At 38.5% G+C, this 57,671-nt stretch carries 50 protein-coding genes and 1 pseudogene (2 of these 51 cut by a window edge); 26 read left to right on the top strand and 25 right to left on the bottom strand.

The window, feature by feature from the left end; genetic code table 11:
- On the top strand, window positions 1–1,368 hold the 3' portion of the coding sequence (locus L1267_RS03725) for a prolyl oligopeptidase family serine peptidase (RefSeq protein WP_235382143.1). Its footprint begins 1,125 nt before the window's first position; only the last 1,368 of its 2,493 coding nucleotides appear in the window; the start codon falls outside the window, past its left edge; it ends in the stop codon at window positions 1,366–1,368.
- Between the two features lie 72 nt (window positions 1,369–1,440).
- On the opposite strand, the gene L1267_RS03720 is transcribed toward L1267_RS03725, so the two are convergent.
- Together L1267_RS03720 and rrtA are read right to left on the bottom strand one after the other, a co-directional pair.
- Window positions 1,441–2,034 (bottom strand): hypothetical protein, encoded by a 594-nt coding sequence (locus L1267_RS03720; protein ID WP_235382142.1) that lies wholly within the window; start codon window positions 2,032–2,034, stop codon window positions 1,441–1,443.
- A gap of 47 nt (window positions 2,035–2,081) precedes the next feature.
- Window positions 2,082–2,666, bottom strand: coding sequence for a rhombosortase (rrtA, locus tag L1267_RS03715; protein WP_235382141.1), 585 nt, complete (start codon window positions 2,664–2,666; stop codon window positions 2,082–2,084).
- Window positions 2,667–2,752: 86 nt separating this feature from the next.
- Here rrtA and ggt point away from each other — a divergent pair, with 86 nt between their 5' ends.
- From ggt to L1267_RS03700, 3 genes are all read left to right on the top strand, one after another.
- Window positions 2,753–4,510 (top strand): gamma-glutamyltransferase, encoded by a 1,758-nt coding sequence (gene ggt, locus L1267_RS03710; protein WP_235382140.1) that lies wholly within the window; start codon window positions 2,753–2,755, stop codon window positions 4,508–4,510.
- Window positions 4,511–4,684: 174 nt separating this feature from the next.
- Complete coding sequence (locus L1267_RS03705) at window positions 4,685–6,379, top strand: NAD-dependent malic enzyme (protein ID WP_235382184.1); 1,695 nt, start codon at window positions 4,685–4,687, stop codon at window positions 6,377–6,379.
- A 136-nt stretch (window positions 6,380–6,515) separates the two neighbouring features.
- On the top strand, window positions 6,516–7,232 hold the full coding sequence (locus L1267_RS03700) for an SIMPL domain-containing protein (RefSeq protein ID WP_235382139.1): 717 nt from the start codon (window positions 6,516–6,518) through the stop codon (window positions 7,230–7,232).
- On the opposite strand, the gene L1267_RS03695 is transcribed toward L1267_RS03700, so the two are convergent.
- Window positions 7,229–8,554, bottom strand: coding sequence for a DUF2254 domain-containing protein (locus L1267_RS03695; protein ID WP_235382138.1), 1,326 nt, complete (start codon window positions 8,552–8,554; stop codon window positions 7,229–7,231). The genes L1267_RS03700 and L1267_RS03695 overlap by 4 nt on opposite strands.
- A 120-nt stretch (window positions 8,555–8,674) precedes the next feature.
- Between L1267_RS03695 and L1267_RS03690 the strand changes: the two genes are divergently transcribed.
- From L1267_RS03690 to L1267_RS03670, 5 genes are all read left to right on the top strand, one after another.
- Entirely contained in the window at window positions 8,675–9,049 is a 375-nt protein-coding gene (locus tag L1267_RS03690; RefSeq protein WP_135924515.1) for an MAPEG family protein, read from the top strand.
- Between the two features lies 1 nt (window position 9,050).
- Complete coding sequence (locus L1267_RS03685) at window positions 9,051–9,956, top strand: substrate-binding periplasmic protein (RefSeq protein WP_135924518.1); 906 nt, start codon at window positions 9,051–9,053, stop codon at window positions 9,954–9,956.
- Complete coding sequence (locus L1267_RS03680; protein WP_235382137.1) at window positions 9,953–10,591, top strand: sulfotransferase; 639 nt, start codon at window positions 9,953–9,955, stop codon at window positions 10,589–10,591. Before L1267_RS03685 ends, L1267_RS03680 begins: the two co-directional genes overlap by 4 nt.
- Before the next feature lie 49 nt (window positions 10,592–10,640).
- Entirely contained in the window at window positions 10,641–11,213 is a 573-nt protein-coding gene (locus tag L1267_RS03675) for a tRNA-(ms[2]io[6]A)-hydroxylase (RefSeq protein WP_135924522.1), read from the top strand.
- A gap of 171 nt (window positions 11,214–11,384) precedes the next feature.
- A complete protein-coding gene (locus tag L1267_RS03670; RefSeq protein ID WP_135924525.1) occupies window positions 11,385–11,756 on the top strand; it encodes a hypothetical protein in 372 nt (123 codons plus the stop codon).
- Here L1267_RS03670 and L1267_RS03665 read toward each other — a convergent pair.
- Window positions 11,748–12,464, bottom strand: a complete 717-nt coding sequence (locus tag L1267_RS03665; protein ID WP_168246732.1) for a metallophosphoesterase — start codon at window positions 12,462–12,464, stop codon at window positions 11,748–11,750. The genes L1267_RS03670 and L1267_RS03665 overlap by 9 nt on opposite strands.
- 285 nt (window positions 12,465–12,749) lie before the next feature.
- Here L1267_RS03665 and L1267_RS03660 point away from each other — a divergent pair, with 285 nt between their 5' ends.
- The 3 genes from L1267_RS03660 to L1267_RS03650 all read left to right on the top strand — a co-directional run bounded on the left by L1267_RS03660 (window position 12,750) and on the right by L1267_RS03650 (window position 14,784).
- Entirely contained in the window at window positions 12,750–13,463 is a 714-nt protein-coding gene (locus L1267_RS03660; protein ID WP_235382136.1) for an ATP-binding cassette domain-containing protein, read from the top strand.
- A 132-nt stretch (window positions 13,464–13,595) separates the two neighbouring features.
- Entirely contained in the window at window positions 13,596–14,321 is a 726-nt protein-coding gene (locus tag L1267_RS03655; RefSeq protein WP_235382135.1) for an ATP-binding cassette domain-containing protein, read from the top strand.
- Window positions 14,322–14,529: 208 nt separating this feature from the next.
- Window positions 14,530–14,784 (top strand): hypothetical protein, encoded by a 255-nt coding sequence (locus L1267_RS03650; protein ID WP_235382134.1) that lies wholly within the window; start codon window positions 14,530–14,532, stop codon window positions 14,782–14,784.
- Window positions 14,785–15,591: 807 nt separating this feature from the next.
- Here the strand turns inward: L1267_RS03650 and L1267_RS03645 are convergent.
- The 4 genes from L1267_RS03645 to L1267_RS03630 all read right to left on the bottom strand — a co-directional run bounded on the left by L1267_RS03645 (window position 15,592) and on the right by L1267_RS03630 (window position 18,644).
- Entirely contained in the window at window positions 15,592–15,897 is a 306-nt protein-coding gene (locus L1267_RS03645; RefSeq protein WP_235382133.1) for a hypothetical protein, read from the bottom strand.
- The gene (locus L1267_RS03640; protein WP_235382132.1) at window positions 15,816–17,963 is read right to left on the bottom strand and encodes a TOTE conflict system archaeo-eukaryotic primase domain-containing protein; all 2,148 of its coding nucleotides are present in this window, start codon (window positions 17,961–17,963) and stop codon (window positions 15,816–15,818) included. Before L1267_RS03640 ends, L1267_RS03645 begins: the two co-directional genes overlap by 82 nt.
- A gap of 73 nt (window positions 17,964–18,036) precedes the next feature.
- Complete coding sequence (locus L1267_RS03635) at window positions 18,037–18,390, bottom strand: type II toxin-antitoxin system PemK/MazF family toxin (RefSeq protein WP_235382131.1); 354 nt, start codon at window positions 18,388–18,390, stop codon at window positions 18,037–18,039.
- The gene (locus L1267_RS03630) at window positions 18,390–18,644 is read right to left on the bottom strand and encodes an AbrB/MazE/SpoVT family DNA-binding domain-containing protein (RefSeq protein WP_175078322.1); all 255 of its coding nucleotides are present in this window, start codon (window positions 18,642–18,644) and stop codon (window positions 18,390–18,392) included. The genes L1267_RS03635 and L1267_RS03630 overlap by 1 nt, the downstream gene beginning before the upstream one ends.
- Before the next feature lie 317 nt (window positions 18,645–18,961).
- On the opposite strand from L1267_RS03630, the gene L1267_RS03625 reads away from it, so the two are divergent.
- The 10 genes and pseudogenes from L1267_RS03625 (at window position 18,962) to L1267_RS03575 (ending at window position 33,583) form a co-directional block, all read left to right on the top strand.
- Window positions 18,962–21,691, top strand: coding sequence for a DEAD/DEAH box helicase family protein (locus L1267_RS03625; protein WP_235382130.1), 2,730 nt, complete (start codon window positions 18,962–18,964; stop codon window positions 21,689–21,691).
- Window positions 21,692–21,786: 95 nt separating this feature from the next.
- Window positions 21,787–22,797, top strand: coding sequence for a hypothetical protein (locus L1267_RS03620; protein ID WP_235382129.1), 1,011 nt, complete (start codon window positions 21,787–21,789; stop codon window positions 22,795–22,797).
- 12 nt (window positions 22,798–22,809) lie between these two features.
- Window positions 22,810–24,342 carry a phospholipase D-like domain-containing protein gene (locus L1267_RS03615; RefSeq protein ID WP_235382128.1) on the top strand — a complete coding sequence of 511 codons (1,533 nt, stop codon included), beginning with the start codon at window positions 22,810–22,812 and terminating at the stop codon, window positions 24,340–24,342.
- 8 nt (window positions 24,343–24,350) lie between these two features.
- Window positions 24,351–25,793 carry a sigma-54-dependent transcriptional regulator gene (locus L1267_RS03610; RefSeq protein ID WP_235382183.1) on the top strand — a complete coding sequence of 481 codons (1,443 nt, stop codon included), beginning with the start codon at window positions 24,351–24,353 and terminating at the stop codon, window positions 25,791–25,793.
- A gap of 422 nt (window positions 25,794–26,215) precedes the next feature.
- Window positions 26,216–27,531: pseudogene (locus tag L1267_RS23730) on the top strand (DUF3644 domain-containing protein).
- Between the two features lie 519 nt (window positions 27,532–28,050).
- A complete protein-coding gene (locus L1267_RS03595; protein ID WP_135924536.1) occupies window positions 28,051–28,446 on the top strand; it encodes a response regulator in 396 nt (131 codons plus the stop codon).
- A gap of 7 nt (window positions 28,447–28,453) precedes the next feature.
- Entirely contained in the window at window positions 28,454–29,347 is an 894-nt protein-coding gene (locus L1267_RS03590; protein ID WP_235382125.1) for an AAA family ATPase, read from the top strand.
- Between the two features lie 137 nt (window positions 29,348–29,484).
- Window positions 29,485–30,312, top strand: a complete 828-nt coding sequence (locus L1267_RS03585; RefSeq protein WP_235382124.1) for a DUF58 domain-containing protein — start codon at window positions 29,485–29,487, stop codon at window positions 30,310–30,312.
- 2 nt (window positions 30,313–30,314) lie between these two features.
- Window positions 30,315–32,252, top strand: a complete 1,938-nt coding sequence (locus L1267_RS03580; protein WP_235382123.1) for a transglutaminase family protein — start codon at window positions 30,315–30,317, stop codon at window positions 32,250–32,252.
- Between the two features lie 8 nt (window positions 32,253–32,260).
- Complete coding sequence (locus L1267_RS03575; RefSeq protein ID WP_235382122.1) at window positions 32,261–33,583, top strand: Na+/H+ antiporter family protein; 1,323 nt, start codon at window positions 32,261–32,263, stop codon at window positions 33,581–33,583.
- Window positions 33,584–33,602: 19 nt separating this feature from the next.
- Here the strand turns inward: L1267_RS03575 and L1267_RS03570 are convergent, their stop codons facing one another.
- Window positions 33,603–35,576 (bottom strand): response regulator, encoded by a 1,974-nt coding sequence (locus tag L1267_RS03570; protein WP_235382121.1) that lies wholly within the window; start codon window positions 35,574–35,576, stop codon window positions 33,603–33,605.
- A 169-nt stretch (window positions 35,577–35,745) separates the two neighbouring features.
- Here L1267_RS03570 and L1267_RS03565 point away from each other — a divergent pair, with 169 nt between their 5' ends.
- Window positions 35,746–36,657, top strand: coding sequence for a gluconeogenesis factor YvcK family protein (locus L1267_RS03565; RefSeq protein ID WP_235382120.1), 912 nt, complete (start codon window positions 35,746–35,748; stop codon window positions 36,655–36,657).
- Here L1267_RS03565 and L1267_RS03560 read toward each other — a convergent pair.
- Window positions 36,622–36,954, bottom strand: coding sequence for an Hpt domain-containing protein (locus L1267_RS03560; RefSeq protein WP_199526498.1), 333 nt, complete (start codon window positions 36,952–36,954; stop codon window positions 36,622–36,624). The genes L1267_RS03565 and L1267_RS03560 overlap by 36 nt on opposite strands.
- A gap of 20 nt (window positions 36,955–36,974) precedes the next feature.
- Between L1267_RS03560 and L1267_RS03555 the strand changes: the two genes are divergently transcribed.
- Window positions 36,975–38,009: a glycosyltransferase family 4 protein gene (locus L1267_RS03555; RefSeq protein ID WP_235382119.1), complete on the top strand. Its 1,035-nt coding sequence runs from the start codon at window positions 36,975–36,977 to the stop codon at window positions 38,007–38,009.
- On the opposite strand, the gene L1267_RS03550 is transcribed toward L1267_RS03555, so the two are convergent.
- The 14 genes from L1267_RS03550 to L1267_RS03485 form a co-directional block, all read right to left on the bottom strand.
- The gene (locus tag L1267_RS03550; protein WP_235382118.1) at window positions 37,978–39,426 is read right to left on the bottom strand and encodes a sigma-54-dependent transcriptional regulator; all 1,449 of its coding nucleotides are present in this window, start codon (window positions 39,424–39,426) and stop codon (window positions 37,978–37,980) included. The genes L1267_RS03555 and L1267_RS03550 overlap by 32 nt on opposite strands.
- A 103-nt stretch (window positions 39,427–39,529) precedes the next feature.
- Entirely contained in the window at window positions 39,530–40,987 is a 1,458-nt protein-coding gene (locus tag L1267_RS03545) for a SpoIIE family protein phosphatase (RefSeq protein ID WP_199526496.1), read from the bottom strand.
- An 8-nt stretch (window positions 40,988–40,995) separates the two neighbouring features.
- Window positions 40,996–41,694 (bottom strand): AAA family ATPase, encoded by a 699-nt coding sequence (locus L1267_RS03540; protein ID WP_138557535.1) that lies wholly within the window; start codon window positions 41,692–41,694, stop codon window positions 40,996–40,998.
- Entirely contained in the window at window positions 41,691–43,760 is a 2,070-nt protein-coding gene (locus L1267_RS03535; RefSeq protein WP_235382117.1) for an SLBB domain-containing protein, read from the bottom strand. The genes L1267_RS03540 and L1267_RS03535 overlap by 4 nt, the downstream gene beginning before the upstream one ends.
- A 4-nt stretch (window positions 43,761–43,764) precedes the next feature.
- On the bottom strand, window positions 43,765–44,619 hold the full coding sequence (locus tag L1267_RS03530) for an OmpA family protein (RefSeq protein WP_235382116.1): 855 nt from the start codon (window positions 44,617–44,619) through the stop codon (window positions 43,765–43,767).
- Window positions 44,620–44,627: 8 nt separating this feature from the next.
- A complete protein-coding gene (locus L1267_RS03525; protein ID WP_135924568.1) occupies window positions 44,628–44,948 on the bottom strand; it encodes an STAS domain-containing protein in 321 nt (106 codons plus the stop codon).
- A gap of 159 nt (window positions 44,949–45,107) precedes the next feature.
- Window positions 45,108–46,919, bottom strand: coding sequence for a sugar transferase (locus L1267_RS03520; RefSeq protein WP_235382115.1), 1,812 nt, complete (start codon window positions 46,917–46,919; stop codon window positions 45,108–45,110).
- Window positions 46,920–46,928: 9 nt separating this feature from the next.
- Window positions 46,929–48,008: a glycosyltransferase gene (locus tag L1267_RS03515; RefSeq protein ID WP_199526492.1), complete on the bottom strand. Its 1,080-nt coding sequence runs from the start codon at window positions 48,006–48,008 to the stop codon at window positions 46,929–46,931.
- The gene (locus L1267_RS03510; protein ID WP_199526491.1) at window positions 48,005–49,480 is read right to left on the bottom strand and encodes a GumC family protein; all 1,476 of its coding nucleotides are present in this window, start codon (window positions 49,478–49,480) and stop codon (window positions 48,005–48,007) included. The genes L1267_RS03515 and L1267_RS03510 overlap by 4 nt, the downstream gene beginning before the upstream one ends.
- A 171-nt stretch (window positions 49,481–49,651) precedes the next feature.
- A complete protein-coding gene (locus tag L1267_RS03505; protein ID WP_235382114.1) occupies window positions 49,652–50,809 on the bottom strand; it encodes a glycosyltransferase in 1,158 nt (385 codons plus the stop codon).
- Window positions 50,806–51,516, bottom strand: a complete 711-nt coding sequence (locus tag L1267_RS03500) for an acyltransferase (protein WP_235382113.1) — start codon at window positions 51,514–51,516, stop codon at window positions 50,806–50,808. The genes L1267_RS03505 and L1267_RS03500 overlap by 4 nt, the downstream gene beginning before the upstream one ends.
- A complete protein-coding gene (locus L1267_RS03495; RefSeq protein ID WP_235382112.1) occupies window positions 51,509–52,873 on the bottom strand; it encodes an O-antigen ligase family protein in 1,365 nt (454 codons plus the stop codon). Before L1267_RS03495 ends, L1267_RS03500 begins: the two co-directional genes overlap by 8 nt.
- The gene (locus tag L1267_RS03490) at window positions 52,857–54,275 is read right to left on the bottom strand and encodes a lipopolysaccharide biosynthesis protein (protein WP_235382111.1); all 1,419 of its coding nucleotides are present in this window, start codon (window positions 54,273–54,275) and stop codon (window positions 52,857–52,859) included. The genes L1267_RS03495 and L1267_RS03490 overlap by 17 nt, the downstream gene beginning before the upstream one ends.
- A gap of 9 nt (window positions 54,276–54,284) precedes the next feature.
- Window positions 54,285–55,436: a glycosyltransferase gene (locus L1267_RS03485; protein ID WP_135924587.1), complete on the bottom strand. Its 1,152-nt coding sequence runs from the start codon at window positions 55,434–55,436 to the stop codon at window positions 54,285–54,287.
- 223 nt (window positions 55,437–55,659) lie between these two features.
- On the opposite strand from L1267_RS03485, the gene L1267_RS03480 reads away from it, so the two are divergent.
- The gene (locus L1267_RS03480) at window positions 55,660–56,577 is read left to right on the top strand and encodes a glycosyltransferase family 2 protein (protein WP_135924590.1); all 918 of its coding nucleotides are present in this window, start codon (window positions 55,660–55,662) and stop codon (window positions 56,575–56,577) included.
- Window positions 56,574–56,975, top strand: a complete 402-nt coding sequence (locus tag L1267_RS03475) for a response regulator (protein WP_235382110.1) — start codon at window positions 56,574–56,576, stop codon at window positions 56,973–56,975. The genes L1267_RS03480 and L1267_RS03475 overlap by 4 nt, the downstream gene beginning before the upstream one ends.
- On the opposite strand, the gene L1267_RS03470 is transcribed toward L1267_RS03475, so the two are convergent.
- A protein-coding gene (locus L1267_RS03470) for an endonuclease/exonuclease/phosphatase family protein (protein ID WP_235382109.1) crosses the window boundary here: on the bottom strand, window positions 56,951–57,671 show its 3' portion. The gene runs 251 nt beyond the window's last position; 721 of the gene's 972 nt are visible here — the last part of the coding sequence; its start codon lies off the right edge, out of view — the gene reads right to left on this strand; its stop codon occupies window positions 56,951–56,953. The genes L1267_RS03475 and L1267_RS03470 overlap by 25 nt on opposite strands.

Here is a 57,671-nt window from a genome sequence, read left to right as displayed (position 1 = left end):
GACCAAAGTGCAATCCAATGGAACACAGATGGTTCACAAGTGGCACTTATGCTTGAAGCATGGGACAACAAAGATCGTTGGTTAGCCACTGTTGATACGCAAAACAACAAACTTGTTTCACAGCACCGTCTGCATGACGATGCATGGGTTAACTATGCATACAACGATTTTGGTTGGTTAAACAATTCAGATACGCTTTACTACTTATCTGAAGAGTCTGGTTACAGCCATATTTACAAAAAGCCACTTAACGGTAAAGCAACACAGCTAACTAAAGGCCAATTTGTTGTTTCAAACTTAACGTTAACAGCTGATAACTCAGCGATTTACTACAAAGCTAACGTTGAGCATCCAGGTCTTTACGAAATCTATCGTGTAAACCCTGCAAACGGTGAATCTGAGCAAGTAACCAACCTTGATGGTATGACTGATTACCAGTTAAGCCCAGATGAAAGCAAACTATTGCTAACTCATTCAAAAATTATGTCACCGCCTGAGCTTTACGTTGCTGATGCAAAAGCAAATACCCAAGCAACGCAGTTAACGCACACGGTATCTGATGAGTTTTTAGCGAAGAAACTAATCGCACCTAAGATTGTTGCTGTGCCTTCAAGCCACACTGATCAGCCAATTTACGCAAAAGTATATTACCCAGCTGATTATAAAGAAGGCGAAACAGGTAAAAACCGTAAAGCGGTTATCTTTAACCACGGTGCTGGTTACCTACAAAACTCACACATGGGTTGGTCTGGTTACTTCCGTGAGTTTATGTTCCACTCATTACTTGCTTCAGAAGGCTACGTAGTAATGGACATGGACTACCGTGCATCAAAAGGTTACGGCCGTGATTGGCGTACAGCTATTTACCGTCAAATGGGTACACCTGAGATCCAAGATTTAGCAGACGGCGTAAGCTGGATGGCAGACAACGCAAACATAGATACACAAGCTGTAGGCACCTATGGTGGCTCTTACGGTGGTTTCATGACGTTTATGGCGTTATTCACACAACCTGATTTATTCAAAGCAGGTGCTGCACTTCGTCCGGTAACTGATTGGGCTCACTACAATGGTCCTTATACGTCGAATATCTTAAATCATCCAGATGTTGACCCAATTGCCTATGAAAAGAGCTCACCAATTTACTTTGCTGAAGGTCTTAAGAGCCATTTATTAATTAATGCGCCTATGGTTGATGATAATGTATTCTTCCAAGATTCAGTTCGCTTAGTACAACGTTTAATTGAGCTTGAAAAAGAAAACTTTGAAACAGCGATCTTCCCAGTTGAGCCGCATGGTTTTGTACAACCATCAAGCTGGTTAGATGAATACCGTCGTATTTATAAGTTGTTTAAAGAAACGCTTTAATCAATAGTGTAAATGAAAAACAGCCACTTAAAGTGGCTGTTTTTGTTTGTAATAGAATTTATCTCTATAGGGTTATTTGCAGTAAAATTTACTCACATCAAGTACTGCCTTACCTTCCTCTGAGTCGTTTTCAAAAATTAAATTATCACCCTCTAAACTCATTTTATAGTCTCTCATCCATGATATATTGGCTATTAATTCCAATTCATAGCGGTTAAACGAAGCAGGGCACTTTAAATACACATAATGGTGAGCAGTTCCAAAAGCTCCAGGGTCTGATGTGTAGACATAAAAGGTGCGATATTCAAATGCCTTTTCTTGGTGAACGTAATCAGTATTTGAGTTAAACATGATATTGAATAATATAAGTAAACCAATACCAAAGAACATTAAGCATGAATACAAAATACTAATAATAAGGGTCAAATGAGCAAAAATTTTATTTTTAAACGATTCTTTAACGATACTGTATTTTGCTAACAACAGACAAAACCCAATACAAATTGAGCAAAATACTATGGTGTAATAAATATTATCAAGACTTGCCATAAACGTTGCTGAAACAAATTTTAAATTTACCAATAGGCCAAATAGCCCGGCCAAGAGTGGTCCGTAAAGGCAAAATAGGATAATGCGAAGGTAAATATGTCCTTTATTTTCATTCATTTAAAGTTCCTTTTCGAGTTAAAAAGAGTTGTAAAAAGCGAGTAGGGCTACCCGCGATTTTTTATTATTTTTATAAAGACAGGTAAAGCCAACAGTGTGCCGCCAATTGCGCCGATAAAGTGGGCATCAATGGCAACATTAGAGGCGATTAGCTGACTCACCGATTCACTCGGGCCTGCTATTTGCTCCCAAATCACTTTTGCCCACGTACCCGCAAACAATAACCAGCCTGAAAACATGCCTGCTTGTGCGTCTTTAATTGCCCCCCAAATGATCACACCGTGCAGTAATGCGCTTAATCCGGTGTAAATATGGATATCAGGGCAAAATAGCCACACACCTAAACCACACCACAATGCAAGAATAGCAATATTCAATGCATAATGAGGTGGGCTTGTATGCTCAGCATGAAGAGCCCAAATTAATAAAATTCCGGCACAATTTAAGCCTAAGTGGGGCCAATTTGCGTGTACGAATTGACTGGTGAAAATACGCCAAAACTCACCATTTGCGACTAACTCACGGTTAAATTCGAGATATTCATTTAAGTTGAAAAGTGCAAACAAGGAACTTAGTAGTATTAAACACAATGGGGGCAGAATATATTCTAGTTTCAGGGGCAGGTTTATCATGTTATTTTTGTTGTATCTGAGATTGTGACACTATTGTGCACGTTTAATTTTAAGATGCCAAATACACTACGGGATTAAGTATATTTATGTTATTCAAAACCAAAGCTTTGTTAGCTCTTTCCACTTCATTTATCTATTCAACGGCTCTTTTAGCGACTCCTGCAAAAGTTGAAACACGCGAACCCGAAGCTGCAACCGGCTTTGCCCATAAACAGGTTGTTGAAGGCGATAAGTACATGGTCGCAGCGGCAAACCCTTATGCTGTAAAAGCAGGTCAAAAAATGCTTGAGCTAGGTGGCTCTGCGGTTGATGCTGCTATTGCTACACAATTAGTACTCACACTGGTAGAACCGCAATCGTCGGGCATCGGCGGTGGTACATTTATGATGTACTTCGACAACAAAACCAAAAGCCTAACCAGTTTTGATGGCCGCGAAACCGCACCAAGTAACGCTGATGAAACACTGTTTTTAGATAAACACGGTAAAGCCGTTAAGTGGATTGAAGCCGTGGTAGGTGGTCGCTCTGTTGGTGTACCGGGTATTTTAGATGCCTTTGCTTCAGCACATAAGCGTTATGGTAAGTTAGAGTGGCAAACTTTATTTGGCCCTGCCATTGAATTGGCAGAGCAGGGCTTTATTGTGTCACCACGTTTGCATCAATTACTTGCCAAAGAGTTAAACCCAGGAGTTACAAAGCTTCCTGTTATTCGTGATTACTTTTTCCCTGATGGTAAACCGCTTGCTGTTGGTACGGTGAAAAAGAACCCTGAACTTGCCGCGCTTTATAAAGATATAGCGAAACAAGGCATTGATGCTTTCTATAAAGGTGAAAACGCCAAAGAACTTGTGCATGCAGTGCAAAACTCAGCGGTAGCACCGGGTACTTTATCTGTTGAAGACTTAGCGAATTATAAAAGCAAAGAGCGTGCTCCAGTATGTGTTGATTATCGCCAATACGAGGTTTGTTCAATGGCTCCGCCAAGTAGTGGTGGTGTTGCTGTATTACAGATTTTAGCCTTACTCGAACATAAAGATATGGCTAAACTAAAACCAAATTCAGTACAAGCGTTGCATTACTTTACCCAAGCATCACGTTTAGCTTTTGCTGATCGTAACGTGTATATGGGCGACCCAGATTTTATGCCAATCCCTACACAAGGATTACTTGATAAAGATTACCTTGCAGGTCGTGCAAAGCTTATCTCTGAAAAAGATGCTCACGCAGAAGCAGGTACTCCGCCAAACTCACTTGCTTATGCACAAGATGATGCTTACGAGCTACCTTCAACAACCCATATATCGATTGTTGATAGCCAAGGTAATGCGGTTTCGATGACCAGCTCTATCGAAATGGCGTTTGGTTCAACAGTAATGGTGAACGGGTATATTTTAAACAATCAGCTTACAGACTTTGCTTTATCACCAACAAAAGATGGCAAACCTTTAGCTAACCGCGTTGAAGCAGGTAAACGTCCGCGTAGTTCAATGTCGCCAGTGATGGTGTTTAACAAAGACGGCAGTTTACGTTTAGTGGTCGGTTCACCGGGTGGTAGTCGTATCATTGATTACGTTGCTCAAGTGGTAGTAGGTGTGCTTGATTGGAACTTAGATGCGCAAACTGCCATTAATTTACCGCGTATTACTAATCGCAACAATTATACAAGCCTTGAAAAGGGCACTGAACTTGCAAACTTTGAAGCTGATTTTGTTAACCGCGGGCACACAGTTCGTATCCTAGATTTAAACTCTGGTTTACATGCTGTTGAAGTAAAAGACGGTAAACTTTATGGCGCAGCCGATCCGCGCCGCGAAGGTATCGCTTTAAGTGATAAAAGCCACTAAAAACAAGCTCAGCAGCCTTAAAGCTGCTGAGTTTTCATGTATACTATTCGTTGTGCCGTTTAGGGCATAAAATTCATTTTCTTCAATGGTCTGACAAGGTGAATTGTCATTGCAATTTCGCCTTTAAGAGTAATAATGTCAGGTCATAATTATGACGCATCAAAGCTTGGAAATATGACTACAAATACCGATCCAAATTATCTTTATATTCCTTATTCAGGCCCAGGTCTGATCGAAACGCCACTATTAAACAAAGGCAGTGCTTTTTCACAAAAAGAAAGGGAAAGTTTCAACTTAGCCGGTTTACTGCCACCGCGTTATGAAACAATTGAAGAACAAGTTGAGCGTTGTTACCAACAGTATTCAAGCTTTAGCGATAATTTAAACAAGCACATTTACCTTCGTGCAATTCAAGATAACAACGAAACACTTTACTACCGTTTAGTACGTGATCATCTTGAAGAAATGATGCCAATTATCTACACACCAACAGTAGGTGATGCCTGTGAAAAGTTTTCAGACATTTACCGCAGTGCCCGTGGTCTATTTATTTCTTACGAAGATCGTTTCCAAATTGATGATATTTTACGTAACGCCACTAAAGGCAAAGTAAAAGTTATCGTTGTGACTGACGGTGAGCGTATTCTTGGTCTTGGTGACCAAGGTATTGGTGGTATGGGTATTCCAATCGGTAAATTATCACTTTACACAGCATGTGGTGGTATTAGCCCAGCTTATACATTACCAGTGATGATTGATGTTGGTACTAATAACGAAAAACTGCTTAACGATCCAATGTATATGGGTGCGCGTCATAAGCGTATTTCACAAGAAGAGTACGACGAATTCTTAGATCTATTTATTAAAGCGGTTAAACGTCGTTGGCCAAGTGTTTTACTTCAGTTCGAAGACTTTGCACAACCAAATGCAATGCCATTATTAAAACGCTACCGTGATGAAATTTGTAGCTTTAACGATGATATTCAAGGTACTGCTGCGGTAACTGTAGGGTCTTTATTGGCTGCTTGTCGTGTTAAAGATGCGAAACTTTCAGAGCAAAAAGTGGTATTTGTTGGTGCAGGTTCAGCAGGCTGCGGTATTGCTGAGCAAATTATCAGTACTATGGTTGCTGAAGGCATTAGCGATGAGCAAGCTCGCTCACAAATCTTCATGGTTGACCGTTTTGGTCTACTAACTGATGGTATGGAAGGTTTACGTGACTTCCAACAAGCACTTTGCCAATCTAAAGATGGTTTAAGCGAGTGGACATACAGCGGTGAGTACGCATCGTTATTAGATGTGATGCACTGTGCACAACCAGACATCCTAATTGGTGTATCTGGCCAACCTGGTTTATTCACAGAACAAGTTATTCGTGCAATGCACGCATCTTGCCCACAACCGATTATCTTCCCGTTAAGTAATCCGTCTAAGCAAGTTGAAGCACTTCCATCAGATGTTATCGAGTGGACAGAGGGTCAAGCGATTGTTGCTTCGGGTAGCCCATTTGATCCGGTTGAGTATAACGGCCAAATTTTCCCAATCCCACAATGTAACAATAGCTACATTTTCCCGGGTATTGGTTTAGGCGTTATCGCAGCTAAAGCTACTCGTATCACTGATGCAATGCTGATTGTGTCAAGTGAAACATTGGCAGAGTCTTCACCTCGTGCAAACACTGGTAAAGGCAGCTTGCTACCAGCGTTAACCGAAATCCAAGCGTTAAGTAAACGTATTGCCTTTGCAGTAGCGAAAAAAGCGATGGAAGAAGGTGTGGCACTTGAGTTAAGTGATGAGGCTTTATGGGCTGCAATCGAGAAAAACTACTGGCTTCCAGAATACCGTAACTATAAGCGCCGTAGTATCTAAACTATATCGCTTTGAGTGGTTAATAAAAACAGGCTTTTAATGCCTGTTTTTTTATATCTGAATAATAGGGGTTGTTCATATTGAATTAACCCTTTAAGGTGATAATGAACGGAGTTTTTAATTAAGGAACAGTATTATGCGTAAGTTAGTTTTTACCGCTATAGCCGCCGCACTTAGTTTTAATGTGTTAGCACAAGCTACACCAGATGCGCCGCATATTTATATCCAAGGTAATGCAACGGTTAAAGCAATCCCTGATAACGTTAAGTTGACGGTAGGTATTGTTGAAGTAGATAAAGATTTAATTGCCGCTAAAAACAAAGCTGATGCAACCATGGCCAAAGCCATTAAGCTTGCTAAAAGCCAAGGCGTAGAAGAAAAGGGCATTTATGCGTCTAATATCTCAATTCAACGCCAAACAGAATACAACCGTGAAACAGGCAAACAGGAATTTGTAGGCTACAGAGTATCGCGTAGTCTGTCTGTTACTCTAACAGATATTAAAAAGTACCCAGTTATGCTTCAGCAACTAGTGAATGCGGGTATCAACGAAATTAATCAAACGCAATTTGTATCGAGTCGCTATGAAGAGCTACAAAAGCAAGCGCAAAAGCTAGCCATTAAAGATGCGCGTGCTGCTGCGAAAGAGTTTGCCAGTGATTATGGGGTTGAACTCAAAGGCCTTTATACAGCGTCAAGCAGCCCACTCGATACAGGAAGCCAACCTTACATGCGCGCTAGCAAAATGATAATGGCAGATGCTGCACCAGAAAACTATGTACCTGATGCATACAATGGTGGTGAGCTTACTATTAGCGCAAGTAGTTATGCAGTTTATTTTATCGAAAATTAGTCTATTGATTGTTGCTCTGAAATACGGGCAATCGCTTTTAGCATATTAGTAATTTGTTCACGGTCGTACTCATTACTAATATGCGTATCTATATCTTCAATAATCGCCCCTAAGTAAATAAACAAACTCTTAGTCGCTTTTTCGTTATCAGATGCTCTAAACAATATGTTTTTAAACGCCTCAAGTACGTTAACCATTACATAGGCGTCATTTTTTGCATAATTGCGAATAGGTGTGAAGTTATCATGCAGCAGCTCATCGAATGATGTTTCATGTAAAAACAACTTAGGATGGTTATCATCACATTGTTTAAGCGAATAATTCACATCATAAATGTCTAATCGCAAAATGAGTAAAATACTCAGCATATCAATAGCTTTTACTGCAGTACCTGGATCATTAATGCCCGGACTCATTGCCTTAACAGCAATCTCAGATATTTGCGTCATTCCATATCGGTAATGATCACTAACATATTCTTCAATGTAAAAAATAAAGCATGCAAGTAGCTCATCAATGAGCTCTGGTTTGTCAGTTAAATCAGTATCGCACTTTAAAAATGGGTAACCTTTTACAGTAAAAAAACCTTGTTTAACAGAGATATAAATTTTAATGTCGTGCTCTTTACAGATAGCGCACAATTTATCGCTATGAGCGCCTTTAAAATAACCTTCCGTTTTACTTTTTATGCTGTACCAGTCGTCAAAGGTCGGAAAATCATCAACAGGATGTTCATGCTGCATAGCTTTAATGCTATTAAGTTCACTTTTAGTATTTTTAAATAAGTCATTCAGTACATTATCGACTTGGATAGCTCTGGATATAGAGTGAATAAAATAAACAAAGAAACCCAGTGAAATTAAGCCAAGTACCAGTGATATAAAAATACCCAGTGAAGGGATGCCCATATTACCATTTCCTATGGTACGAATATTGATGAGCATTAGAATGGTGTAAATTATACTGCCTAAATAAAAGCCTAAAACTAGTTGATGAGATTTACGAGTTATAAGTCCGGGTAATACTCGAGGAGAAAGGCTGGCGCTGGCGCTATTTAAAACTACCATAACCATAGAGAAGCTAAATACAGTTAACGAAATAATGCTTCCCGCTAAAGTACTTAGGATGGTACGTGCATTTTCTTCACTGTCTACTAGCAATACACTTAAGACTTTCTTAACACTCATTGCTGGATCAGAATACTCAACAGCTGTTGTAATTAAAGCAAAAGTCAAAAATACAACAGACAACATAGACGGATAAAATCCTATGCTGCTGATCATTTCACGGTAATTATCGGCTATTTTTCTTGGCGTAATCATGCACTTCCTTAAGAACTGTTAGACTTTAATTAGGATTTTGAGCTAACCTAGCAAATTATATGTCAGCCTAGCAATAAACAGTGCTAGGCGTCTAACTTTAAATAATAAATGGAATAAATTGTGATAGTTTCAACTTTTGCTGCTATTTTGGCTATTTTGTATATTCAACTTAGCTTTCGCGTTATTAAAATCCGTAAAGCTAAGCGTATTTCTTTAGGAGACGGTGGTGATGCAAGTTTACAAGCCGCGATCCGCACCCATGCTAATTTTATAGAATATGTGCCATTTTCTTTAATTCTGCTATTTTTATTAGAGTATCAAGGGTTACCCAGCCATTTTACTTATATTTTAGGTGCGATGTTATTAGTAGGTCGTTTTTGTCATAGTTATGCATTAGCAGATGAAAAAATGCAGCTACGCGTCGTTGGCATGGTTTTAACGTTTTTGATGATCTTCATAAGTTCGGTTATGTTATTAATAACACAGGTTTTTTAATATGATAAGAGTTGTATTTACGATTGCATTCGTATTTGTTTCGAATCAAGTTGCCGGCAGCACAGAAGATACAGCTCATGTCAAAAAATCAACTATTCCACCAAAAGTTTTAAATATAATTTATCCTAAAACCTTGCCCAGTTTAGTTGAAGAAGTTTATTACCCACTTATTTTGTTGGATACAGCACTAAAACGCAGTGGCTACAAATATAAACTAACTGCTGCACCAAAGTTATTAGGTCAAAATAGGGTCTTAAAAGAAATTGAACATGGCGGTGATATTGATGTCACCTGGACTATGACTAACAAAGTAAGAGAAGACAAGTTACTGCCGGTTCGTGTTCCTATATTTAAAGGCTTGTTTGGTTGGCGTTTAATGTTCACAACAGAGCCGAAACTACCTTATTTAAGCCGACTAAAAACCCTCGACGATTTAAAGAAAGTTTACTTTGTACAAGGACAAGATTGGCCCGATACCCAAATATTGCGTGACAATGGCTTGGTTATATCAACGTCAGGAAACTTTGATTCGTTGTTTGTTATGCTCGACAGAGGCCGGGGAGACTTATTCCCACGCTCTGTGCTTGAAATTGAAGATGAACTAGCAGTTTTTAAGCAACAAATGCCTCTGGTTGTATTGCCTCATTTAATGTTGAAATACACCAGCCCAATCTATTTCTTCTTCAACAAAGACAACACCGAAGTTGCAAAAGCAGTCAATAAAGGCTTACGCATAATGATAGAAAGCGGTGAGTTCGATGAAATCTTTTTTAAATACAATGGTAAATTAATAGAAAACGCCCATATTCATGACAAGATTATTGTAGAATTAGAAAACAAAGAACTACCACCGCTAACCCCTGTAGGCGATAAGTCCTTATGGTTACCGATCCAAAAAGTTAAATGAACAACAAAATATTTATTATTGGCCTACCTCGCACAGGCACCACCAGTCTGTGCCATAGTTTTTTACAATTGGGCTATAAAACGGCCCACACAGCGTATACCGAAACAGCCTTAAAAAAAGCAGACGTTATTGCTGATACTCCTGTTTTTAGCGAATTCCCGTTATTAGATGCGCACTTTGCTAATAGCCGCTTTATTAACCTTGAACGAGATTTGTCTAAATGGGTACCTTCGATCCGTCAACTGCTGGCCCGAATGCACACCAATTTAATGCGAAGTGACGGAGGCTTTAACACGCATTTAAAGCGTTGCTACTTTGAGACATTTGGTAAATATTCGTTAGCAGATATTCAGTCTGATGAGTATTTGATTAACTGCTATGAGCAACATCAACAACGTGTCTCTAATTTCTTTAAAGACAAAAAAGCCAACCTATTAACGTTAAATGTTGCACAGCCACACAGCGCTAAAGCGTTACAGACATTTTTAGGTACAGATGCAGATATACAGTTCGAGCAGCTAAATATGGGTGGTAAAGTAACGGCTTGGAATGATATTAAACACCCCGATAAAATTGCCTCCACCAGAAACGGCAAAATTGATAAGTCACTTGGTTACAATCACAAGATTTTATAACAGAAATACGCTAAAATCGCCGCCATTGTTAGTTAAGTAGTTCGTTATCATGTTTGAATTAAAATATCACACTCCATTTGAGTGGACAGAAGGTGTCTTGGCAGATTTTGATACCTTTTTACAAGATCATGCCGCTGCTGAGAAGAAAGCCTCAGGTATGGCAATGTCAATGCTATCGCATTATCCTGACCGTCGTAAGCTTGTAAAAGCAATGACAGACTTAGCTCTTGAAGAAATGATACATTTTAAACAAGTACTTAAGTTATTAATGGAACGTGATGTTTCACTTGGTAATGACCAAAAAGATCCCTATATCAAACAAATTCGTGCGGTATTTAGAAACGGTCGTGATGAGTTTTTAATGGACCGCTTACTCGTTGCAGGTGTAATTGAAGCTCGAGGCCATGAACGCTTTTCATTGGTCGCTGAAGCATTGCCACCGGGCAAAGAAAAAGAGTTTTATGTTGCAATTGCAAAGTCTGAAGAAAAGCACAAAAACCTATTTGTAGAGTTAGCGTACGAGTATTTTGATAAACACGAAGTGGATGCCCGATTAGAAGAAATTCTTGTGGCCGAAGCTGAAATTTGTAAAAAAATTCCGTTTACCGCGGCACTACATTAATTTAAATACTTATGTATTAGGTTGTAAAACCTAATACATAAAATAGGTACTTATAAAACAATAATTAAGTATTTTGTAAATACTTACAACCAGCCAAATTGATTAAATAAACGGTAAATCATTCATATTATCTCCTATAGTTATAATAGAGCTTTTAACAGGGATAGAAGTATGAAATGGATGATGACTCTTACAACCCTTTCATTAATTGGGATTGTTTTTACAGGTAACTCGATTTATACAGAGCTAAAACTATATAAATCGAATAAAAAACCGACTGAAATCAGTGCTAGTATGTATCGTTCGCTAATTTGGCACAGTGATGTATATAAAGATAATGTGTTTTTATATACCGCTGAACAGTATTTTAGTGATGGTATCATTGACACCAGTGAATATATTAAATTAAACCGCTTAGCAAAAGAAACCTCAGGGCCACTTATATTTATTCAGCAAGATAATGAGCAATTATGGCATGCTCGTTTGGCCTATAAACAATATCTTGAAGTACATGCATTAACACAGGTTGCAACCTTAGACTGAATTTAGCTGCATAAATGCTTTAATGAGTGGTTTAAGTTCAACAATGGTAGGCTTGCCACTCAAATAATGAGTATCTATATGATAAGTGTTGCCAAGCCAATAAGGTTCAGCAGTGGTGTTATGGCCATGCACAGAAAAGTCTATGCTGGCATTTTTCTTTGTTATCGTTTGTTTCACAATTGTGCGATCCCACAACAACGATGCCGCGGCATATGGTTTATGCTCACTAGGAGCTTGCCAATTCCAATCTGCAGATACTGTGTGCGACAACCCTATTCGCATACCAGCATAGTCAAGCAAATAAGAAAGAGGGCACTGTAAAAGCTGCTCAGTTATCGCTTTTAATTCATCATCGGTTGCTTGAGTATGCCAACGCCCACCATTTTCAACCCATAGTGAATAGTAGCTATGATCATCGGCAAGTAGCGACTCAAGCATCATGTGCTCATGATTACCCAGTGTCATATAAACACCCAGCTCTTTAAAACGTGATAACAACGCAAAATTGTCGTTGCCTCTATCTATTGCATCACCAAGTGAAAATAAAACATCGTTGCTTTCATCAAAATCGACAGCGACTAAAGCTTGCTCAAACTTAGCTAAATTAGCATCGAGATCGCTGATAATAAATACACGTTTATTTTCGTTTATCTTAAGTTTTATTTGCGTTGGGTTATTGGCTATCGCTTGACAGTTAACGTGCTTCAAAATCCTTTCCTTTAATGCAATATCAATGAAACCCTAACATAAATTGTTGCCAATTTAATACTAACTGGCTAGTATAAAGGGCATAATTTTAGGAGTAATAGCCAACATGAACAACTAAACCTGTTATCCATTTTTACATTTTTCTTTGGAACAACAGGGCTAGTAGGCGTTGCTCACTCTTGTCAGTAGTATAAATCAATTACCATTTTGGTGGTCATACGCTTAGTTCAATTCGCTTTATAATTAAACGAATTGTATCACTGTCCCTGTATAACAGGAGGCAGTATGCCAAAATTACAAGCAGCCAACTTATCTTATCAACACGCCAATGGCGGCCAAGTTCTGAATAATATTTCAGTGTCGTTAAATGCTAAAACAACAGCTTTAGTAGGGCGAAATGGTGTAGGGAAGTCAGTATTAGCATCGCTACTTTGTAATCGCCTTATCCCGTCGTCGGGTAATGTTGTTTGCAATGGTCAACTTGGTTTTTATGAGCAACTAGTTGATAGTCACACATTAAAAAATAAAACGATTATAGACGCACTAGGGCTTAACCACTATTTCAAAGCATTACAGCAAATAAATAACGGTCATTTTACAGAGCACGAACTTAACTTACTTGATGGATTTTGGGATCTGCCCGAGCGATTTTATGCTGAGTTAACTCGTTTAGGCATTTATGGTATTAATGCGAACAGCTGTGCAACAGCATTAAGTGGCGGTCAACTAAGCCAACTCAGATTATGGGCGCTATTTACCATACACCATGACATTATAATCCTTGATGAACCTTCTAATCATTTAGATAAACAAGGTAAAAGCTGGCTTTTAAATCACATAGAACAATTCACTGGGCAGCTACTTTTAATAAGTCATGACCGTGAAATACTTCAAGTAGCCGATGAAATATGGGAACTCACATCTATGGGGTTATCAGTGTTTGGCACCGGTTTTAGTGATTACGTTACCCAAAAAAACTACCAGGTAGCAGCGCTTTAAAATAAGCTATCTCATACTACTAAAGAGCAAAATAAACTGCTATTAGAGCAGCAGCGCAGCAAACAAAAAGCAGCAAAAAGAACCGCTAAAGGTGTAGTAACAAGAAAATCTGGTAGCCAACCTAAAGTGCTTATGGATGCTAAAAAAGATAAAGCGAGCGCTAATTTATCTTCGCAAAATAAAAATACCGCAAAGCGAGAAGAGCTACTTAATAGTAATAAAAAACATATAGTTAGCCAGCTCGAACAAATAAAACAACAGCAGTTTTACTTTAATAATCCTGACACTAAACAACGAAACGCACTAAATCTTGAAAACGTAATTTTACAATATGGGTCGCAAACCCCCATTAACCTACAGATATTCAATAATGAAAAAATACACTTAATTGGTGTAAATGGCGCAGGAAAATCGACGCTACTAAAAACCTTAACAGATGAGTTAAAAATGAGAGCAGGGCACATACATAGGAATAGCCCGTTGTTGTATTTAGATCAGTACTTTTCCTTAATTAAGGCAGAGCTAACTTTGCTTGATAACTTAAAATCCTACTGTAAGACCCTTGATGAAAGCACCGCACGTACATTATTAGCAAGCTTAGGCTTTAGAAAACATGACGTATTCAAGCAAGCGACACATTTAAGTGGCGGTGAAAAAATGAAGCTTGCCATGTGTATCGTCAGTAATATTGAAAGCACCGCATTTTTGTTACTCGATGAGCCAGATAATCATCTAGACCTTGAATCAAAACAGCTCTTGGCTCAATCATTACAAAACTTTAAAGGCGGATTTATCCTAGTAAGTCATGATAATTACTTTGTAGAAAGCATCGGCTGTAATAGGCAAATTGTTCTATAAAATAGTCATTTAAAAATATGCGTACTAGGGTGGTTGTAGGTAGATTACAAGGAATGACAATGAAATTTAAAGCCACTAACCATGTTTTTATTGCTTCGGCTTTTACCCTTGGTTTACAAATTACCAAGAAGTCGCCGTTACACAATAAATTATGTATTGATTACGTTAAGATAAAACTTATCAAAACTTTCTCCAAAAGGACGTAAGAATGATCAAGTTTATAGAATGTGCTTTGATCATTAGCGGCTATTTACAGCCACTAATTACAATGCTCATTGGTTGTGCAGCGATTTACATAAGTGTTATAACTTTTAAAAATGCTAAAGAAACAAGGTTACATAATGAGTTTTTAGAATTAAACACACTTAAAAGAGATGCAATAAAGCTGATTTCAGAAATGACAGCTGATCAAACCATTTCGTCTAATCGAGTTAGAGAGCTTTGCAATGAAGCTTTTTATTAGATCTTGACGAACATGAAGATTATGAGTTCATAAATGCTGAAGCTGAGAAAATCCTCGAAGAACACCTCGTTGATTATAATGATGTTAAAACAAACCTAGAGCATTTAATTTCTGTCATTCACAAATCAACAAGTATAGATAATGTGATCAATACAATTCATAATCTTGAAGAAATAAAGCTCAAAAATAAAAGTGAAACTGATGCACTTTATAACGAATATAAATTTAGATTTAAGTTAAGAGTTAAACAATTTGAAGTAACCAAAAAAGAAAATTGCTTATGTAGAAGCTAATAATAAACCTAATCTTTGAGCTATTAAGTTAACCATAATTAATACAGACTTTGCTGTATTTGCTGCTATTAAGAAAGCTACAAACCATCTAACAATTTGTATGTCAGTAAAATGATCTCGTAATATGCTCATGGAAATGAAGTAAGTCAGGCTCAGGGTGATAGATTTACGAAATAGAAATAAGCATTTTATAGAAACAAAGAAATCGTGAAAAACCAAATTAAGCAAAAAAGGGGCTAAAAAACCTTAAAATCTAACGATGTAAATGGCACTTTAAGATTGGATCAGTTCTACTGATTTTAAAGGTGTTTTTTTGAGTTTTGACTGGATCACTTTTTTAAAAATGACACCATAAGACAGGATCCAATGTGTTTTTTAAATGATAACGCTGGATCCTACTTAAAATAACCTAGAAGCCACGTAAATAAGGGGCTGCAAGAAAATAGATGAACAGAGATATAATATATGAAAATGCTAATAATGTCGAGTTTTTAATCAGTGCTCACGAACTGTTTTAAATAAGCTTTTTATTTCTTTCTTGGGCTTTTTCTAAAACAGTGTAACCAACAGCTTTGTAACCGTTAGCTCGCTTTTTCCACATTCGTTGAAGCATTGGCAAATCATCTACAAAATCATATACAGTTACTTCTGATTTGCCTGGATGATGTCTTTGGATACGGCCAGCATATTGCGCAACCGTACCCTTCCATGAAATGGGTAAGGCGAGAAAAAGAGAATCTAAATATGGTAAATCAAAACCTTCGCCAACATATTTCCCTGTAGCGATGACGACGGTCTTGTTCGGTAAACCTGCTTGCATATCAGCAATTCGCTGCTTAGGATTTTTGGAGTTACACCGCCGTGTAGCTCAATGGCTGAGATACCTTTTGCTTTCAATAATTTCGATATAATACTGATATGTTCTTTGCGCTCACTGAGTACTAAACATTTTCTATCCAGTTGAACCACTTCAGATATTTGATTCGCAATAAGAAGACTACGTTCTTCATGATCTTGCAAGTACTGATAGACCTGTGTGATCTTGATTGCCTCGGAACCATCCAACCAGGTTTTAGGAAAAGACGTACCCGTATCACATCGATATGCCATTTGTGAAAATTTCACGCTATCTGGTTTTGATTCAAATAGCACATCTCCTAATTGAAAGTACATAAGCTTCTCTAAGCCATCTTGGCGCTTAGGCGTTGCTGTGAATCCAAGGATATATTTTGGTAATACGTTCTTTAGTAATGTCTCGTAGTTTGATGCAGGGATATGATGGCACTCATCAACAATGATTTGGCCGTATTGATAAACTTTCTCATTAATATCGACGCCATTCCGACCGATAAGGCTTTGATAAGTAGCGACATCCAATAACCCCGTGAGTTTATCTTTACCACCGAGTAAAGAGCCCATCTGAAATTCATTTAGGAAAATTTTACACCGTTCTATCCATTGTTCTGCAAGCGCTTTGTTATGAACCAAGACTAATGTGTTAACTTCACGCTTGGCAGCTAATGCCAAAGCAACAACAGTTTTTCCAAATCCGGTATTTGCAATAACCAACCCTGTTTCATTTGCCATTAACGCTTTTAATGCTTTGGTTTGCTGAGCACGAAGCACACCCGTAAATTTGACCTCTGACAAAGATTGACCGTTCTGCCGTTTATCCTGATAAGAAACAGAGCACTCTTGTTTATCCAGTAAGTTTTCAACCTGAGATTGCAATCCACGAGGTAGTTGTAAGTAGCCCGATTCAATATGCGCTGCACACAAATATCGCGGGACACCAATGGTTGAAAAGCGCATTGCTTGGCGTTTAAAAAATTCAGGATTACCAAATACGGCTAGTTTTTTGAGACTTGCGATCAGTTGGCTGGGAAGTGGATCGGTAGCGATGTATAGCTTGTCAGCCAGTATTATTTCTATTGAGTCAGGGCAACTTTGTATTTTCGTTGAAATAGAAGGCGATTGTTTTTCCCATGGTTTACTGTCTAGCTCTTGTGGTTCAATGGTGATGTATTCTTTAATTCGCTCAAGCAATGTGAGCATGACATCCGCAGTAATTTTGTCTGTACTTGCCAACGCCTGCCATTGATCACCAATCACTTCTCCATTCTTATCTATAAATGAAGCATTACCTAGCATACGTGGTTGTTTCTGCAAAGGTAGGGCGATGAGGTTACCGAAACCACCTTCAGGTAATTCATCTTGGTTGGGAAACATTCGATCAAAACAATCAAAATTAAGAGTCGGATAATTATCCATGGTCAGATTAAGCAGGGCTGTACCTAGCTGCCGAGCAGTTTTAGCATTTGTTGCTGCTTCGAAGAACAGCCAAAGATGGCCACCGTGACCACTTCGTGATTTTTCAACTAAATTCGGAATGTGTAACGAATCACATACTTGGCGTAAGGCGGTTATCGCATCAAACCAATCAGCTTTATCGAAATCAAAAGCTAGAAAATAGCATTGGTTTTGCTCAGTTAAAGGATAGATACCAATTGTTCGTTGCCCACGCAGATGCGCGTTTATGGCATTTTCATCTAATGGATGAAAAGCTTGATGATGACATTCAGAACAGGCAATTTTAGGTTTGTTGCAGACTCCAGCTTTCCATTCGTTGGCACATGATGGAGAGTAGCCCGATTTACCTTGTTTTGATTCCCAACGAAACGGATAGATATTATTCCGACCGCGAAAGTAGTTTTGAAATAAGGCAAGCTTAGCTCTCGGATCAGCGTATTGGTTAAAGTAGTGAGCCTGTTCAGCTGTCAATTGCTGGGTCAGTAGACGGCTTTCCTCAAGTAACGCCGCTTTACGAGTTTCAATATCTTCCAGTTCAGCTTTAATATTTGCAAGGCGCTGCTCTGGGGTGCTCATGATATTGACCTTTTTATATTCTTCACTAAATTAGGCCGTTAACTTGATGCTTAAAATCCATGATTCCCCGTCGTTATTCATCGAATAACGATTCAGCCCCAATCAACGGGATAAGCCGTAATAAAACATCTTCCATTACACCATTTTCAGCTGTGGTAATTTTTTTCGCACTACGATCTTTCCACGAAAGAGTTTGGATCAAACTGGAAGCTACAACACTTGGTTTATCGAGGTTATTTACTGGTACTTCAGTAGCTTGACCTCGAATACTGGTACTAATAGGGCAGCAAATTAACAACCCCGTTTGCTGATTGTATTCTTTACTTGAAAGGACTAATGCAGGGCGATACTTCCCAATCTCTTTACCTTTCACTGGCTCAAAATCTAGCCAAATAATTTCATTTCGTTTAGGTACATACTGAGCCATTACTCACCCAACTCTTTCCCCGATACTAACGCCAGCTCATCAGCATGAGCTGTATGAGCATCTAAACCATTTAATAACTCTCGCTCACTGAACGGAAAGCGCTTCTTTTGACGTTTGATTGGTTCAATAATAATTTTCTTTCCATCGGCTTTAACCTCAATGTCAGCCCCTTCAACTAAGCCGAGTTGTTTGATGAAAGCGGCAGGGATTATATTGCCAAGACTATTACCGATTTTTCGTACTTGAGTGCGCATATTTCACCTCTTAAGTAAGTATATTGTTATAACATGATTTATTGTACGCCACCTATCTTCAGTGTCAACTTTGTTATAACAAACAAGCTCCTTTGCTAACTATTCACCCGATATAACAATTTACCAGCAAGGATTAACTTCATTAAAAGCCAGATTTGCACATGGTTATTTTAAATTCCCATAGGTGTAGAAATACACCCACCAAAATCTGCCAGTTATAAATTTACATATATATTTCAATATATTGATTAATTAAAGTTGGTTGGTATGATGTTTGATAATAAAGGAGTGTTATTAATTAAAACAGAGGAAGTGAGATGGCGTTATTGAGATACGCAAACTTAGGAATTCACAGGCCAGACATCCTGCTTAGTAAAGCAGTGAGTGGTCTTGGTGACTTTTATAAGTATTTAGACACCACTCGAAAATACCTAGAAAGTACGAAGGCTGTTAAAGCGATAGCTTGGGAAAAGCTGGACGATGCTCAAAGTGGAGTATGGATACAATTAGTTGAGCCTGCCGATAACTGCGGTGATTTCGAAAAGAACTTAAAGCTCTTTTTAGATGAAAGTACCGACACGGTATACGAAGCAAGCCCCGCTAGATGGAAAGCCGTGGGTAGTGCCGCTAGAGAATGCCCAAATTGTAGAAGTCACGGTAAAGCTAAAATGGCTTATGCAACTGAGGAGCACGCGGACGAAATTGCGAGTGAATTAGGCAATGGGCTGTCGTCGTATGAGTGTCCAGACGGTTATGGTTGGCATTTGACTGGGAAATCACAAAGCAATGTTGGATTCAATAAATCCAACGCAATTTCAGTCCTAGACAGAAATGTAGAGAATGACAGCTTGTTATTGGATCGTTTACCTGACCACGACTATTTGGTTATTCGTCCAAACACATACCAGTTAAAGTGTCAGATTAATGCATTACAAAGCTTACAAGACACCCCTTCTATTCACCATCTTCCGCTATTGAGGCTGTTTGAAGGTAAGGATCATGCTAAGTGGCCGAATGTTCCTTATGATGAGCACTTTTTTAACGATGACTACTACGTTCTTACCGATGGTGCAAGAGAGGGAACATCTCAGCAGCGTGAGTTTGTAAATATTGCACTCAATACACCAGACTTTGCCTTCCTTGAAGGCCCCCCAGGATCTGGCAAAACTACAGCCATTTGCGAACTGATTCTTCAATTCATAAAGCGAGGTAAGCGGATCTTACTTTGTGCATCAACACACGTTGCTGTTGACAATGTTCTTGAACGAATGATGTCTGAAGAAAATATTTATCGCGACATGGTGTTACCTGTACGGATTGGAGATAAATCAAGTGTTTCTCAAAAGGCAAAGCCATGGCAATTGGAAGAGTTTGTTAAAACTGAACGCACAAGATTGCTAAAACATCTTCAGCAACAACCGCACATTTCAGTTAGTCAGAAGTTACTTAAAAGTAAGGTCGGTGAAGGTAAACATATTGTTGAGCGTCTTGTTCTTGAAGCGGCGAATTTAGTTTGCGGGACGACTATTGGGTTGCTTCAGCATCCTGATATCAAAAATAAACAATCAACATCGCCAATCTTCGATGTGATGATTATTGATGAAGCATCAAAAACAACTTTTCAAGAGTTTTTGGTGCCCGCGGTACTTGCTAAGCGCTGGATCATGGTGGGAGACCCAAAACAGCTTTCACCTTATGTTGATGATGAAGCTACCGAAGTAAATTTGCAGCCATGTTTACAGGATAGTTATCAGCGAGAAGCATGCGCAGATGTTTTCTCAGCTCGACAAATCAATATTCAGAAACGAGAAGTATCCTTGGTTTGCACTGACGATGAAAAGACAATTGAATTTTATCATCAGCAAGCAAAGGCCAAAAATGTATTAGTTGCATCATCTAAAGGACCGAAGACAGATCTCCCTTACGCATCAGTAGTCCTTGGTTCGTCAGCGTTCATCGCTCAGAATGCTAATCACCTTCCCCTAGATTTGACGACCATAAGGGGACTGCCTGCGTTACCGAAAAAGTTAGAAATGCGACTTGAAGCGCATTCGAGATTAAGTCGTACAAAAATCAAGACCGAGTCCGATAGCTGGGAATCTCAGTTAGCGTGGCGACTGGCTCGTATGTACGAACAGCGCCTAAATACAGAATCTAACGGAAGTTCTAAAACTGCTAACAAGTTAGAGGAAGATATCAAAGCGCTACTACCATTTGACTCAGAAAAAGATACGTTCACTGCAATAGACAGGGTACGTAGGATAGCACTGCCTTCTATTCTTGAATCACTGCAAGTTGGATTTGAACGAACAGAGTATCAGAAACAAGGCACCGCTCTGTCTGATGGACTTCCAGCCAGTGTTTTAAATCAACGACAAATACGGCTTAGTTATCAGCACAGGATGCATCCAGACATTGCCGAATTTTCCCGAGTACATATATACCATGAAAAAGCACTGCAAAGTCCTGATGGCCAAGCTGAAAAGCGGGACTGGGGATACCGAAACGGCTCACATCGTTGTATATGGCACGATGTAAAAGGCCGAAAAGGCAAAGAAGGTGAAATCACCGCTGAAGTAGGAGAAATATTAAAAGAATTAAGTCGCTTTGATTCTTGGGCAAAATCAAACCCAAATGTTGAGAGAAACCAACAAAAGCCTTGGGAAGTTGCTGTTTTGGCTTTCTATCGGGCGCAAGAGCGAGCTATACGTCGAGCTTTACGAAAGTGGACGGGAAATCATCATGGAGTAAGGCATTTCTATCGAGGTGAGAAATCCTCACCGTATATTGATATTCAGATATGTACCGCAGACCGTTTTCAGGGACATGAGGCTGACTTTGTCATGCTTAGTTTCGCAAATAATCATCCCACGAGTTTTCTCGAAAGCCCAAATCGCTTGAATGTGGCAATTACGAGAGCCAAGCATCAGCTCATTGTGTACGGAAACCGCTCTGCAATGCAAAAGGCATCGGGTGTGTTAGGTACTTTTGCTAGCAATTCTTACTGGTCTACAACAATCAAGACTGAATCACAGGAGGCACTATGAGCCATGACATCATACTAAAACGAGAAATCAAAACTGAAACTTGGCTCATACAGGGTGAAATCGCGCTGGCAGATAGCCGTCCAGAAATAAACTGCGTGCTGCAATTCCTTCACGATTATCCGAATGCGAGTTCAGCTGAGTGTTCCGAGCATTTATTTGGAGACAAAATCGGACGTCGTGTCGTTGCTGATAGATTACTAAATATATGTCAGTTATATGGGCTTGCTGAGTCTAGTCGAGACCAATACAGGCTCACTGAATCAGGACTGATTGCTCTTGAGAAAGATCAAATCCTCGTGCCAGAAGATGGATGTTGGAGCCTTTGCGTTTGTCATGAGCCTTTATTACCTCATCCACTTCTTACTATTGAAGCGCACACAGAGCCTAGTGCAGCGTCAATCGGACTTGGAAAAAACAGAAACGAGTTAAATGAAAGAGCAAAGCGACTAGTTGAGGTTCCTCAACTAGTTAAAGACGTTCGTGGCCAGAAGGTTGAACCAATAGGTGGTGGCTCGGAAGTACGCGTTGACAAAATTGAATTCAAAGGTGAGCGCATCTCACCTCAAGGAAAACCGTATTACATCGAATGGAATGTGACTGATGGCAATGTCGATGTGAAGCGAGGAAAAGATCTTATTTTTTCACGTCGGGTTGAACCAATCAGTCGTCAGCAAGTTTTGAAAGTACTTATGCATAGTGAGGGCTTGCTTGAACAATGGGATGAGCAAATGGAAATCTTGTCAGTGGTTTTTGAAAATACTACTGAATCTGAGCGAATCAATATGAAACGCTCGGTAAGTGTAAAAAGACCATCTGTTCACAAGTCGGGCTCGTTTGATGCGATGAAGTTACACAATATTTCTATATCAGCATTGACTGAATTGGATGCTAGAAAGTGGGCTGAATGGAGATTAGAGAAAAATATCAATATGTATGCCACTAATAGCAAATACCGAATTTGGAGAGAGAAAGCACTCGAACCTTTTAGAGATTGGAATTTTACACTACCTGATAGGGCTGAACTAGCAAATCAGTTTTGGATTGAAGAAGACCAGCAAAATCAGCATACCTGGCATGTAATTGCTGCCCATGATTGGAACCTATAAGGAATAATAGTGATGAATCTAATTGAAAAGTTTACTAAGACAGAAACCAAGATTGTTGATCAATCAAATACCAAATTGCCCCCTGTGCTTTTGCCTGTTTTACCTAAACAGGTAACTGAACCACAACCTATTAATAGCTCTTTGTTCTGCAATGAGCTGCAATCAAGAGTTGTCGAATTAATCGATAATGCCGAGCACTCGGTTATTCTTAGTACGTTTTTGCTTGCGGATGAGAATGTCGAATCGGCTGTCCTAAAAGCTGCAAAGCGCAAAGTTCGTGTGTATATACTATTGGCATGTGAGACTCGTCTTGATGGCGATGTGCCTGATGATGACTTTGGTAAAAAGTGTCTTGTGCAGCATAAGCAAATGTTAAACAAATTGTCCGGACATGTTCACTTTGCATCTGCACCACATTTTCACGCAAAGGCTGTTGTCATAGACGCATTGCATGAAACCAGTAATGCGAAAGGGTTACTGTTAACGGCAAACCTTACAGAAGAAGCACTTAAACGTAATGAAGAGTTAGGTGTCTCGCTTTCTCAGCATCAAATAGATGAGATCGTGAAAGTGTTTCGCTGGGCAATCTTCGAGAGTGCGCAGCACCATATGACAAGTCCTGGTGAATTTTCAGCATACAAGTCGCCAGGCAATGTAGGATATCCAAGGGAATTAACTGAAATACTGGTCACATCTAGTGAAGGCGCTCGAATTAGGGAACACGCATTAGCGTTGATCAATCAAGCGGAAAAAGAACTCATCATATCCAGTTTTGGATGGCAAGAAGACCATCAGCTTGTAAAAACAATTTGTGAACGTGCTAAGTCGGGGCTAAAAGTCACCATTCTATCTCGCCAAAGACCCGCAGCCATGCCAGCGTTGTTGGCTATGAAACAGGCTGGTGCATCGGTGATGTGTTTTAAATGGCTGCATGCCAAGGCGATTGTAGTGGATGGTATGCATGGCATGGTGATGTCGGCCAATTTTCAAGCGCATGGTATGGATCAAGGCTTTGAGTTAGGCGTAAAACTCACCGGTACTCAGGTAAAAGAGCTGATGAACTGCTTAGATGTGTTTTTAACTAATAGCCACAATGAATTGAATATAGATATGAATCTAGGGATTATTTCTGGTGGTTTTGAAGCTTGGGAAAATAATGCATTCAAGAGGTATTCAGTTAGCGAAGTAGACGTTGTTGAGTTATCGCCTATAAAAGCAGATTGTCTGTCTGATATGGATAAACAACCAAACATACCTAATGCAAACTGGCGGGAAAATACCTCTCACAAGATTGAGTATAAATGGCGAATAGAGCCGCCTGTTATCACTAACAAAAGTTCAGAGTATTTCAGACCACCAACAGCTAAGGATGAAACTTCCAAAAAGCAGGATACAGGCTCATCCAGAAAAAGTTATGAGCCAAAGGTTGTTCGACTGACAAAAAAACAGCTAGCTATTACTGTACGCAAAGAGTCTGACTTTGCCTTAGCAAAAAGTCTGAAGCAAATTGAATTGCCAAATGCCCGAATCGTATTGGAGGCGTAACTGTGGATATGATAAACACGCTACTTTGTTGGCACTCAAAAAGAGCTGGAGTTGAAGTATTAGATGAAGCGTTAAAGCGGCTTAAAAACCGTAAAGTTTCTATTAATAAAGTGATAGTTCTAACTCAGTCAGCTGATGATAACAGCCACTACAAAGAGCATGAGTTTGGCGATATTCAGATTAGCTTTCGAATTGTAGATCTTGAGAACCCAGCTGATCACAAAGAAATTTATCACGCAATAGAATCTGAGATCATCCCAACACTAAAGCTTGAGCAGCACCTTCATATCAATATTTCGCCGGGAACTCCGGCCATGCATGCAGTTTGGTTGATTTTTCATGCAAGGGGGCATTTCCCACATGGAACAATCCTCTGGTCATCACAATATAACCCCGATACAAAAAGAACGAGCATTGCAAAAGTTGATTTCAGCGTAAACACGTATTTGGCAGAGATCACCGCCATTTCAAATTCGGAGGGCGGTTACGCCCTTTACGATTTAGACCCTAAATCAAAAGCAAGACAGGATGCACTACAAACGTTAAAACAGTTCTCTAGCGTCTCTAAAGCTCCGTTACTTGTATTGGGGGAACGTGGTATAGGGAAAACGAGGTTAATAGAGACTGTTGTTGGTAAGGTGAAGCACAAGCAGGTTGTTACGCTTGCATGTGGTGGGTTAGATTCTCAGGTGGTTGATAGTATGTTGTTTGGCCACGTAAAAGGGGCATTCACTGGCGCGGAAAAGGATCGCAATGGGCTTTTGAAAGAAGCAAATGGAAAAGTATTGTTCTTAGATGAGATTCAAGATTTACCAACTTCGGTTCAGCGAAAGCTGGTTCGAGTGCTTCAAGATAACCATCACAGTTTTCGCCCTGTTGGAAGTGACACTGAGGAAGCATCAGACTTCGAGCTAGTTTGTGCGAGTAATAAATCACTTGAGCAATTGGCAACGATACTCGATGCTGATTTCTTTGATCGTGTATCAATGCTGACAATATCAATACCTCCACTTCGTGCATGCAGAGAAGATATTCTGTCGGATTGGCAAAGAATCTGGCAGGAAGTTAATGTTAACCCCAATCTGCCTGCGGAAGCTCCGGTGTCAAATGAATTAATCCAGTTTTTTAACTCGGCATATTTACCAGGTAACTTACGTGACCTAAAAAAGCTGGCATACATGTCTTGTGCGTTTTTGAGCTCTCAAACTACAGAGTCGGCAATCTCTAGCTCATTAGCTGCGTTGGGCGAGCCTGTTATCCAGGAGGATAGTCCTGACACAAGGTTTGCATTTGGTGATTTAACCAAGACAACTAAGGATGAGTTAACGAAAGCGTTTCATAAGGAATTTGCAATAGTAGCCAAAAAGCAATTCGGTACATGGGTTAAAGCCGCAGAAGCATTGAAGGTGGATCCAAAAACCCTACAAAAGTATATGCGAGAAAGTCGTTGATTCGTTTTTATTAGACTAAGTCAAACTGTAATGAATTACAGTCTGATTTAACTAACTGAATCGACACCATAAACTAGACACACGATTGACTCATAACAATGAAAAAAAGCACTATTAATGACAATATCCGACGTAATAGTGTAAAAAGCAATATTATGGCGAGCCAGTACAGATATGACACCCTATGTTTAAGCGCAGAAACATAAAAGTATTTTAATTAAATTGATTAGTCTAAAAAATTAGTGACACTTCTGAGATTTTAGTGACACTTCCGAGCAATTGGAAACACTTCGCGCTAATCTATAGTAAAGATAACTAAACTTTGATTGCCTTATGTCTAACACCTTATAATCAATCGTTGAATTAGGCACATAACAAACGCTTCTGAAGGAAATCGAGGCTACGGCAATAGGAGAGTAGGGATGTCAGTTAAGAAAAAGGATGATCGACAACAAAAATTCTTTACCTTTCTACAGAAAAAGCAAAACGCTGGACAACTGTTTAGTCGTGAAGATGTAATTGCTGCCACCGGTTGGGAGGCAAATACATTTAAGACATATTTAAACAAGCGTCAGATATCACAATTCTTGGTTGAGGTTTCGGCTAATAAGTTTGAGGCAATAAATACCGTTGGTATTACGCTAACTGAGTTTAAGAAGCGGTTATCTCAAAGCAAGCACTTTCAAGAACTTGGGCATAAGTGTAAAAGCAATCTAGCCAAGGCTCTACTTAAAAAGTCTAAAGATAATATGATGCTGGCATTAGAGTTGTATAACAGACCCTCATTGGAGAATAAACTCGATGGCTTTGTGATGTTGTTCTGTACAGCATGGGAACAATTATTAAAAGCTAAACTAATTGAGAGAGATGGTGAGCACAAGATATACGAAAAAGTTAATGGTAAGAAAGGATTGAAACGCACGATACCGTTACGTGTGTGCTTAGACAGGATCTATGAGCAGAAGAATAATATTCGCCGCAATATTGAAATTATAGCGGACTGGCGCGATGAGCTGTTCATTTATTAATGCCAGAGATTCAATCGATTGCGTCCAGAATATTCCAGTCAGGCGTACTAAATTTTTCAGCTGAGTTTGAGTCATTCGCTGAAGTGCCATTTATTTCTTCCCAACATACAGGCATGTTATCTCTGGTTGGAGATTTCCAACTACCACCGGCGTCACTATTAAAGTCACTTTATGGCTCCGCCGCAGATCAAATATTAGAATTAGCTAGCCAATTAGAACAAGATATCGAAGCAGCGGATGACATTACGTTTGCCATACCGATTAACGTGTCTTTGATGTATACGCAGGATCAGAATGGAACACAGGTGATACTTGCCAAGGCCAATGGCAAGAAAGAAGACATTGAGAATCTCAAGAACGTACTGATGGTAGAAAAAGCGGTAAACCCTGAAAAGTCTCATTCATTTACACGAAGCAAATTGCTGTCTAGCGTTTTAGAGAAGCTGCAAAAGTATGATGACGTAAAACTAGGGCGTTGCTTAGTGTACACAGCTGGTGCAAAACCATCTTTGAACACCAACTGTATCGACGCTTGTATTCATAAGTTGAAATGGAAATCCAACGACAACGAGTATCATCATTACATTAAAGTATCAGACAGACACCTTTATTCGATGAGTGCGGTCGATGAACTTGGAAAGAGAATTACAGAAAACGAAAACTTTGTAAGAGAAGCTAAAGAGAAATACAACCGGCGTAATAAAAAGTGAAAGTTATGACGCGCTACGTAAATAAATAGGCGTTGGTGCACGCATTTAAATTTAATTCACGTAGCGTCGCGTTATTAGCATATACAAATAATGTCAGTTTTCAGCCATCAAATGGCAGAATTGTTCAAACCAAATCCCAACAAAGGGATCCAGCGTTAAAATATCAAAATTTAAATTCCTTAAATCTAATGTATGTGTAACCAGTTGAATAGTGGTGTGAATTTTTGACACACAAGACTGGATCGATCCAGAGTTAAAGTGCTAATTACAACGACTAATGAGGCTGCTTATAAAGATAAATACTTTATTTAACATAATATAAATTATAGGAAGTGATACATCTATAGATAACCACACCTATACTCTGCGTGCGCTAAGTCCAATACTAGACGGTATCGGACATTGCGGTAGTGTTTTATCAACTTATTCATTTAATTCGTGGCTGTTTCTTGAGCTTAGCTACTCCATAGCATATATTAAAACTATCAACTTGAGATGTAACGATAAGATGTAAACGATATGGAATTTGTGAAACCGTTAGAGCCAATTTTGATAATTGATGATATGCAAGATATCAGAGATTATTTAAATCAAATTTTAACTGGTCTGGGTTTTGACGATATTTTAGAAAGCCGAGATTTTGAATCAGCAAAAACTGTTATTGAGGAAAAGTCTCCAAATGTTATCTTTCTAGATATTGAGCTTCCTAATACAGACGGCACTGAGATCCTTGAATACTTAAATGACCATCACCCACATACTCATGTTGTTATGTGTTCCGGCCATAATAGTCTTGAGAATGTGCAAAATACTTGGGAACTTGGTGCTAAGGGTTTTATTGCAAAACCATTTAATGCCAAAAAAGTCGATACTGTCATGAAGCGCCTAGAAATGATGGAAACCATCGCAAGTTAAGTAGTTTATGAACTCAACAATCAATCTTATTATAGATGAACTATCTACTGTTATTCTTGGTAAACAACAACAAATTAAACTTGCTCTAGCTTGTTTGTTTAGCGAAGGCCATTTATTAATTGAAGATTTACCTGGGATGGGAAAAACCACATTATCTCATGCACTTGCGGCAGTCTTAGGGTTATCTTACCAACGTATTCAATTCACCAGTGATTTACTTCCATCAGATATACTAGGAACAAATATTTTTGATGCAAAGGAACATGCGTTTTCTTTTCATCAAGGCCCTGTTTTTAGTCAGGTTGTGTTAGCAGATGAAATAAATCGCGCGGGACCTAAAACACAAAGTGCGTTACTTGAAGCCATGGAAGAAAAACAAGTTACTGTTGATTCGGTTAAACATGCCCTGCCTTCTCCATTTTTTGTTATCGCAACACAAAATCCAGTAAATCAATCAGGTACTTACCCGTTACCTGAGTCACAATTAGATCGTTTTTTCATGCGTATTAGCTTAGGCTTTCCTGATAAACAAGCAGAAAAAAGCTTAATTTTAGGTTTGAATAACCGCAATTATGATGAATTACCAGTTCGCATTACCCCTGAGCAACTTGCTGTTATTCAAAAAGAAATATCTTCAGTTACATTGAGTAACGCGGTTGTTGATTATATTTTAGAACTGGTTGATTACACACGCCAAAGCTCTCATTTTGTTAATCCTTTATCGCCAAGAGCCAGTATTGCTATTTCGCGTGCAGCGAAATCATGGGCTTATATTGAAGGACGTGACTTTGTGTTACCTGAGGATGTTCAAGCTGTATTTAGCAGTGTGACTGATCACCGCCTTGGTTTGAACAATCAAGATAGTGGCTATGCATTAAATCATGTGCCTGTAAGCTTATAAGCATGTTAAAGCGCCCTGCTTTTATTATTTCTGAAATTGGCCAATCCATTTTCAATAAATTTTTGAAGAATAAACATAACGTTAATGAGATCTCTCTTCAACATAAAAACATTTATGTATTACCTTCTAAATTAGGCATGAAGTTTTTACTCATTGCACTGCTTAACTTTGTGATGGGCATCAATTATCAAAACAATCTGATCTTGGCGATGGCCTATTTGATGGTAGTTATTTTGGTGTTCTCGATTCTCACTGGTTATAAGAATATGCGCGGTTTATCTGTTAAGTATCTTTTTGCTATAAATAGTTATGCTCCAAAATCTCAATATGCGCGTTATCAGTTACAATCAACCTCTAGTAGCCAACAAGTAAAATTAATGATATCTGGCTCAGAGTCAGAGACTATATCGCTGGATAACTCGGACAAAAAAACCATTGAAATAGCACTTAACTGTACTAAACGTGGTGTTTACGGTCTTGAAAAAGCAAAAATAATAAGTCACTTTCCATTTGGTTTAGTGTCTGTGTGGAGTTATATTCAGCCGAGTGATGTGATCTATGTTTACCCTACTCCTAAATTAGCAGAAAACTTAGATATTGAGTTACATGAAGAGCTGAACGATGCAGGTGATAATGCACAATCTAGAACAGGTTCTGATGAGTTTTATCAATTAACACCTTTTATTAAAGGCTCAGCTTTGAATAAAGTATCATGGAAACACTATGCAAAAACACAGCAATTGTTGAGCAAAGAATTTACCAGTGATACGACTCAAGAGTTAGCGCTTAATTTTAATATGCTAAGTGGTAATACAGAGTATCGCTTAAGTCAGCTATGTTTTTTAGTTAATCAACTTACAGAACAACAAATCGCTTTTTCATTAACTTTGCCAAAAAAGAAAATTTCAAAAGCGTCTGGTGATGTCCATCAAACAGCTTGTTTAAAAGCCTTAGCGGAGCATTAGTTGTGAATTTATCGCTTATTAATGCCGTTTTATCATTCCTATTTATAGCAATCAGTGGCTTATTATTTAGTGAGATCCCTAGTTCGTTTTTATTCATATTAGTCGGCTTAAGTTTTTTTAATCTCGTGTTAGACCGGTTTTATAAAAAACTCACTGCACTGATGGCAAATATCCTTGCGGCACTGTGTTTAATTGCACTGTTTGTAACTGTAGGGATTAGCGATACAGTTAAACTGTTTGTATCTATGATGTTACTCGCTAGTACTTTTAAATTGTTGCAAGCTAAAGCTGTAAAACACTATCAAACCGTATGTTTACTGGTATTTTTTAACCTTTCCACGGTATATTTGTTCTATCAAGGCATTTTAGAGACCCTGCTTGTCAGCTTGCTTTACATCATTAACTTTGCGGTTCTGGGTTATTTATCAAGCCCTAAAAGCTTCAAGTCTGCCAATAAGCAAAGTATTAAAACAGTTTTACTCGCATTACCAGTATCGGTTTTTTTAATTATATTTTTACCTAAACTCCCTGCATTTTGGCAACTTCCGGGGCCAAAGCTTGCAAAAACTGGCTTATCTGAACAAGTTGACCCTTTTGCAATTGCCAAGCTTGCAGAGTCTGATGACCTTGTGTTCAGAGTTGAAGAGCAGCCGAACTCGACCTTACAAGCGCCCTATTATTGGCGCAGTTTAATTCATGATGCCTTTGACGGTCAGCAATGGTTAGTATCGGACATTTTGAAGTCTCAACAATTTAACGACAATCGTAGTGTCAATATTGAAGAACCTAACGTTGAATATAATGTTATTGCCGAGCCGTCATCATCGAACTGGCTTTTTGCGTTAGGGTTTGCCACGAGTAGTCATAATAATGTGGCAAGCACATACAACGGTTTACTAAAACGTAAAGGCAATCTAAATAAAAATATTAAATATGCTGTGCAAAGTACGCAAGTAAGTTATAGCCTAACTCCTTTTGAGCAGCGGCTTTATACACAACTTCCCGTTGAAAGTAACCCCAAGACTCGTGAGCTTGTAAATAATTTAGCCAATAAAAATACTACCGCACAATCGTATTTCAATGCTCTATTAGGCTATTTTAATACGCAACAATTTAGCTATACCCTAACTCCTACTCCTATGCTTAATAAAAACACCATTGATCAGTTTGTGTTTGAAAATAAGAGTGGGTTTTGTGGCCACTACGCCAGTACAGCAGCTTTTATGTTTCGTGCGGCAGGTTATCCAGCACGCGTTGTATCAGGCTACTTAGGTGCGGAACGACAAGGCACAACCCTTAATATTTACCAATATGATGCACATGCATGGGTTGAAGTATTTTACGATGAGCGTTGGCATGTTTTCGATGCAACTGAAGTTGTTGCACCTGAGCGTCTCAACGGTTCGTTGTCAGAGTTTCAAGCGTTGAGCGAACGGTTTAATGATAATTTAAACTTTGGCTTAAAGCGCTGGAGTCACTTAAAAGCGATTAATTGGCTTCGTATTAAATTAGAAGAGCTTGATTACAAGTGGACAAATTGGGTTTTAACTTTTGACGAGCAATCGCAACAAAACTTATTTAAAGCGCTTTTTGGTAATAATGCATTTTGGTTAACTCCATTGGTAATTATGGTAACTCTCGCACTTTGTTTTACCAGTTACTTTTTATACAACAAGCGTTTACCTCGCAGTTCTGAACCACTTGTTTTTGAACTGATGCAGCTTTATCGCTGGGCTGAAAAACAACAAATTCACTACGATAAAACAAACACTCCTTTGCAAAATATCGCTTTGATGAAGCGCTCAAAGCCAACAGTTGCCAGCAAACTAGCTAAATTTGAACAAATATTCATCGAAGTACGTTATCAGCAACAGGCTTTTAATCAAAACCGCAAAAAGCAGGTACGACTTCTGTTAAACTCCATCAAAACAGCAAAATAGAGAAAACCATGAATGCAGTAATTATTGGCGTTATTTTGATGCTGGTACTAACTCTTTGCCGAATTAACGTTATTGTCGCAATGACACTGAGTGCGATTGTGGCTGGTCTAACTGCCGGGCTTGGTCTATCAGAAACACTGAATGCATTTAATGACGGGCTCTCTGGTGGTGCAGAAATAGCATTAAGCTATGCCATGTTAGGGGCATTCGCTGTGGCTATTTCAAAATCAGGATTGACCCGAATACTTGCTTCAACCCTGTTAAAACAGGTGAATGAGCACAGCCATAAAGGCGAAACAACGCTAAGTTATTTTATTTTAGTTATTATCTTACTTTGCGCGATCTCTTCGCAGAACCTAATCCCAGTGCATATAGCCTTTATTCCCATATTGATCCCACCGTTGCTAGTGATATTCAACAAACTGCGCTTAGATAGGCGTGCTATTGCGTGCATTTTAACTTTTGGTTTGGCAACCTCGTACATGGTTTTGCCCTATGGTTTTGGTGGAATATACTTATATTCAATTTTACATAAAAACTTAACCGATAATGGTTTAGAAATTGTGAATACCCAGGTGCCCATGGCAATGATCATCCCTGCACTTGGCATGGTTGTAGGTTTGTTAATCGCAGTGTTTATTAGCTATAAAAAACGCCGTGACTATGCTCCACACCCGCTTACTGAAACACCTCCAAATGTTGTTATCGAACAACCTAAAAAAGTACTTATTGTGGGAATTGCAGCTGTGCTTTGCTCGTTAGTAGCTCAAAGTGTTAGCAATTCGATGATATTAGGTGGACTAGTTGGTGTAATGATTTTCAGTTTATTTGGAGTTGTTAAATGGGAACAAAATAGTGATGTTTTTAGTAAAGGCGTTGCTATGATGGCGATGATTGGCTTTATTATGATTTCTGCACAAGGGTTTGCTTCGGTAATGCAAGCAACAGGTGATGTCACCTCCCTTGTTAGTTCAGCAGCTGGCCTTATGGAAGGGAATAAACCACTTGCTGCTGCATTAATTTTACTTGTTGGGTTACTAATAACGATGGGCATTGGTAGCTCATTTTCGACGGTGCCTATTATTGCCACCTTATTTGTACCGCTGGCATTAGAACTAAACTTTTCAGTAATGGCCACTGCGGCGCTTGTTGGCACTGCAGGGGCATTAGGTGATGCAGGCTCCCCCGCATCAGATTCTACACTTGGGCCAACATCTGGTTTAAATGCAGATGGGCAACATGACCATATATGGGATTCTGTGGTACCGACATTTATTCATTTTAATATTCCGTTGCTGATCGCCGGTTGGATTGCAGCTATGGTATTGTAAAAGGCCCTTCGGGGCTTTGTTACTGACTAAATAGCACCCTCAAAGCCCTATTTAAATCATGAAAGCGAATCGGTTTAGTTAATACTTTGTTCATTCCCGCATCTATACAGATTGCTTTATCTTGATGCGAAGCATTGGCTGTTAACGCTACTATGGGTAAGGTCATCTTTAATTCATCACGAATGTATTTTGTTGCGGTTATACCATCCATAACGGGCATCATCATGTCCATAAGAACTAAATCAAAGTGTTGTTGTTGTAACTTTTCAATTGCTTGTTGGCCATGATCAGCCAATGTGACATGGTGATTAAGCTTTTCTAAGAAAGCTTTAATCAACACTTGATTGGTCTTATTGTCTTCAGTTACCAAAATAGCGATAGGCTCTAATGTGTTTTCGTCGTCAACTACTTTGGTATCAGCACTTACAACCGTATAGGGGATCTGAATAGTAAACTTAGTACCTACATTTTGTTCACTAACAACTTTAATATCCCCTTTCATTAGATCAACAAGGCTCTTTGTTATGCTTAAACCAAGACCAACCCCTTCAATCTGCCGGTTTACACCATAGTCATGTTGTTTAAAGGCATCGTAAATTGAATCAATATGTGAAGGAGATATTCCCTGCCCGGTATCTGATATTTCAAAGTGTAGGTATTGGTCAGTGTAATCTGCTACAAAATTAACTGTCCCCACTTTGGTAAACTTAAAAGCATTATCAAGAATATTAAAAAGTATTTGCCCTACTCGCGCACTATCAATATTTATTTTATCCGGTAAGCCGTCTTTGATTTGTGTAGAAAAAACAACGTTAGTGCCTTGTGTTATCTCTAAAAACTGTGATGCAATATTCTTCACCAAGGCATTGATGTCGGTTGCTTTAATGTCTAAATCTAATGAGCCACTTTCAATTTTAGAAAAATCCAGTACGTCACTAATTAAATCAAGTAATAAATCGGCACTTGAATTAGCATAATCAAGCCAGCGGCTTTGTTTGTCGGTAAGTTTTGAATCAGCAAGCAAATCTAACATTCCGACTATCGCATTCATAGGGGTACGTATTTCATGTGACATCACGGTTAAAAATTTAGATTTAGCAAGATTCGCTTCTTCTGCCTTTTCTTTTGCTAATTGCAAAGCTTGCTCACGGTCTTTGTTTACTGTGATATCTTTTGCAATTCCGAGGTACCCTCTAAACTGACCCTGTGCATCAAACTGTGGCTTGCCACTAAATGATACCCATGCCGATGGTGAGGAGTTAACTTCAAACTCAAAATCAAGAAACTCAGCATGCTCGGCTAAAAGATGTTTAAAGTGAGACCATTTTTTAAGCTGTTTTTGTTCTTGCTGAGTAATGATCGCATCGAAATTTTTATGTAAAAAATGACGTTTATATAAATTACTGTGGCTAGCTGTGGTCAGCACATTAATAAACCGCTCTTCTTTATTGGTGCGCCAAAACCATTCACTGGCAAAGTCTCTAAATAATTCTGACAGCTCTCCAAGGCGAGTTAATAACGAGGTCGAATGAAATTTTTGCCTATTTAAACGTGTTAATTGCGAATACTGCCATGCAACTTGCTGTAATAGCACATGGAGCGCTGTTGATGCTTTTTTAGAAAAATAGTCACTTTCTTTAACTGAAAAAAACACAAAACATTGCATGCTTTCTTCAGACAAGGCGACTTTAAATATCAAGGCATCATTAAGTGGCTCTGAGCTTAGGAAAACATGGTTAGTATTAAAAAAACACCATTCGTCGTTACTGGATTTTAGTATTTCCTTTAGTAATTGTTCATCAAATTCAAGGTGTTTTGTGGTTCTCATTTCGAAAGATGCTTTGTCATGTTCGATATTGATTAAACAAAGTTCGTTAAAAGTAAAGTACGGAGCTAATACATGTTCAAGCTGCGCTTTCAACGCTCGACTGTCATTTATACCGTGAAACTTGCGAAGTTCACTCTGTAACTGTTGTAAATTTAATTCAGCCATTGCTTTTCCACGTTGATATTGCGTCGCATATTGCAAATAAATGCCCCACTTTTAGTGTAGACACTAAACCTAGAAAATAAAGTATTTAAATTTCATTACCTTATAAAACTTAATCTTTTGGTACAGACTATGCTTTTAAGTAGTATTGAACGAATAAGGGGTAAGAATCATGAAAATAGTATGCATTGGTGGTGGCCATGGTTTATCTCATATGCTCAGTGCTATAAGACCTCATTGTGCAGAACTAACTGCGATTGTAGCAACAACCGATAATGGTGGTAGCACTGGCAAGCTAAGAAATAGTCAAGATGTTGTTGCATTGGGTGACATACGGCGCTGTTGTTTACAGCTTGCAGATAATGACTCACTTATTCATCAAGTATTTCACCACCGTTTTAGTGGCGGTGAACTCGATGGCCACAGCTTGGGTAATTTAGCATTATTAAGTTTAACGCAGCAAACAAACTCTGCGACTCAAGCAGTAGCATGGTTTAACGCAATGTTAGGAAACTCTGAAAATATTTTACCCATGTCAGATGAACCTACCGATTTACTTGCGGTGTTACCTTCTGGTTTAAAAGTATTTGGCGAATGCGAAATTGATTCTCTGGCGGAATTACCTGATTACGTCACCCTTTCTCAAAATGTAAATGCCGCACCAGGTGTTATTCAAGCAATAGAAAACGCAGATATGCTTATTATTGGCCCAGGCAGTCTGATTACCAGTGTTATGCCAGCCATGTTAGTAGAAGATATTGCCAAAGCCGTACAAAACACATCTGCATGTAGAGTGTTTATTGAAAACATCGCTAAAGAAACCAGTGTTATTAAATCGCTCGATATGAAACCTGTTGACTGGCTTGAAGGCATGCTGGGCTATAGTTTTTGCGATTTAAGTATTTCTTTAGATGCACTTAGTGAAATTGTTTCGCATTTTAATGATGTGGTGAAATCGGCTAATCAACAACACGATATAGAGCAGTTAAGTACGGTGTTTGGGGAAATCTTAAAAATGCCGCTCAGTTTAGAGACTGAGCATGAGCAATTAATTCGCGCTGATCAAGCTCTGCGCGTGGGTTGAGGTCTGTGTAAATTGATCTTGTAACGTACTGATTAGGCTAACAAGTTGGTCATCGAATTGTTCTGCTTTAGCTTTCATTTCAATTTGTTCGGCAAGTTTTCCGACAGCTAATGCACCATAGCTCAGGCTACTGCTTTTTAAGCTATGCGCATTAATTTCGATGTCAGTTTGCTTGTTTGGATCAGCTAGGCTTGAAACAATTTGACTGGATTCAGTGATATAGACTTGCAAAAGCTGTTTAGCTAAGTCATCACCAACATCCTGTTTTAACTGAGAAAATGTAGCATTATCTATCATGGTCTCACCTTGGAGTGAATATGAAATACAGTGTTATTTTATTTGTTGATTCAAGCCTGATAGGTGGAATCGAAAGTCACCTAATTGCTTTAAATAAGCTTTTAGAACGAAACAATATTAAGAGTTCAATCCTATTTTATCAAGATCATAATAATCGGGATTTTTACTATCGCTTAGAGCAAGAAAATATCGTCTATGGTTTTGCTGGCGGGAGCTTAAAAAGTTTAAACGATATTTTAAAATCGTTTCCTCGTTCAGCGTTACTGCACACCCATGGGTACAAGGCAAGTATCATGGGTAAGTTAGTATGCCGCTGGCAAAACCGCCCTTGCATTTCGACTTACCATGCTGGAGAAGTTGGCCGTGGTAAAGTCTTTTTATATAACAAGCTTGATAAGCTTTTAAGCTTCTTTTCTAAAAACTTTGCAGTTTCAAATCAATTAGCTGCCGATATTTACAATGCCGAAGTGCTTGAAAACTTCATTTCTATTCCTAATGCTAACCCGACATTAGAACCTAAATGCAAAAGCAATTTAAATGTTGGTTTTGTTGGTCGGCTTTCAATAGAAAAAGCGCCCGATATATTTGTAGATGTTGCTAAGCAATTTGCTACTAGTTCTTTAATTTTTCATATGTTTGGCGATGGACCTATGCGTGACGACCTTGAGCTTTCTTCAGTATCCTTTCACGGCATGTGCGACCAACATGAAATTTGGCAAAAACTCGATGTATTAGTGGTCTGTTCTAGGGCTGAAGGACTGCCAATGGTAGTGCTTGAGGCAATGTCGCATGGCGTATTAGTTATTGTCTCTCCAGTTGGGCAATTACCTCATATTGTGAGCCACTTAACTAATGGGCTATTAATGACAGACAACTCTGCGCAAGCGCTATCTAAGCAATTAAATAATTTAATCAATTTAACCCCTGACCAAATTACTTACATGCTTACTAATGCACATACTTTGGTCAGGCAACGGTTTGGTGGAGAGCAACAATTCAAGCAACTTAACCGAGTTTATCGAACTAGCTTACTTGCATCTCTTCCCAGCTTTTAATTTTTCGGTATAAAGTTGAAGGGCTCACATCTAATAAAGCAGCTGCTTTAGGAATGTTGTTATCACATGCTTGTATAGCTTGTTCAATGTAACGTTTTTCAACAAGCCATAATGGTTCAATGTCTGCTTGAGTGAACGTCAACAAAGTGTCATTCATGGTAGCTTGTTCAGTATGCAAGCCTGTATCTACAGCAGTAATAATGACTTCTGGTTGCGGTACTTGATGCAACGATGCTAATTGATTCTGATTAGAGGATTGAGGTAATGCGGGGATCATATCCACTTCGATATATGATTCATCATGTAACACCATAATATTACGAATCGTGTTCTCTAATTGACGAACATTACCAGGCCAACTGTAGCCCAAAAATAAGTTTTTTACGCCTTCAGACATCCCTTTATATTGACGCTTTTCTTCTTTACTTATTTTTTTAAATAACGCATCAGCAATTTCTATAACATCTTTGCCCCGTTGTTTTAGTGGCGGTAAGGCTATTGGAATAACGTGTAAACGATAATAGAGATCTTCCCGAAAGCGACCTTCTTGTACTTCTAGTAACGGGTCTCGATTGGTAGCGCAAACGAAGCGTACATCCACTTTTACTTCTTTTTCACTGCCTACTTGTTGATAACATCCCGTTTGAATAAAACGCAGTAGTTTGCTTTGTAAGTTGATATCCATCTCACAAAGTTCATCAAGAAATAACGTGCCGCCATCAGCTTGACCTGCGGCTCCTTCTCGATTTGCTATAGCACCAGTAAAAGCGCCTTTTAAGTGTCCGAATATTTCGCTTTCAATTAAGTCTTTAGGAATAGCTGCACAGTTTAGAGCAACAAAAGGCTTATTAGCTCGAGGTGATGCTAAATGCACAGCTCGTGCACACAACTCTTTACCAGTACCACTTTCACCGGTGATGAACACGGTTGCTTTACTTGCCGATGCAGATTTTATGATTTGATAAACTGACTGCATCACGCTTGAGCTACCAATCAAATCAAAATATTTACCATTTTCGTATGTAGTTTGATAACTTTTTACCGTTTGCTTTAAGTCTTTTAATTTAAGCGCGTTATTTACGGTGATCCTAAAACGATCGGCTTCTATTGGTTTTTCTAAAAAGTCACTCGCGCCGAGTTTAATGGCTTTAATGGCCATTTCTTTGGTGCCATGACCTGTAAGAACAATAACTTGTGGTGCGGTGTCTGAGTCTAACGAAGATAAAATATCCAAGCCATTTATATCGGGTAGCATGACATCTAAAATTATTAAGTCAGGCTCGAATTCTTGTAATGCACACATTGCTTGCTCACCGTTATAAGCGATGCGTGTTTTCACTCCCGTTGGAATCAGATAAGACTGATACATCAAGGCGAGTGACTCAGTATCTTCAACAATGAGTATTTTAGGTGGCATTACTGGCTTCCTTTTTCTAGTTTTTATGCTGAGATAAAGTGATTATTTTACAGTTCCTTACTAGTAGCTTAGTGCTTAATTGGTGACTTTGTAAACTCTATATTTAGTGTTTATTGATGACAATTAAAGACGCATCATCAACTTCGTCTGATAGTTTAACTTGGCTTGATTGCCAAAGCTTATATGCAAATTGTTCACTGTGAAGATCTTCGGCCGTTAAATTTGCTATGTGTTGACCCACCTCATTAAAATGTTGGTTGTCTAACCAGCCATCAGTAAATAGTAAAATATGCTCAACATCACTCAGGTCATATTGGTAATGTGAGTAGTGATGCTCATCACTTAAACCAAGTAAAGGGTCTGTTCCAGTTAACTGTATTAACTGCCCTTTTTTAGTAATAACACAAGGAGCAGGATGACCGGCATTGAACCAATGGAATGTGTTGTTTTCTATAAATGTTATTAATAAGGTCACTAAACTCGATTTACACAGTCGTTGTTCACAGAGTGCTGTGTTTAAGGTGCTAAGAACATTTTGTAAGGGGATCTCTGTGGCCAAACAGCCACTCAAAAAACCTTTGATGGCGAAGCTTTCTTTTAAAGCTGTAATGCCATGCCCCATCATATCTCCTAAGATAACTGGCTTTTGTGGCTGGTGGGGATATAAACAGAAATCGCCACCATTTTGTGAAATAATCGAGCCAAAATTATAGGCGGTATGATCTGTTAAACTACGCTGTGTTTGCATTCGCTCTTCGTTAATTAAATATTTTAACGCAGAGAATCGATGAACAATTCGTTCAATACTTTGAAGTAATCGAGTTTTTGTTACGGGTTTTACTAAGTAGTCATCAACCCCTAATAAATTTATCCGTTTAATAAGTTCATCACTATCATCTCCGGTTAGCATGACTACTGATAAATTTGTTTTAATATTTGACTGATTTAATTTTTTTAATAATGGCTCACTTGTGCCATTTTTTAGTTTATGGTCAAGCAACAAAATCGTTGCGCCCGATGTAAGTAGCTCTTGCCAACCTGACTCTATATCTTCACAGCAAATTACCTGAAAGTGGTTGCAAAGATAAGCATTTAGCAAAGCTAACTGAGATTTGTCATCATCGATATAAATCAGTGTTGGTCGTTTATCAATGTTTGATAAATGAAATGAAAAGGTATTTTTGTGCTTCTCTGATGTGTACTTAGCATTTGGGAAGTAGTGCTTAATAAGCGCTACACCCATACCACCTTCTACTAACTCACCACTTTCTAGATGCCAATCAGAGCTATGATTCTCAAACAAATTATAGCTTGGCATTGCATCAGTGAACTCTATAAGCAATTTATTTTTAGGTAATTTATACATTGAAAACTGCAGCTTTTTATCACTTTCCTCGCTATGACGTAGCAAGTTTGTTAGGTACTCAGTAGCAACCAAGCCGGCAGCATCAATATCTTGATTTTTAACACTTATAGCTGTTAATACATGTTTTAGAATATGGCGGATCTCACTAACAATAGGCCAATCTAATTGAAATGATTTTTGATATAAACAATCCATACAAGGCCTCAGTAAGGAACAAATAACCAACGTTGTTTGATCACTTTATTAATTAAAAAATTAGTGAGTGTTGGCCACTTTTGTTGGTATTTATTGAGTGTATTTAAAATACGACTACCAAGCGGTGCAAACTGATGTTGAGCAACAACAATTTTTATATTTTTTATCCCCGCATTGTTTAAATTTGCGACCCCGTGACACAGCGCCTCTTCATTGTTGTAACCAAGTGATACTGTCAAAAAGGTTAATTCAGTACACAGACTTAATGCATGCAGCGGCACATTACCTCGGTTACGTTTCAAGGCCGGGCTCATATCTAAAAAAATAAAATCGTACTCTTGCTTTATTCGTTCAATCGCATCATTGAGTACTGTTTTATTTTTTACCGATTCCAGCTCTTTTAGGTGCTGCATGGTTAATAAATCAACATAATCAGTATTAATAATATTAAGCTGACAAGATATATCACTAAAACACCATGATTCTGCTTTTGTTTGCGCATCCAATTTAAAAGGGTTTAAAGGGTTCAAGTCGATAATTAGTACTCTTGAACCTTGTAAACTTAAACGTCTAGCAACACTTGCACACAATGACGTTGACCCTTCATTGCCTGTTAAAGAAATAAAACAAATGCAACGTGCTTTAGCATTATCTATTTCGTTACACACAGCTTCTAGTTCTTGGTATTGCGCAGGAATTAATTTCATAAGCCCACCACTAAAGCTAGCACAGTAATAAAATCTAAGAAGTTTGATTTAAATTGACTCATTAAATCTTGCCCTTTATCAGGGACATAAAGTGTATCGCCCGCTCGTAGAACCGGTATGTAAGCTGAGTTAGGGTTTTTCACAAACTCTTCTAAATCAAATACTCTTGATTGCTCTTTGCAGCAAGAGTGGTTCACAACCACGATTTTGTCGATGAGTGCTGAACTTGATGGACCGCCTGCTTCTGCTAAAACATCAAGCACTGTCATGGTATCGTCAAAGCTATAGCGTCCTGGTTTTTCAACTGCGCCCATGATTCGAACAACTTGCTCTTTAGGTGTACGTAACCAGTCTTTGTTTTTTTCTGGGATATAAATGGTGTCGCCAGGTAACACATGGGGAAATAATGTTTCATCGCCGGTTTCAAAATACATTGCAAGGTTTAACCTGCTAACTTTAGCCGTATTACCATTACGGTGAGTAATACGAATATTACGTAGGTCTGCATTATCGGTCGGACCATCAGCTGCAGCCAAAATATCAATAAAGTGCATGTTGGTATTAAAAGCATATCGACCTGGTGAACCAACCTGCCCCATAATATAAATTGATTTTCCAGACTCTTGGCGGATCCACTGTGATTTGTTGTCTGAAGGATCAACAGGTAACTCTTCAACTATAATGGTATCACCCGCTTGTAAACTCGGTAACGCATGCTTTTTAGCGCCACTAATTGTGTATTGCTCTAAATCAAAGCGTTTTGTCACTTCGCCATTTCTAACAATTTTAATGTCGTTAATATTGGCCCCTTTTGTTGGGCCGCCGGCATGGGCGAGTAAATCTGTAAAATCCATTTCTTGACTCCACTCATAGCGTCCTGGTGACATGATCGCACCAATGATTTTAATTGCTCGCTTGGGTGGAACCTTTAACCAGCTTTTCTCATTTTGATCGGTTTTCTCTGGTACAAAAATTACATCACCCGGATTTAAGTTAGGTACTTTTGCAGTAATAAGGCCTTCGCTGTAACCTTGTAAGTCAAATAAGATGCTTTCGCCTGCTGGAGTTAAAATTTTAATCTGACGAGTTTCAGCAAAGCGTGTTGGCCCCCCAGCATTAGCAAGAATATCTAAAAAGCTTGTATTTTCTGCGGCTTCATAGGCACCAGGCTTTTGTACCTCTCCCATGATGTACACGGTTCTTGATGTGGTATTCACATCATCGACCATAATTGGTACATAGATAGTAGAGCCCGCTTTGAGCTCTGGCATGGTATCGTTGCTTGGTTTATCTAAGTATGCTTTTAGATCAAATACCACTGGGGTTTTATCAACAATGACGCGAATTTTAGTTACATCAGCATAGCGAGTTACGCCTTCTGCACGCATTAATGCATCTAGCACACTCATATTTTCTTTAAAAGAGAAACTACCCGGGTTGTGCACTTCACCCAATAAAGTAATCGCACTGTTATCGCTCGCATCGCCAGAAGCACTTAATGTTTGAGCATCAAAATCAATTTGTACATTACCTAATAGCGGAGAAACAGGCACAAATACAGTATCAGCGCTTTGTAAGCTGGGTAGTAAATCTATGTTGCCTGAGTCTAGATACGCTTTATAGTTGAACTCTATAACTTCATTTGCACGGCGAATTTGTAAGCGGTCTAGTTGGGCGCCGGGTTTTAAGCCCCCAGCTCTGGCTATTACCATTTGAATGTTACCGTCGTTTGGAATACTAACTTGTGAAGGTTCATTCACATAACCCATTACATTAATAAAGATATCGCGCGAATGTATTTCTACATAAAAATCATCCATTGCAACAAAGACTTCACTGAGTGATTTTTTAAGCTGTGCTTCAATTTCTTTAAGTTCTAAGCCCGCCACATTAAAACGACCCAGCTCAGGCAGTGTGATAGAGCCATCTTTATCTACCTCAAATGGTTGAGAAAAATCAGCTTCACCAGGTAAATAGACGAAAAGCTTATTGCCCACTTTGATTTCTTCAGCAGCCACTGTGGTTGCAAGAAAAATTAAACAAAGTAATAAAAGTAATTGTTTCATGGTATTACTCCTTAGGCCCGTTTAAGATTTTCGTCCAACTAGATAATGCAGGATGTTGCTCATTTACTTTTTCGTCACCCTTGTCGATAATAATCGCGTTTACACGTCTATCTGAATGGCGCTTAAAACTCGAATCAGGTTGTTCGCTGTAAGGCGATAAACTTCCTTGCGTTAAGGTGGTCATAGTTGCAGGGTTTACACCATAAACACCCAGCCAATGTTTCACTGTTTCGGCGCGTTTAAGAGCCAGTTCATAATTTGTTATTTGCTGACCACTAATATCAGCATGACCGACAAGCAATAACTCAACATTTTTCACTTGTTTAATTAGATCTGCAGCTTGTGCTAAGCGTGAGAGATACTTCGGCGTTACCTGAAAGTCGTTTAATGAAAATTGATTATCGCTATTCAAAAGCTCTGTGATCTGTTCTTTAAGAGAAACACTCATTGGTTCTTCTGCTTTTGTTGCTGCACCGCATTTAGTCAAAGCATTAACCGTCTCGAAGTGTTTAGTTAGTTGATTTAGTCCATGGTAATGAACGAGTAAATCATGCTCGGCATCAGACCACATTTTAGCCGCAATGAGTCGACGAATGCGGTTTTCATATATCTGTGCTTTTAATAATTGAGCAGGCATACATTGTTGAATACCTTGTGCTTTTAGTAAATCAAGTTTGAGTACATGATGTTCAAACTCACTAAGTACAATGGTTTCCTGTGTATCGTAAATAAGCTCGTTTTGCTCATCGGTTAACGGGTAGTTCTGATATTTTTCAGCCCAGCCGCCTTGCCCTTCATCAGGCCAAGAAGCACATCCACCTAACGTGAGCAAAATTATTATAAAGAGTGTGTGCTTCATAACTCACCTCAAGCTATATCATTTTGTTCAATGAAAGGGATTGTTTTGTCGACTCTTAACAGACTCATTAACTTATGAGGCTGACCAGAGACATTAAGTAATGACAGCTTTTGGCCTTTCTTCTCAATGCGTTTATATAAAAAGACCATCGCACCTATACCTGATGAGTCGATAAAAGTTGTTTCACTAAAATCGAGTACAACGTTGGTTTGTTTACCTTGTGCTACTTCTTCGAATTGATCTTTAAAGCCGTCTACTGCAAGGCCCGAAAAATCATTTGGGAGTGTGATGTATTTACTGTCTACAGATACTTTTGTGTTGTTAGCCATGATCTTCTACCTTTGTATTTGGTTAGTCATAGTTAACAGTACAACTACAGTGCCAGTTTATAACGCATTGATTTATATATCAATAAAGGCTGACTGATGCATAATGCAAACATTTTTGATAGCAAAAATTGCATTATGCAACGTAATTTGCAGAACCTGTTATTGTCCTTTACCAGTGAAAACAACAAGTAAGGTTCGCAGGATAATTGATAATTCTAATTTTGCCCATGCAACAGGAGAAGACATACTCAATGAATAAGCGTAATCCCAACCTATCTTACTTCTGGCGTCTTCTATTGTTTCGTCGTATCCGTTCATTACTTGTGCAAGACCTGAGATACCCGGTTTCACCCCGTAAGTACGTTGACAAAAATAGGGAATATCTTTTTCCAGTTTGCCGTAGAAAACTGGGCGTTCAGGTCGAGGGCCTATTAAAGACATCTCTCCTTTAAGAACATTAAAAAGTTGCGGAAGCTCGTCGATACGGGTTTTACGCATAAAACGGCCAACCGCTGTTATTCTTGGATCATCTTTACTTGCCCAAACAGCACCTGAGTGTGACTCAGCATCAACAACCATAGAGCGAAATTTATAAACGTAAAAAAGCGACACAAATTCATCTGAGCTTTCGCCCACTCTCAACTGTTTAAATATCACTGGGCCTTTTGAGGTTAGTTTTATTACAACAGCAGTTATTAAGCAGATTGGCCATACAAGAGTGAGAAGTGCTAGCGCGCCAACAATATCAATTGTGCGTTTTATTGTTTTAACTAGCGTTTTGGTTGAGGCCTTACGAATTGACCTAACCCGTTTCCAAGGTTTGTTAAAGTAGCCAAGTTCGTAGCGAATAATTCCCCACAATGCTAAGAAGTAGCTATTTAATATATAGTTGCTCTTATCAATCAAAGGTATAGGTGTTGTAATTTGGCAAGTTGCTTTGACTATATGTGTAATGTGTAAAGACGCTATAGCTGTTGCAAGAGCTTGTGCCCACAATGTGTGTGCAAAAAATGCCTCAAAAAAAATGCTGGCATAGATAATGGCTAGAATAATAGGCATTACACCACGCAGAACTTTATGAGAAAAATAATTAAGAAAAGTCCAACCTAAACGAGGATTTAACAAAATCATTAAGGCTTTAATTTGTTGCCAATTTCCGGCGCCTAAACGTACGCGGCGGGTGTAATCATCGCTTTGTGAATCGCAATCACGTTCGTATATCACAACGTCTTCGTCAAGTACCGCCTTGCCCCCTTTGCCCAATACTTTCATCGATAAAACAAAATCGTCATTTATGGTGTTTTGTTCAAGTTCAAACGTATCGCTTGAGCGCATAGCGAACATAGCACCAGGGACACCAATAACAGCACCAAGGTTCGATTCTGATTTCTTAATTTGATTTTGATAATGCCAATAAACCTTTTGTGACTCAGCTGCATCGTCATCCAATGTGTACACACCGGTTAAAATACTGATAGAGGGATTAACAAAATGCTCTACAATTTTATCGAGCACATCAATGCTTAATAAGGCACTGACATCGGTAAAAAGTAGAATATCGTTTTGATATTTTGCAATGCCCATCAGGGTATTCAAGCCTTGTACTTTCCCCATATTCTCATCGCGAATATGAAAAAAGCACTGTACTTCTTGGCTATGAAGCACTTGTTGAGCTTGCATTGCCTGTTCTATCGTGTTGTCTGTACAGCCATCAAAATAAACATGGATTGAATAGCGACTGTTATCATAAATTAATGAGGCTAGGTTATGGAGCTTCTCAGCAATGTGCTGCTGTTCATTATAAGCGCACATTAAAATCGCAATTTTTGGTTGATACTTATCAGCACACTCTTGCTGTGTAGTTGGTTTTAACTTTCTTGAGGCAACCAGTTTTAACAGAATTGGGTAGCCAATATGGTGATATATAACAACACACACCAAGGTAATAAATAGAAGCGTAACAAATGTCATACTAACCTCCTACATCAGCAGTGCTGAGTATAAATTATCGTATTTACTGCTCATTGTTCGTGCATCAGCAACCTTAATTGCATGGTGACGGATACAGAGTCCCCGCGGTAAAGTACAGGCTCTTTGAATTGCAGGAGCAAGTTGATTAAAGTCATTAACACTGACAAGTTCTCCTTGCTCTGGAGTAACGACTTCATGAATGCCTCCCACATCACTGGCCACAATTGGAATACCACATGCCATTGCTTCAATTATTGAAAGTGGAAGGCCTTCGCGTTGAGAGTACAAACACATCACATCAATACTTGAATAAAATGCACGCATATCATGTACATTTCCCAAAAAATGAACCCGCGAAGTTAAGTGCAAGCTTCTTACCAAATTTAATAAATACTCTTTTTGGTCTCCATCTCCGGCAAATACCATATGAAAATCATCGGGTAAGTAGCGAAGTGAATGAATCATATCTTTATGACCCTTCCCTTCTATGAGTCTTGCTGCGCAGCCGATTAACTTAACATTATTTGGTAAGTTGAATTGTTCACGAGCTGCTTTAGCATCAATAGCCATAAAGTTTTCGCAATCTATGCCATTTAAAATAGTGCGCTCGGGGATAATCGCAGTTTTGGCTCTAAATTCGTCTGCAACAATGCGTGCATCAGCAACCCAATATATATTAGTTAGCGAATCTAATAACTTTGTAAAAGTGCGTTGCTTTGTATTAGTGAGGTACCATGCGTCATGTATTGTTGAAATATGCCGTACTGAACCTTGCGATAACGAACTTGCTATCCCCGCATAAATCAATGGCCCAATGTGGTGGCTATGTATTATGTCGATATCATGCTCTCTGATTAGACTTTTGATTTTAGCTATAACAGATAAACATATCCCTGGCTTTTTATCTAAACAAATGACGCGATGACTGAAAGGCTCAAGCTCAGGCCACTGTTCAAATGCAGTATTTCTATCCCCCTCAAGCGAAACAATAATACTTGAATGCTTAAATTGACTGTTTTGAAGTAGCGTTATTGCCATTTTTTCTAAGCCACCTACCTGTAAGTGCTGAACTAAATGCATAACATTCATGATTTTTCTCCTTCAATAATGCCGGTTATTTCCCCGCTATTGACGATAGGAAGTATTGTTACCACCTCAGTGTTAGTTAACTTTTCAATGGTTTGCGTGTCTTTTAAATGGCTATCACAAAGGGCTGCAACAAACACACTAGCACCACCTGTAAATATTCCTAAGATAAGACCTACAATTGCAGTCATCATAATTGAGGTATTTATTGGTTGCGTTGGGCTATATGCGCGTTCAATTGTCTTAACTTTGTCAGGGCCTTCATATTTAACAAGCTTGCCGGTCACTTTGGCCATTTCGTAACGACTGAGCATATCTTTGTATAGTGATTGTTTTACTTCATAGTCACGCTCGAGTTTACGTAATTGCTTTTCAACATCACTGGTTACTAATAAACGATCGCTCACTAGCTTCACTTGCTCTTCTAACATGGCAAACTCTTGCTCTTGCTGTAGTAAGTTGTTGCGTGCCTCTTCAAGTGCTAACAGTTGAGAAACCAATACACTTGATTCTTTGTTATCTTGAGAAGGTAAGGTGTTCACTAACTGCCAAAGCTGATCGATATTTGTTGTACTTAACTGTTCGCTTTTCTCTAGTAATGCTTGTTGACGGCTTTTTAAATTAACGAGGGTACGTTTTTTCTCGATGATTTTGCTGTGCTTATCGGTATAGCGAGTGCGCAGCAAACTGAGTTCTGATTCTGTACGGATTATTTTTTCTTCTAAGTTTCCTAAAATAGGATTTGCTTGCCCTACTTTACTTACCAGTGCGTTAAGCTTTGCTTTTGCACCAGATAGAGCAATCATTTTTTGTTGTTTTTCACTTAGTAAGGTATCAAATGTTTGCCGGTTACTATGAAGCACGGCTGGTAAAGTATTACTGTTTTGACTTTTAAATTCTGCTAGTGCTTCTTCTGAAGCCTCTAATTCTTCACGTAGACTATCAAGTTGTATGTAGAAAAATTGCTCAGACGTATCCAGAGAAGCTTTAGTTGGAGCAAGTAAACGCTCTATAAATTTTTCAACGACCTTTTCAAGCACGGGCTTCATTTGTGCTTGGTTATGCCAAATAAAGTTGATGCGGACCAGCTCATCACCAATCAAAGATAAAGATAAAGCCTTAGACAACTGTTGATGTATTTCTTCAACCTGCTTATTGCTGGCATTTTCAGGGATTAATTGTGTTTCTTTCGCTACAGAGATAAGTACTTTGCGACTGATCACTAAGGTGCGTAACGCTGCTATACGATCTGATAATTGAAATGAGAAAGATAAGTCATCTAAATATGGGTTAAGTAGTGCAGATTCTTCGATTAAAATAGTTGCATGATTGCTGTATTGTTTTTGTGCAAATAAAGCAAGCACAATCACGACAAGTGGCACAATACAAAACGGGATTATAAAAAGCTTAATACGCGTGTATAGCGCATAAAGCCCTAAATATAGTAACCGTTTGATTTGCTCTTTTACTAACATGATTTACCTATTGCTTTGCATTTTGCAAAATGTTTGGGTTATTGATTGCAAATTGAAAATAAATAACCCTGATACATTCATTTAATTAGTAAGTTGCAGGTCTCGAGCCAAAATGCAAAAAGCTGCATGTTGTAGCTATACAAGATGCAGCTTTTAGGTTTTACGATTAAATCAGCAAAATCTTAGTTGTTTACAAACTAACGTGGCTTTTGCTTGCCAACTATGATTATTAGCTTGCTGAGATTGATTGGTTCGCCAGTTTAAGTTTTGTGATTTACTTAAGCTAACTGCATAGTCAATTCGATCGATAAAACCTTGATGGGTATCTGCTATTAAGATGGTCTCACGGTAAGGATTAACCGCAGCAAAGCGTGTTGTTACGATTGGTGTGCCTGTGGCTATGTATTCTTTTAACTTGAGTGGATCACAAGATCTTATCTGCTCATTATCAACAAACGGTAAGATCGATACTTGCCAATGCTGTGCAAATGAAGCTAAGCGATGATGCTCTACAGCCTTTATATGGGTTACATTGCCCAACTTGAGTAGCTCAGAGAAATCTTCTATGAGGTGTCCTATTAACACTAATTGATACTCAGGCCTCTCTTTAGCAAGAGTCAACAATAAGGCTTTATCAAGCCAAGCATTTAAGGAGCCATAAAAACCAATCATTGGTTTGCTTATTTGCTCAAGTTCTCTGGCTTTTGCTGTTTGCGTAGTAAAAAGTGCTAAATCAACCCCATGAGAAAGCATTTTCACTTTGGATTTTGGCATTTTGTTGGCAAGTCGCTCGCTAACAACATAGATAGTATCTGCTTTTTTGATAAGTTCACTTTCAAATGGCGCAACCATTTTGTGATCAACACCAGCCAGTGCTGAGAAGTCATCACCACAATAGTAAATTACTTTATCTTGCTCTCTTGGAGAGATTAAACTAATTGCTGTTGGCACACTTAACCAATAGACAATTGGCTCATCATCTATGAAACCTTTTTTATTAAAAATCCATTTATTAAATAGCCTTACTATAACGCTATCGTGCCAAGGTAAAACCGCTAATGTGTGTGCTGTTAAATTAATGTTCTGGCTAGTATTCGTTGTTTTAGCATTTGGCCTATTGCGCTTAGATGAAAAAAGGGTGCGCTTTGATAAAAAAAGGCTTTTTAATTTATTAAAAACTCGTTTCATATCAATCAAGCGAAATGTTGGTTTGCGCATCCCAATCGAGTTAATCCAAATAACCTGATGCTGTTTTGCTAGTTGTTTGAATAGATGCTGTGTACTACTTGGGTGACTTTGCCAGTCTTCGCCGAATACAATAAATTTCATAGCGAATCCTTAAGCTGTTTAACAACTTTTGCTGGATTACCGGCAACGATGGTGTTTGCAGGTACATCTTTAGTTACGACAGCGCTTGCTGCAACAATAGCCCCTTCACCGATTGTTACTCCTGCAAGTACAGTTGCACCAGTACCAATCCAAGCGCCTTGTTTAATGATGATATCGCCTACTTGGCACTCATCATCAGACTCACCCTTTGCACGTCTTTCTGAATTTAATGGGTGACCAGGAAACCCTGCTAAAAACACCCTACCAGCAAGACGCACATCGTCCTCTAGAATGATATTACGCCCCACTGAAAATGCGTTTTGCCAACCAATATCAACATTACTGCCAATTATAAGCTTAGGTGTAAATTCGCCCTGACTCCGCCCACAAAATGTTGTAATACCACTAATGCGCGTATTATCTTTACAACTAATTTCGAGTTTGCCTAATATTTGTGGCATTCCTGAATAAAGATATAAATTAGCTTTAGTGCCTTTAATTTGGCTTTTAAATAACGGTGTGTAATAAAAGATACGTGCCATCTCGCTAATAGTTGTGCTAATAAGTAAATGCAGTTTAAACAGCAAGGAATGTACACCGGGGATCACCCAAATTTGCGGATTGCGAATAGCTTTTGCAAATTGAAAAAGTGATTTTGCAAATGGGCTGTCACTTGATTTTAACCAATGTTTAAGTTGTTCACTCATGTGCGTTCTCCCGTTGTCTATCCATTACCAGCTTTTCTAAGGCAATTGTTAAAGCAAGGATTATATAAATAGGCCATGTAAATGCTTGAGTTAAAAATGTTCCAGACACCATAAAGCCAATTAATCCGCCTTTTAACGCTTTCGCATTTACCGCTATTTTTTCATCATTTAACTGCGTATTTATCAAAAATACTCGGTTTAAACTGCGGTAAATACAGGCAATCACTAATATGAAAATGCATATGCCAACAATGCCTGTTTCACCTAAAACTTGAAACCATGTACTGTGTACTGCATGATTCTTGCCATCCCAATGGGGGCTGTAAAAATAGTAATTAACAACAAAATTATTAACGCCAACCCCCGTTAGTGGGTTATGAATCGCCATATTGATCGCTGCTTGCCATGCATAGATACGGCCCATAGCAGATTCATCAACTCCGCCTTCATGTGAACCACCACTTTGCCTATCAGCAATACCAGCAAACGCCACCATAGCAAGCATTCCAACAGCACCAATACAAGCTACAACTACGGGATTCTTAACTTTTTGATAAATAAAGAAGCTAATCACTGCTGCAATACCGAGTAGTCCGCCTCGACTTTGAGTCGCAATAACGCCGCTAATAGCAATCACTAAGCAAATTAATGCAATTATTCGTCTGACTTTATGCGCACTTGTATCAAACACTTCTGCTGCTAAAAACGACACAGGGAACATCATTACCAATGACAAGTCATTGGGATCGCCTAATTGCGAACGCAGTTCACGTGAGATTGTCACGCGTGTCCCTTCTACTAAACCAATCCCATTCATTTTGTTACTCAGTGCCACTAAGGCTATGGCAGCACCAGAAATCATGATGCCAATTCTGACTGCATTAAAATGTTTAAGTGATGTCATCCACCAAGAAATTGCAAAGACCATTATGAGCACTTTAGTTAAAACGCCACTCCAGTACTCCATCGCAAGTCCACGATTAGACGCACTGAATACACACACGGTGAGCCAAACAAACCATAAAAAGAACACAAGGTGACTTGTTTGCCAGTGAGGCTTAAGTTTTTGAGAAATGAAAAGATGCCAAACAATACCAAGCAACGATGCAAGTGCTAGCAGCTTTGGTATTTTAAAAGGCATTAATATTGGAAATGCCTCATGGAGTCTAAAGTAACTAAACAGGATGAATAATATAATAAATGCAACACTGACTTTTACCGCAGTGAAGGCAGCGAATGGCAGGAGCAACAAAGCAAATACAGCTATTGGCCCTACCGTTGCGTATGTCACTGCTACAGCAAAAGTAATTAAAATGCCATTAATTAAAAGCGTGTTTTGTTTATAGTAATTGAGCATAATCATGCCCCTTAACTAGCTTTTTAATGGCAGGTAAAAATAGTGACTTATATTGGAAGGCTAATCCGGTAATGTAAAAGACAAGAATAAGCCCTTTAGCTGTTAGTGAACTTTCAAATTGCAGTGTTACAAAGGTTATTGATACTAATGCAAGCCAACTTGGGATAACAGCAAAAAAATCTAGCTGCAAAGGCTCAAGATGTTGACTCAAAATGTAAAAACATACTAATTTAAAGCTTTGCATGATAGCTAAAGCGGCTATGACGCCTTCAACTGCAAAACGTGGCACCAAGAAATACAGTAAAGTTAATCCTAAACATGCAGTTAGCAAATTAACAACAGATACATACACACCATTTTTATGCATGTAACAACCAATATTTAAAATGTCACTGTGATGTCTGATAGCAACAACTAATATTAGCAACACGAGCCATTCGTCATGCCCATGATAGTGAGCTGGTAATACAAAATTAAGTAATAAAGGCGCAATAATGGCCATTATAACGCACAATACAAGACCCGTATTCAGAGACAAAATAGCATACTGTTGATACTGTAATTTGTTTGTTTTGATAAGGTTAAAGCGTTTAGCAAACCACCATAGTCTAATTGGCTCAAAGGTGAATGAGGTTATAATTGCAAACTGAGCCGCAACATAATAATTAGCTAACAATTTTTCATCGAAGTAAGCAACAATGAACCAATTTTCTGCACCATTACCTGCATAAACAAACAACCCCGATGAAATTATAGAAAGTAAAAACACACCCTGAGATTTTTTGATTCGCCAACTAAACTCTGCGTAGCTAACTTTTATTGCATCAGCAATATCATGAACAGTGAAAGCTAAAATAATTAGGGTGCACACAACTCCTGAAATCATCATGCCGGTGATATTATAGCCAAGCACTAATAAAGTAATTGTTAAACAGGTTTGAATCAGTGCATGAGAAACGCTGTAAAAACAATACTTTTGCGCATGATCAAATAGTCGATAATAGGTATAAGGAATACTTAATATGGCTGCTAGCGCAAGATTTATTATTAATAACTTGAGATCTATCAGCTTGATATTGGCGGGTAATGCTTTGATGATATCTTCTGAAAAAACAAATCCAAAAAGAATGAACATTAGACAGAACAATAGAATTAAGATTAAAGCGTCACGGAACAATGCCATTTTTTCTTTAAAAGAATCATATTGTTGCTTTAGCAATAACTCAGGTAACCCTAATGAAACGACCAGAGAACATAATGCAGACAGTGTTACTAGGAAGTTTAATTGACCAAACTCCTGTTGTTCTAAAAGGCGAGTTGTAATGGGTAAAAGTATAAAACCCATTCCTTTTACCGCAAAAATTGCACATGCAAAGTAGCCTATTTGCTTTAAGTTACTCATGGTCGTTCCTTATAAAGATTCAACCCATTGTGATAACCGTTCTGCCTGTTTTATTGCGTTATAGTTTAGATTTACATGCTGTTTAGCATTTTGACCTAGCATATAACGCTGATGAGGAGAGAGTTGGTGGAATTTAAATAGCATTTTGCTAATAGCAGAAATGCTCCCAGGCATGCATTTCATTCCAACTTGGGGTGTGACAATTTCGTTTGCCCCCATTAAGGTGGTGGTGAGTACAGGTAAACCAGAGGCCATAGCTTCTTTTAACACTAACGGGCCTGTATCCCTATCACCGTTTTCTGCAATACAAAATGGTGCGATAAGAGCTGAATAGTAAATTAGGTTTTCGCTGACCCAATCATGTGGTTTTTCACCTAAAAACCGGACAGACTTTCTAATTCCTAACTCTTCAGCCATAAAGATTAAATCGTTCAACATAGGGCCATCACCAACAATATCAACAGTGATCCCAAGCTCTTTCGGAATTTGCCTCAAAGCAGGTAATAAAAACTGCAAACCTTTTTTTTCGACTAACCGCCCTATAAAAATTAGCCTGACGGACTCATTAAGTGATGTGGGGCTATGATTAAATTGACTGGTATCGATACCACAATGCAGTAACTTAACGTTACTGTCAGAAAAGCGCTTAAATTGCATAGCCATTTCTTCACAGACAGCTATCGAAAAATCACAAAATGCGAGTTTAGGTTTTAGATCAGCACTGTTTACATAAACATCATGTCCGTGGCCAATTGATGATACTGTTATATCAGCAAGTTTCGCTGCGACAATGCCATAAGCAAGTGGCCCATGCATAAAATGACAATGTAGATGATCAATCTTTGCCGCTTTTATATAACGTGCAATTTGATAACCGTACGCAAGTAATGATTGAGTTGAAATTGATTTAAATTGAGCTGCAGTGTGAGCTGCTTTTGCTAACTTATAAATATTTAGCATTGAAGGAAATATTGATTTAAACGCTGGTTTAGTGATTTTTTTCACTTCAATAGCGCTGGTTAAGTTAATCAACACACTGGTTTTTTCGAAGGTTAACACCGTCACCTTGTGCCCTGCGTTTAACAGCGCTTTTATTTCTGTTACAACAAAGGTTTCTGATGCAATCGGAAAGCTTGGGACTAATATAGCAATGTGCTTCATAAAAAAAACGCTCCTACAAAAACGGTTATAAGAGCTATGGCAAGTTCCATACCCGACAAAAAAGCCGCTAAATTCCCGAAATGAGATAAAAACATGCTTAGCATTTGCAAAATGCAACGCACAAAGAGAAAAGACTTAGTAATTTAACAGAAAATACAGATTTAAAGCTGGCGTCTAAATTGCGTATCCTTTAATACGTGAAGAAATGCTTTTGGAGCATATTATGAACAGCCAAGTCAGTATTATCATTCCAAACTACAACTGCTTGCAGTATTTAGATACTTGTATTAACAGCATTTATCAGCAAAAAAACGTTCAGTTCGAGATCATTATTGTCGATGATGGCTCCACTGATGGCAGTATCAACTACCTACAACGACTTGCCGCTGAAAAAAATGAAGTACGGATTTTTAGTCAACAACGAAAGGGCGTTGTTGCTGCTCGTAACCTTGCAATTACACAAGCAAAGTCAGAGTACTTAGCTTTTTTAGATGCCGATGATTATTGGTCTGCTGATAAGCTTGCTAGTCAACTTGCATTCCATCTAAAACATCCTGATTGTGTGTTAAGTTTTACTGACTATATGCATTTTAATGAACAGAACGAGGACATTATTGGTTGTTTCGACTATTGGCCTGAATTTAAATGCAATAAAGAAAGTAAAGATTTCCAATTACTTGAAAACCCAATCAGCCAAATGATCACCACCAATATTGTTGGTACATCATCAGTAATGGTTAAACGTTCAGCCATTGTTGATGTGGGTGGTTTTGACAATAAGTTAAGTAGCGCTACAGATTTAGATTGCTGGTTAAAATTAGCTAAACGAGGTTATGTTGCCTACTCAACACAGTGTGCAATGCACTATTTAATGCGCGCCAATTCTATTACAGCAAATAGAGAAAACCGTTTAGCGGCCATGGTCGAAATAATTAATCGTAACCAATCTGTTGTATCAAACAATGAACTTAAAAGAATCAAAGCGAGATTAAGTGAATGCTATGGTGAATTTTATAGGGAGCTTGGTTACTACTCAAAGGCATTAGCCTACTCTTACAAAGCGTTTTGGTTATTTCCACATAAACGAAATTTTAAACATGTTTTGTATGATTTAAGGCATTTACTTGGGGCTCAATCATGAAAACAACCATTGTAATCATTGATGATGATGAAGCTATATTACGTGCCCTCTCGCGTTTACTATCACCAGACCATGTTGTTGTATGCTTTAGTGACCCATGTGCAGCGATCAAATATACAAAATTACATAATGTAAACTTAGTTATATGTGATTTACTAATGCCAACGTTAAACGGTTTAACTGTACTTAAAGAAATTCGCCTGATCCAACCACATTGCTCGCGAATGCTACTTACAGGTTATGCTGAGTTAGAAGCAACTAAGCATGCGATATATAAAAACATTGCCAATATCATTACAGCAAAACCATGGGATAATTTTGAGTTAACGATGGTAATCAATCTTTTGATAGAAAATAGCTTTCTACGCGCTAATCAATATGTCGAAAAAGAAAGTTGATAGCTTAGTAAATGGTGATCACTACCTTTGATGACTTGCGTGTGTACTCCAGAAAGTCGCGTTCCTTGGCTTACAATACAATTATCAATTGGTAAACCCGCTAACGAAATAGCCAATTTATTTTCAACAGCAGACCAACTTGCATAGTTACGACCTTGCTGAGAACAACTGTTGTTATGATTTAAAAAATAACGTGACCAAGGCACAGTATTAAAATCCCCGGCTATAAACCAATGCCCTTTTAATTGAAGCATTTGTTTATCAACTTGCGATAAAAGATAATTTCTTTGCTCCCATAAAAGCTGATTTCTGGGTGATGGCGGATGCAATAAAATTGTACTCACGACTGTATCTTTGAACAAAAAGTTAAGTTTTACAAAACCTAGTTTTGGGTTATCTAAATACTTAATTTGTTTCTGGATAATTGGATGTTTTGAGATAACAATAATTCCAAATGGCGCCCCTTCAACTTCAGCATAGCCAAATAAATGATAACGTCCTTTAAGTTCACTAAGCAGGTGACGCTGTGTATCATTAAATTCAAACAAAATGAGTATATCGTTGTCGCTATTAACTAGCTGAGTATTAATTATGTCGGTTAAGTATGGATTACTATAATGGACGTTTGCTTGCGCTATTTTTATATCACCTGGTTGAGAGTCAGCTTGATTAAAATAATTGTAATGATGAAAGATC

This window comes from Pseudoalteromonas sp. OFAV1 (assembly GCF_021532595.1).
GTDB lineage: Bacteria > Pseudomonadota > Gammaproteobacteria > Enterobacterales > Alteromonadaceae > Pseudoalteromonas > Pseudoalteromonas lipolytica_C.
Note: the sequence above shows the minus strand (reverse complement) of the source record. Positions and strands in the feature narration are given on the sequence as shown.

What these genes read in the sequence shown, in the direction of transcription:
- L1267_RS03720 (WP_235382142.1), bottom strand. Translation starts at nt 2,034, where the DNA reads ATGAATGAAAATAAAGGACATATTTACCTTCGCATTATCCTATTTTGC.
- rrtA (WP_235382141.1), bottom strand. Translation starts at nt 2,666, where the DNA reads ATGATAAACCTGCCCCTGAAACTAGAATATATTCTGCCCCCATTGTGT.
- ggt (WP_235382140.1), top strand. Translation starts at nt 2,753, where the DNA reads ATGTTATTCAAAACCAAAGCTTTGTTAGCTCTTTCCACTTCATTTATC.
- L1267_RS03705 (WP_235382184.1), top strand. Translation starts at nt 4,685, where the DNA reads ATGACTACAAATACCGATCCAAATTATCTTTATATTCCTTATTCAGGC.
- L1267_RS03700 (WP_235382139.1), top strand. Translation starts at nt 6,516, where the DNA reads ATGCGTAAGTTAGTTTTTACCGCTATAGCCGCCGCACTTAGTTTTAAT.
- L1267_RS03695 (WP_235382138.1), bottom strand. Translation starts at nt 8,554, where the DNA reads ATGATTACGCCAAGAAAAATAGCCGATAATTACCGTGAAATGATCAGC.
- L1267_RS03685 (WP_135924518.1), top strand. Translation starts at nt 9,051, where the DNA reads ATGATAAGAGTTGTATTTACGATTGCATTCGTATTTGTTTCGAATCAA.
- L1267_RS03680 (WP_235382137.1), top strand. Translation starts at nt 9,953, where the DNA reads ATGAACAACAAAATATTTATTATTGGCCTACCTCGCACAGGCACCACC.
- L1267_RS03675 (WP_135924522.1), top strand. Translation starts at nt 10,641, where the DNA reads ATGTTTGAATTAAAATATCACACTCCATTTGAGTGGACAGAAGGTGTC.
- L1267_RS03670 (WP_135924525.1), top strand. Translation starts at nt 11,385, where the DNA reads ATGAAATGGATGATGACTCTTACAACCCTTTCATTAATTGGGATTGTT.
- L1267_RS03660 (WP_235382136.1), top strand. Translation starts at nt 12,750, where the DNA reads ATGCCAAAATTACAAGCAGCCAACTTATCTTATCAACACGCCAATGGC.
- L1267_RS03655 (WP_235382135.1), top strand. Translation starts at nt 13,596, where the DNA reads ATGGATGCTAAAAAAGATAAAGCGAGCGCTAATTTATCTTCGCAAAAT.
- L1267_RS03650 (WP_235382134.1), top strand. Translation starts at nt 14,530, where the DNA reads ATGATCAAGTTTATAGAATGTGCTTTGATCATTAGCGGCTATTTACAG.
- L1267_RS03645 (WP_235382133.1), bottom strand. Translation starts at nt 15,897, where the DNA reads ATGCAAGCAGGTTTACCGAACAAGACCGTCGTCATCGCTACAGGGAAA.
- L1267_RS03640 (WP_235382132.1), bottom strand. Translation starts at nt 17,963, where the DNA reads ATGAGCACCCCAGAGCAGCGCCTTGCAAATATTAAAGCTGAACTGGAA.
- L1267_RS03635 (WP_235382131.1), bottom strand. Translation starts at nt 18,390, where the DNA reads ATGGCTCAGTATGTACCTAAACGAAATGAAATTATTTGGCTAGATTTT.
- L1267_RS03630 (WP_175078322.1), bottom strand. Translation starts at nt 18,644, where the DNA reads ATGCGCACTCAAGTACGAAAAATCGGTAATAGTCTTGGCAATATAATC.
- L1267_RS03625 (WP_235382130.1), top strand. Translation starts at nt 18,962, where the DNA reads ATGGCGTTATTGAGATACGCAAACTTAGGAATTCACAGGCCAGACATC.
- L1267_RS03615 (WP_235382128.1), top strand. Translation starts at nt 22,810, where the DNA reads ATGAATCTAATTGAAAAGTTTACTAAGACAGAAACCAAGATTGTTGAT.
- L1267_RS03610 (WP_235382183.1), top strand. Translation starts at nt 24,351, where the DNA reads ATGATAAACACGCTACTTTGTTGGCACTCAAAAAGAGCTGGAGTTGAA.
- L1267_RS03595 (WP_135924536.1), top strand. Translation starts at nt 28,051, where the DNA reads ATGGAATTTGTGAAACCGTTAGAGCCAATTTTGATAATTGATGATATG.
- L1267_RS03590 (WP_235382125.1), top strand. Translation starts at nt 28,454, where the DNA reads ATGAACTCAACAATCAATCTTATTATAGATGAACTATCTACTGTTATT.
- L1267_RS03585 (WP_235382124.1), top strand. Translation starts at nt 29,485, where the DNA reads ATGAAGTTTTTACTCATTGCACTGCTTAACTTTGTGATGGGCATCAAT.
- L1267_RS03575 (WP_235382122.1), top strand. Translation starts at nt 32,261, where the DNA reads ATGAATGCAGTAATTATTGGCGTTATTTTGATGCTGGTACTAACTCTT.
- L1267_RS03570 (WP_235382121.1), bottom strand. Translation starts at nt 35,576, where the DNA reads ATGGCTGAATTAAATTTACAACAGTTACAGAGTGAACTTCGCAAGTTT.
- L1267_RS03565 (WP_235382120.1), top strand. Translation starts at nt 35,746, where the DNA reads ATGAAAATAGTATGCATTGGTGGTGGCCATGGTTTATCTCATATGCTC.
- L1267_RS03560 (WP_199526498.1), bottom strand. Translation starts at nt 36,954, where the DNA reads ATGATAGATAATGCTACATTTTCTCAGTTAAAACAGGATGTTGGTGAT.
- L1267_RS03555 (WP_235382119.1), top strand. Translation starts at nt 36,975, where the DNA reads ATGAAATACAGTGTTATTTTATTTGTTGATTCAAGCCTGATAGGTGGA.
- L1267_RS03550 (WP_235382118.1), bottom strand. Translation starts at nt 39,426, where the DNA reads ATGCCACCTAAAATACTCATTGTTGAAGATACTGAGTCACTCGCCTTG.
- L1267_RS03545 (WP_199526496.1), bottom strand. Translation starts at nt 40,987, where the DNA reads ATGGATTGTTTATATCAAAAATCATTTCAATTAGATTGGCCTATTGTT.
- L1267_RS03540 (WP_138557535.1), bottom strand. Translation starts at nt 41,694, where the DNA reads ATGAAATTAATTCCTGCGCAATACCAAGAACTAGAAGCTGTGTGTAAC.
- L1267_RS03535 (WP_235382117.1), bottom strand. Translation starts at nt 43,760, where the DNA reads ATGAAACAATTACTTTTATTACTTTGTTTAATTTTTCTTGCAACCACA.
- L1267_RS03530 (WP_235382116.1), bottom strand. Translation starts at nt 44,619, where the DNA reads ATGAAGCACACACTCTTTATAATAATTTTGCTCACGTTAGGTGGATGT.
- L1267_RS03525 (WP_135924568.1), bottom strand. Translation starts at nt 44,948, where the DNA reads ATGGCTAACAACACAAAAGTATCTGTAGACAGTAAATACATCACACTC.
- L1267_RS03520 (WP_235382115.1), bottom strand. Translation starts at nt 46,919, where the DNA reads ATGACATTTGTTACGCTTCTATTTATTACCTTGGTGTGTGTTGTTATA.
- L1267_RS03515 (WP_199526492.1), bottom strand. Translation starts at nt 48,008, where the DNA reads ATGAATGTTATGCATTTAGTTCAGCACTTACAGGTAGGTGGCTTAGAA.
- L1267_RS03510 (WP_199526491.1), bottom strand. Translation starts at nt 49,480, where the DNA reads ATGTTAGTAAAAGAGCAAATCAAACGGTTACTATATTTAGGGCTTTAT.
- L1267_RS03505 (WP_235382114.1), bottom strand. Translation starts at nt 50,809, where the DNA reads ATGAAATTTATTGTATTCGGCGAAGACTGGCAAAGTCACCCAAGTAGT.
- L1267_RS03500 (WP_235382113.1), bottom strand. Translation starts at nt 51,516, where the DNA reads ATGAGTGAACAACTTAAACATTGGTTAAAATCAAGTGACAGCCCATTT.
- L1267_RS03495 (WP_235382112.1), bottom strand. Translation starts at nt 52,873, where the DNA reads ATGCTCAATTACTATAAACAAAACACGCTTTTAATTAATGGCATTTTA.
- L1267_RS03490 (WP_235382111.1), bottom strand. Translation starts at nt 54,275, where the DNA reads ATGAGTAACTTAAAGCAAATAGGCTACTTTGCATGTGCAATTTTTGCG.
- L1267_RS03485 (WP_135924587.1), bottom strand. Translation starts at nt 55,436, where the DNA reads ATGAAGCACATTGCTATATTAGTCCCAAGCTTTCCGATTGCATCAGAA.
- L1267_RS03480 (WP_135924590.1), top strand. Translation starts at nt 55,660, where the DNA reads ATGAACAGCCAAGTCAGTATTATCATTCCAAACTACAACTGCTTGCAG.
- L1267_RS03475 (WP_235382110.1), top strand. Translation starts at nt 56,574, where the DNA reads ATGAAAACAACCATTGTAATCATTGATGATGATGAAGCTATATTACGT.